We start from the raw sequence: 45,192 nt of genomic DNA on the forward strand, positions 1-45,192 counted from the left end.
TTTTATTGGACAAAAAATGATCGGGGGTGAAACCGTTATTGCAGATCTTGCAAGCCCAAATGAGCAACGCGCTAGTTTAACTCATTAATTGAGGGAATAAGTATGCGAAGAAATTCAAACAACCTGAGGGATAGGCTTACCAGCCACCTTCCCTCAAATCTCAAGAGAATCTCTAACAAACCACTCAATTTTGCCTCTATGCTTCCTAACATGACAACAGTCTTAGCCCTATGCACAGGGCTGAGCTCTGTTCGTTTTGCTCTTATGGGACAATGGGAGTTTGCGATCATTGCTATCTTTGCGTCGGCAATTATGGACACGATGGATGGACGTTTAGCACGCTATCTTGGGAGTACCAGCCGTTTTGGGGCAGAGCTTGATTCTCTTTCCGACTTCATTTGTTTTGGCGTATCACCAACGCTGATTGTCTATCTGAGATCTTTACATGAATGGAATGGTTTAGGTTGGATTATTACACTTTATTTCAGCGTCTGTATGGCTCTGCGCCTTGCCAGATTCAACACGGTAAGCATTGAAGGTGACTCAGATAATTGGCCAGAAACCTACTTCATGGGAATCCCCGCCCCACCCGGTGCAATTATAGTTTTAATGCCATTAATGATTGATATTGTTTTAAAGAACATGTCAATTACTAGTCCAGTCACTTCTCCCTATGTGATGACAATTATGTTGTTGCTGGTAGGTACCCTCTGCATAAGTAAAGTCCCTACATTTTCTCATAAGACGATTAAAATTGCCCCTAAATATGTACCTTATGTATTGATTTGTGTTGCACTCTTAGGAGGAGCACTATTTGTGGAGCCATGGGTGACGTTATCTGTAATTTCAATTGCCTATCTATTTACAATTCCTTTTAGCATTACAAAATTCCGCAAGGAACATCGCGGATCTGCAACATAGCTTTTTTCAAACAAGAAGGCCCTCGACTGAGGGCTTTTTCTTTAGAGTGATTTTAGGCACTCATTTCTAATTTTCCCAAATCTATTTTGACCTTTTTGACTGATAATCCTCGACCTAAATAAAGTTGGCTTATGAAGCAATCCTTACGCCATCTGGGGAACCTGGACCCGCTAGTCCCCTTCCATAAAGGAGGTCTTAACCCTCCCTGCTTTTATGACTCCGGCAGTAACCTGACGCGCAGAAGAGTGATTTGATTTCGGTGTCTTCTTAAGACTTCAAATTTATAGTTGTTAACCATAAAGGTCTGTCCTATTTCTGGAATCATTCTGACCTCGTAAAGAAGAAGCCCTGCAATGGTCGATGCATCTTCATCAGGCAGTGTCCAATCAAGCTGGCGATTAATATCGCGGATCGTCACAGTCCCATCAATAATATAAGAACCATCCTCCTGAGGGCGAATCCCCCGCACAGCAATATCATGCTCGTCAGTAATATCGCCAACGATTTCCTCAAGAATATCTTCAAGAGTGACGATCCCCATAAATGCACCATATTCATCTACAACGATAGCAAAATGCTCACGTCGATTACGAAATGCATGCAACTGATCGAGTAAATCGGCGTTTTCTGGAATAAACCAAGGCTTATTGACAACACTAGTGATATCAAGATCATCCAAATGACCTTTGTGAGCTTGGACCGCGCGCAAAAGCGCCTTTGCATGAATAATTCCAATAATATTGTCAGGATCATCTTTCCATAGTGGCAGCCGAGTAAAGGGACTGGCAAGGACTTGTTCAACAATACGGCTAGAGCTATCATCAGCATCAATCATTGTGACGTTTTTGCGGTGAACCATAATCTCTTCCACATGGACGGAACCCAAGTCCAAAATGCTCTTCAACATGGCCCTTTCATTCCCCGCTCCTTGTGAAGTACTAAAGTGCATATCAATTGCGCCACGCAATTCTTCTAACGCCGCAAATTCCTCGTTTCCTTTTGATTTAAAACCAAAAAAACCTAGATGCCAACGGGCAAAATTATTAATTCCCAATGTAATTGGTTTGAAGATTTTGAAGATGAACCAAATCGGCCAAATAAAGAAAAGGAGTACCCGCTCCGGTTGATTAACCGCGATAATTTTAGGCAAAGTTTCAGCATAGACAACTAACAACGCACTGGTAATAAGTGGCGCATAAATCACTCCTTCGCGCCCAAAAAAATTCGTCAAAATATCGGTCACAGCAGACGTTGTAAATGTGATAATTAATGTATTACATAGCAAAATAGCACTTAAGGAGAGACCTAGATTTTCGGTAAGCTCGCGCGTCAACCCAGCCCGCTTATTCCCACTTTTAAACATTTGATATAGCTTTGCTCTTGAGGCTGCTGTTATAGATGTTTCAGATGCAGATAAGGTAGCTGCCCCAATCATGAGGAGCAAAATAAGGATAATCATAAAAGTTAACATAAAAATCTCAATAGGTTAATCGTAAAAAGCACTCTGTCGCTCACCATCTTCTTCGGACGCTGCAGGCATAAGAGTTGATATTTTTATTTGAGCTGGTGAGAGGGGGGATAATTCTTCAGTCTCTTCCTTTCTCTTTTTTTTCAATTTATTACTTGTTACATGACAGGGCAATTGCTCCCCTTTTAATCTTTTATAAGACTCTACAATAGCTGAACTTTCAAGCGGCAAAGCTGAACTATCAAAATCATCTGTAGGATTTTCTAGCTTTTCAAACAGCGACTCAATAGCCGACACAAGCTCATAACAATGTTTTGCCTGTGCCTGATCATTAATTGGATTCTCGCTTCCCTTTTCAAGGCGGGTCAACAATAGTTCGATATCTTTTAGCAAAAGATTATCCATGCTAGCAAACTTTTTGGCTGTTTCAAATTTCTGCAAGTGATTTTTATAGATGTGGATAAGCTCTTTAATGTCTACGCCTAAGTGAAAAAGATTCACTTGTTCAGTAAATAACTTTTCATGGATTTTAGCAAGGCGCCCTTTACGAGACTCTACCAAGCTCTTTAAGCGAGCCTCATAGGCCGTCTTTTCAGCATTTTCTGCGTTAGCCGACCCCATGATAATACTCGCAAGACTTGCCAGCAGAAGAGAACTCATCATCATTTTATTAATTATCCACATCTCTTAGCTTACCTCTACTTACATGGAGTATATCAACTATTTACTTAAAATAGAATGCTTTTCAAGTGAAGGAGATTAATCTCAAGTTTTTTTACCTTGCCTTCCGGCCCTGGAACAACGAAGATAATGCGATTTACCTCGTTTTTTTTATCCTGCAATAATGCTTCCAAAAATAGTGACCATCTCTCTTTATTCACATAGTGATGAAATTGTGTTGGCAAGCTAAACTTGATAAGTAGTTTTTCGATTACTTCTAAAGGAATCGTTTTTTCTCCCAACCGTTGCGCTAGCTGTAATTCTATGAGCATTCCCAAAGCCACCGCTTCGCCATGTAATAACTCGGGCGCAGTTTTTTCTAAGGCATGACCGATTGTGTGCCCAAAATTAAGACCAATACGCGTCCCTCCTTTAGCTTCATACCAATCATTCCCTATAACCTCAAGCTTTGCCCGAATTGCCCCTTCCACCAAAGTTAGAATTTTTGGTACTTCAGGAGCCCCCAGTAACTGCAAAAGAGTTCCCTTTGAAAATGGCGCAATTTTAATAATTTCCGCCATGCCTGCCTTTACTTGCCGAGCATCAAGTGTCTCTAAAAAAATATCAGTGATATAAACTTGCTGAGCCGGCCAAAAGGCACCTAATTGGTTTTTACCGTAGGCTGTATTGATAGCAACCTTGCCACCAATACTGCTATCAACCTGCGACAAAAGGGTCGTTGGCAAGAAAAACCAGGGAATACCGCGCTTGTAAATATTGGCAGCAAAGCCAGCAACATCCCCCAGACAGCCCCCCCTATCACCATGAGGGAATCATAGCGTTGACATTGGTTTTTTTGTAAAAACTCTACAATTTGCTCAACATTTGCCAACGTTTTAGCATTTTCTCCTCCCCTTAAAGAGAGTATTGGCATCTCTAAATCATTAAAGAGAGTAGGATAAAGTTGTTGAATCACTTTATCCACAACCCAAAAAGAACGATTAAAAGCTTGCCCCATAAGATTAGGCTTTATAACATTTGTAAGAGCATCCATTATATTGTTTTTCAAGAAGAAAATTTGACAATCATGCTTTTTCTCAATTGAAAATTGGATTTTGTTGGGTCGCATATTTACATTTTACGTTCTAAGTATATTTAGAATAAGTATGAGGCATCGATTGTAGATTTTCAAACTAGTAATCGAAGAGTATACCTCTTTACAATTAAAATAGTTTAATTTTTGGCTAAGAAAAACCGTGGGTAAAGTTTGGAGAAGACTAGTTGATAGCCTCCAAAGAGAAAAATATGACAATTTTGAAAGAGACCTATTAAGGAGAACCTCTTATGGTAATGCTTCTACGTAATTCAGAACGGGGCTTTCGAGACCATGGTTGGCTAAAAAGCTACCATAGTTTTTCCTTTGGTGACTACTATAATCCAACCTTCACTGGCTTTAGAAATCTGCGCGTTATTAATGAAGACTATATAAGCTCAAAAAGTGGATTCCCCACTCACGAGCATGCAAATATGGAAATTCTCACTTATATGTTGACGGGAAGTCTCATGCATGAAGATACTCTTGGGCACAAAAAAGTTATCTATGGCGGTGATGTCCAATATATGCGCGCGGGGCACGGCATGAGTCATAGCGAATATAACAACTCAGCAACAGAAACAACCCATTTTTTGCAAATATGGCTCCTGCCCCTTAAACGAGATGTATTGCCAACGTACGATCAAATTAATCTGGAACGAGCAATAATAGACAACAAGCTCAAACTTATTGCTGCAGGCTTAGGAGATGACTGGAATCGCAAGGCGGAGGGTGTCATTGAGTTAAATTCAGACGCCAAGATTTACGCCAGTATCCTCCATCCAAATTACGAGCTTACCCATACACCAATGCCCCATAAAAGTATTTGGATTCAGGTAATTACAGGCAAGATTATTGTCAATGGTTTACACCTTGAACGTGGAGACGCAATTGCGTTTGACTCAGGAGAACAAGTCTCAATACATGCAGTGCATGACTCGCACTTTTTATTATTTAATTTGGGTTCCCCCGGGATGGTTTAAGGGGTATGTCTTACCCCCTCCCGACCGATTTAAATAGTCTTTAGAACATACTCAGTGGGATATTGATCCCGAATAAAATTAGCTAGCGCTAAAATTACCCGATCTACTGTTGCATTTGTTGGTTCATCGAGTGTTTCTACAACAACATCTGCTTTGGAATAGACGGGATCACGTTCCTTAATAAGCTGTTCCAAAGTTTCACGATGATTGGCAGCATCTTCAAGAAACGGACGATCTGTCCGTCTGGAAACACGTGCCACCAATGTATCTAAATCAGCCTTCAGCCAGACAGAAATTGCTTTGGATTTAATAGCTTCACGGCTCTTATCATTCATAAATGAACCACCACCTGTGGCAAGCACATGCACCGATTGATCTAGCAAACGACTAATTACGCGATATTCACCGCTCCTGAAAGCCTCTTCGCCATAAACATTAAAGATATCTTTAATGGGACATCCTGCTGCTAATTCAACCTCGTGATCCGAATCAAAAAAATCAACATCAAGGCGCTTTGCCAAACGTCGTCCAATACTGGTCTTACCCGCTCCCATCAGTCCAACAAGAACGATCGTCTTTGGAGGACGAAAGCTAAGTTGTGACGGGTTAATTGCCGTGAAATTCGATGCTGCCTGTTTCATGTCTAGCCATTCATTCCGTATATTAAACTTAAAAACTGTTTGTAACTTCCCCACAGGTGACAAGTTATCGCTTAAATGAATATTGTCCTATTTCTGACTATTTTCAAGTACTTTTGCCTTACTATTCCAAGTTAGAGCAAAACATATACATGCTAGCATAGCAGAAATAATAAAGAAAATAAATCCACCATCCCAGCCGTAATTATCAGCAATCCAGCCAATACAAACACCGCTGATGGCGCTGCCACCCACATAACCAAAGGTCCCGGTTAGACCAACAGCCATACCAACGGCACGCTTTGATGCAAAGTCAGCCGCAGCGACTCCGACCAAAACTTGCGGACCATAAACCAAGAATCCAACGGATGTCATTGCCAATGTATTCAATAAATCATATCCCGCTGGCACAAACCAGAAATAGCATAAGGCAACGACCATGCACATCATATACAAAAAGCTTACAGGCCCACGTCTGCCAGCGAAGAGTTTATCCGACAACCAACCTGCTGCAACACCACCAAGCATCCCAGCAATCTCAAAAGCGGCAACTTGCCACCCCGAAGAAGTCAGTGACGCCCCTTTAAGTTCGCTTAAGAATGTGGGCGCCCAATTGAAGACACCCATGCGTACCACATAAAGGAACATATTGCCTAAACAAACCAACCAAAGCTCTTTATTATAGGCAAGTGTCGCAAAGAGCTCCTTCATATTCATATCACCATCGGAAATGCTTGCACTCTTTGCACTCACAAGACCGCTATGATCTTCAATAGAAGGTAAGCCTAATGATTCAGGTGTATCCCGCAACCGATTAAAGAGAAGGACAACCATAACCAATGAAATAAGGGCGGGCACAAAAAAAGCACTACGCCATCCATAGTTTTGGATCAAATAGCCAGCAAGAACAGCAATAATCGCACCACCAAGCTGATGAGAAAGATTAGTAATCCCCCATTTTGTCCCAAGCTCAGTCGGACTAAACCAGTGCGTTAGAAGACGTGAGACGGGGGGCCAACCCATCGATTGAAACCATGCATTAAATGCCCATACCACTGTAAAAAAAGCAATACCGCTGCCCCAACCCATCACTAAACTCGTCAACGCGCCTCCCAAAAGGCCTAGACTCATGAAATACCTAGCGTTAGAACGGTCACTCAAATAACCATTTAGAAGTTTGCCTATACCATAAATAATGGACCAAATTGTGATCACACCTCCAAGCTGAGTCTTTGTATAACCAAGGTCAGCAGAGATGGCAGGGATCGCCATGGAAAAATTTTGGCGAACTAAATAAAATGCAGCGTAACCAAAAGCCATTGAATACAAGATTCGCAACTGCCAATAAGAGTATTTTTTTTTAATATCGTTGGAATTATACTCTGGAGTTTGGGCTTCCCTATCAGGTATAACCTCTATATCTTCTATAGTTGAGCTAATTTGATTCATGCTCTATCCTAAGTTAAAAACCATACAAAATTCTTTATTTACTAGCAAACATATAATGTTAAGCTAACAAATCATCAATGTGATTTTTCATTTGACTCGGAAATAGTTTAATTCGCAAGTAAAAAATTTAAATTTCTCTGCATAACGATATATGTTACCATAGTACCACAAAGAAAAATGTTGATTTTTCCATATGGTTAGATCATTATGCGGATAATATATATTAACAATTTCGAAAAAGGTTGCTCAAAAAATGCAAACAATATCGATTAAACCCAGTGAAGTAAAAAAGAATTGGGTCCTTATCGATGCGCAAGATCTCATTCTTGGGAGACTTGCATCGATTATCGCTAACAGACTCCGCGGCAAGCATAAAGGGTCATACACACCTCATGTTGATTGTGGTGACTATATTATTGTTATCAATGCTGAAAAAGTTCATTTGACAGGTAACAAGCTTGAAGACAAAAAATTCTACTGGCACACAGGTTATGCTGGCGGGATTAAAGAGCGAAAAATTGGTCAAATTTTGAGCGGCAAGCACCCTGAGCGCGTTGTCAAAAAAGCTGTTGAGCGTATGGTTCCACGTGGACCATTGGGACGCCAAATCATGAGCAACTTGAAAGTATATGTCGGTCCAAATCACCCACATCAAGCCCAAAACCCACAAGTTTTGAATGTGGCGGAATTGAATCGTAAGAATGTAAGGAGCATCTAGTCGTGTCACGCGAAAAAATTCACTTAGAAGATCTTAAGTCTGCCGTCAAAGAAGCTGCAGCTCCTGCGGCTGAACGGTCCAGCACACCAGCTGAACCACAAATCGACGCTCAAGGTCGTGCGTATGCAACAGGTAAAAGAAAAAATGCTGTTGCTCGCGTTTGGATTAAACCAGGCAACGGTAAGTTGATCGTCAACGGTCGCCCCGGTAGCCAATACTTTGCGCGCCCAGTATTACAAATGCTGATTGACCAACCATTCAAAACAACAAATCGTCTCGGTCAATACGATATTTGGTGCACAGTTATTGGTGGCGGTCTTTCTGGTCAAGCAGGTGCCGTCCGTCATGGGATTAGCAAAGCGTTGGTTAACTTTGAACCAACATTACGTTCCCCATTAAAACAGGGTGGTTTCCTCACTCGCGATAGCCGTGTTGTTGAACGTAAAAAATACGGTCAAGCAAAAGCACGCCGTCGTTTCCAATTCTCCAAGCGTTAATCGCTTTGGTTTTCGGAACACTTCCAAAAAGGAGAGCAATAAATTTGCTCTCTTTTTTTATGTCTCTCCTAAGAGAAATAAAACTAAGAGAAATAAAACGAAAAAATTCCCTGTCTCTCTGTTTTTATTGTGGGTTTATTAATTAAAGTTGAAACGCTGAAAAAAAGAAGAAATAATAATGAAAAAATTCCCCCTCTTTCTGTTTTTACCCCTAGTATTTTTTATTAATCATAGCTGGGGCGCTGAAAAATGGAATGTTTTAGAGCCTGGCAATAATATACATGTCATTGCTCCCGGCTATGGTAATCACGATGGCTCTGTTGAACACGCGCGTAAAGCCATTTTAAAAATGGGATATGAACCTCTTATTCCGGATGACCTCATCAATCCTCATCCCCTTGGTTATAGCAACACAGAAGAATACCGTGCTGCCCATTTAAAAGAAGCATTGTGTGATGAAACCAAAATTGTGTGGGCTCTTCGGGGTGGCCGAGGCTCCTCGCTTCTCCTCCCCTCTTTGCAAGATATTCCCCTATCTACTCCCGCAAAGTTAATAGTTGGTTTTAGCGATATTACGGCACTTCATCTTTGGGCCGCAGCCCGAAACTGGCCCTCCCTTCATGGAATTGTCTTGGGATATAACAAAGAAGCAAATCATGCTGTTAATGCGGAAGCCTCCCTCAACGAAATACTCCCCATTCTCACAGGTGAGATTCAAGAGCTGACTTACAAATTTCTCCCCCTCAATAAAGCGGCTCAACAAGAAGGTAGGTTTGTTAGAGGCCCTATTGTGGGAGGAAATGTTTCTCTTATACAACGGAGCATTGGAACAGAGACGCAGCTTAACACTAGCCGTAAAATATTGTTTCTTGAAGAAACGGGCGAGCAAGCCACGAAATTGATGGAATCTTTAAATCATATGGAAAGAAGCAGGCTACTCGATTCTCTCCAGGCTGTAATTTGGGGGAACTTTAATTATGCCCCAGAAGAGCATACTAAGTATCAGTGGCTACGCGAAGCTCTTGCAGAAAAATTGGAGGAACGCAATATTCCATTTATCCACTCTGACGAGTTTGGGCATGGAAAAAAGAATCATCCGCTTCCTTTTAATACACCAGCTATTTTAAGTTTTTTAAATACTGAAGAGGCATCATTAACCGTTAAAACTAATAACTAAGGAAAAGCTATATAATCTTTCATCAGCAATTGAAGGAATATCATTTATCTCGATAAGGAGACTCTACTCGCAAATGTTAAAACTTTTCTCAGTACATGGCAGTAGAGAATCTTATCTCTGTGTTGTCATTTTCAAGATGAGAGAGTGAGAGATGACTTGGCAAGTGTTACGAAATATCGATATTTTCTCACTATTGGGATGTCCTAAGAAACATTTAAACCTTCTTTTTTCTACGCTGAAATCTTAATGGTTTTTTAAGTTTCAATAAGAGACGTCGCATATAATTCTTTTTTGTCTTGATGAGATGCACATCAGCTAGGGGGGTTAAAGAATAATGCCAAATAGTAGCCGGTGGGATGTTTTGTAAAACACGACCCAATTTCCTAGCAAAAATTCCAAATGATTTGGCTGGAATTGGAGAAACAAGACCGTAAGTAAATTGGAGCAACCCCCCGCCATCACCCAACACTTGGAAACAGGAATCGATAATTTCTTTTTGGACTTTTTTAGGTAAATTAACCATGGGAATGCCAGAAATGACGGTGCACACATTCCCAATTGCGACTTGAGGAATGAGGGTTTCAAGCTCTGTTGCGTTACCTTGAATCACGTGAACACCTGGAAAATTTGTCTTCAGGTAGCGGGCTAATTCTTTATCTAACTCTAAAACGATCAACTGGGATTCAGGAATACCGGCTTGCAAAATTGCCCTGGTAAAACGCCCAGTCCCAGCGCCAACTTCAATAACATAATCCCCTTCATTATAATCAATATGGCGACAAATAAATCTGGCAAGTGCTTTTGAGCTCGGAGCAATCGCCCCCAACGCTCTGGGGTTTTTGAGGAGGCGCTGCAGAAATAAAAAGTTCTCGTTATCCTGAAACCGTTTATCTTTCAGATTCAGCACGACGGAACTCCCAAACAAAGCCTGGCGGTATGTTCAACCATGAGGAGACGAGGCGCTTACTCTTGATTGATTTATTTTTTCTAAAGGGGGAAAGGGGTGTGTAACAGACATGATAAAATTTGCCACCAGGTTTTAACACAGCTAAGCTTTGTTCTAAAATGCGGTCACGAATCTCAGGATCCAAGTACATCAGGGGAATAACAGAGTAAACCACGTCAACACTACCGCTAAGCTTATCGCCCAACAAATTAGGCAGCTCGCACGCATCACCATGAATCACATTAATTTTAGGCATGCTGGACCTTAAAAAACCGCAAAATGACGCATCCAACTCCACTGCGGTTAAATTTTCAGGCTTAACACCATAATCCATTAATGAGCGTGTCAGGCGACCTGTGCCAGCTCCAATTTCCACCACTTTGAGGCACGCTGGGTCATGAATAAGCTTTGCGGCTGATCTGGCCAACTTTTTCGAGATGGGAGCCAAGGTTCCAAGTTGTTTCGGCTCACTGAGCCAGCGTCTGAAAAATAGAGAATTTTCGCGTTTAACCAAATCGTAGTTAATCATCGTTTTCCGGTCGGTTTTTAGATACTTACCTGTTTATAACGTTATTTCGCTCTCATATTCAAGGAAATTACACCCAAACAGCAAGAGGCGGTAGCGACATCAAAATGGCGTCGACATTGCCATTGGTTTCCAGCCCAAACTTAGTCCCCCGATCATAGACAAGATTGAACTCAGCATAGCGCCCACGTTTAATGAGCTGCTGTTGCTTTTCTTCCGGCCCCCAGGGCTTTTGATAATTGCGACGGACAATCTCGGGATAAATCCCCAAAAAACTTTCTCCAACAGCTTTTGTAAACTCAAAATCTTTTTCAAAGTCCCCTGAATCATGATAATCGTAAAAAATACCACCAACACCACGTGGCTCTTTGCGATGCTTGATATAAAAATATTCATCACACCACAGTTTGAATTTAGGATAATAATTCTCATCAAATTGATCACATGCAGTTCGGAATGCCTTATGAAAATCGTCTTTATCCTCCGAGCATTCAATGGCTGGGGTTAAATCAGCGCCTCCCCCAAACCATGACTTGCTCGTCATGATGTGGCGTGTGTTCATATGGACAGTTGGAACAAAAGGATTAAGAGGATGTGCAACTAATGAAATCCCAGCAGCCCAAAAGCGAGGATCCTCAGTTGCACCTGGAATTTGAGCCGCGAATTTAGGCTCAAATTGTCCCCACACAGTTGAAATATTAACGCCTACTTTTTCAAAAACACGCCCATTCATAATCGACATAATACCGCCACCGCCTTGGCCATTTTCTTGGGATGCATCGGGGCGTTGCCAGGCTTCCCGCCGAAATTGCCCGGGTAAAAGATAGGGATGAGCGCATTCCTCCTCTAACTTTTCAAATTCTGTGCAAATGCGGTCCCGCAATGTCTCAAACCAGGTTTCCAATTGCGCTTTTCGGGTTTCTAATTCCATTATAAATCTCCTGTGGGGAATTGGTTTGTTTGTCTAAGTGCTTCAGTGAGAACCATCGCCGCTGAAACTGCTACATTAAGCGAACGACACCCAGAAAGCATGGGAATCAACACCTGTGCGTCAACTTGGGTGGCCACGGTCTCGGGAACACCTGAACTTTCCTGACCCAATAACAAAATGTCAGTTGGTTGAAACTTGAATGTCACAAAAGATTGCTTAGCTTGCGCATCCAGTAAAACAATGCGAGAGCCAGTGGCTTGTGTTGCCTGCCAAAACTTCACCCACGACACGTGCCGCGTAACGTTGGCTAGCTCAATATAATCCATCCCAGCACGCCGTAATTTTTGATCGTTCCAAACAAAACCGCAAGGCTCTATAACATCAAGAGGAACTCCTAAGCAAGCGCCAAGGCGCATCAAGGTCCCAGTATTTTGCGGTATTTCTGGTTGATAAAGCGCTAATCTCATTCAATTCTCTTGATTGTTTCTTAATAAGGTCGCTGAAAATCTCATTCTTAAGCTTGGATAATATATTGATTCTCAACATATTTAATAATTTTGATGCCGCATGCGTCATAGTGACGCATTCCGCTTCTGACCAATGTAGCATTTAATTTGGTAATAAAGGCACATTTTATTGGGTGGTTACGTGGACTCGACAAAGGACAATCAAAACGACACCGTGGGGCAAGCCACACGGCGCGATTTTCTTTTTTTAACAGCAGGAGCAATGGGAGCAATCGGCGGTTGTGCTGCAATCGTACCGTTTGTCAGTAGTATGAACCCCTCCGCCGATGTACTTTCACAGTCCAGCGTCGACGTGGACATTGACCATATTAAGGCAGGCGATTCGCTCACCGTAATGTGGCGGGGAAAACCGGTGTTTATCCGCCGTCGTACCGAGGAAGAAATCAAATCTGTCCGCGATATTTCGCTAAAAATCTTAAAAGATCCGCAAACCGATGAAGCGCGTACAAAACATCCAGAATGGCTTGTGGTCGTTGGAATTTGTACCCACCTTGGCTGTATCCCTACCATCAGAAAATCGATGGATCCTATGGTTGACGGTTGGTTATGCGCCTGCCATGGCTCGCATTATGATGCTTCTGGTCGAATTATCAGCGGCCCAGCGCCACGGAATCTTGATGTTCCTGTCTATACCTTCATCAAAGAAAACAAAGCAATTCGGATTGGGGAAGCAGCGTGAGTATTATTAAGTGGATCGATAAACGTCTCCCGGTTTTTACCTTTTTAAATCATGAACTTAGAGACTATCCAACGCCCAAAAACTTAAGTTACATGTGGAACTTTGGCTCACTTGCGGGTATCATGTTGATCATTATGATGCTGACCGGCATTTTCCTGGCCATGAACTATGTCCCCAACGTGCATTATGCTTTTGACAGCGTGGAGCGCATTATGCGCGAAGTCAACTATGGCTGGTTGATTCGCTACATGCATATGAATGGGGCTTCAATGTTCTTCATCGTTGTGTATATTCATATTTTCCGCGGTCTTTATTATGGATCCTTCAAGGCACCGCGTGAGCTTTTATGGATGATTGGTGTTGTTATTTTACTGTTGATGATGGCAACTGCGTTTATGGGGTATGTTTTGCCATGGGGGCAAATGAGCTTCTGGGGGGCAACGGTTATCACTAACCTCTTCTCAGCATTTCCACTTGTGGGTGAATCAATTGTGACTTGGCTGTGGGGTGGTTTTTCTGTTGACAATCCAACACTCAACCGTTTTTACGCACTGCACTATCTGCTACCGTTCATTATTGCTGCCGTCAGCATGCTCCACCTTATGGCCTTACATCAATTTGGGTCCAACAACCCTCTTGGCATTGATCGTAAAGGCCCTGAAGACAGCATTCCCTTTCATCCCTATTATACTATTAAGGACATGTTTGGCTTGGGTGTTTTCTTGTTAATCTATATGGGGTTTGTCTTTTATGCCCCAGACTTTTTTGGTGAAGCTGATAACTATATTCCAGCCAACCCGTTGGTAACCCCGCCTCACATTGTGCCCGAATGGTATTTTTTACCATTTTATGCAATCTTGCGCTCTATTCCAGACAAGCTTTCTGGGGTTTTGGCAATGTTCAGCGCGATTGGTGTTTTGTTCGTCCTCCCGTGGTTGGATACGCATCCTGTCCGCAGTAGCCGCTTTAGACCGTTTCACCGTTGGCTATTCTGGGTTTTATTGATCGATTGTTTTGTGCTTGGTTGGGTGGGCGCAAATCCTCCAGAAGGAAACTTTTTGATGATTGGACGATTAGCAACAGCTTACTACTTCTTCCATTTTTTGGTGCTGCTTCCCTTTCTCAGTAAAATGGAACCTGTACCATTATTGCCGATGAGTATTAGTCATCCCATTTTAATAGGAGCAAAAAAATGAAAAAATTGATTGCTCTTTTACTGACAGGCTTTTTGGGAACAGTTGCCACTGAAGCGATAGCAGAGTCGGATACACGCCACCCGAAAAAGGTGAATTGGCCCTTTGCAGGACCTTTGGGTAAATTTCCTATTGATGCCTTGCAGCGTGGTTTTCTTGTCTACAAGCAAGTCTGTGCTGCTTGTCATGGGTTAGATCATTTGCGTTATGGGAATCTGGCCGGTCAAGGGAAAGACATTGAGACCATCCGCACCACTAATCTTGGGCTTACAATGGAAGAAGCCAAAGCAATTGCTGCTGAATATACTGTGAAAGACCTTGATGACGAGGGGCAACCAGCGGATCGCAAAGCCCTGCCATCGGATTACTTTGCCAACCCTTATCCCAACGAAAAAGCCTCTCGTGCGGCCAACAACGGGGCTCATCCGCCAGATCTGTCATTGGTGGTAAAGGCCCGCCCGGGTGGTGCTAGCTATGTCTACTCATTGTTGACAGGATATGAAGAAGCTCCAAAAGATGTCACCGTTGGGCCGGGACGTTATTATAATCCTTACTTCCCAGGGGGTCAACTATCAATGACCGCACCGCTTACAACCGATGGGCAAGTCACCTATCCGGATGGTACTCCTGCCACTGTTGACCAGATGGCCAAAGACGTTGTGACTTTCTTGGCTTGGGCCTCAGATCCCCATGCCGAAGAACGTAAACAAACAGGCGTTAAAGTGATGTTCTATCTTTTGATTATGACAGCCGTATTTTATCTGGCAAAACGTCGAATTTGGAAGAATGTAAAACACTAGATCGTCTCATCCTTAAAAATATTACCTTTGAGACATTAGGAGGTCCAAAATGTCTCAAAACCTCCCTCGCTCTAATAGAGATTAAAAACAATCCAGCTGTTAATTCTAAGGTGATTTTAGTTGGAAAATAGGTGCGCGCTGCTATAATTATATCTGATGCTGTAATAGCAAGAAAAGACTTTATATTCTAAATACTCGAAGCTGTCAATTTCTGGCTTCGCCTCTGCGGTTGCCTTGCTTCCTTTTGGACGAGTTTATTTTGTATACATTCGCCCTCTTCCTTACCTCCGCTCTCTATTATTTAAATCTTAATTCGCACTCCCAGCTCTATAACGCGAGCATAGGGGATTTTATAGTATTCCGTTGCGTGCATCGCATTTTTAGCAAGAAAAATGAATAATTTAGCCCGCCACAGAGACATGCGCGGATGAATAGTAGAAACCGGAATCCCGCGGCTCATGAAAAAGCTAGTTTCACACAAATCAAGGCATAAACCATTTTCATCACACCGTTCAAATATTTGAGTAATATTAGGAACTTCTTTAAAACCAATGGAATAAATCACTTCATAAACATTAAATCCAAGCTCAATAATCTTGATTTTTTCTGCTTTCTTAACGCGTGGTTCGTTTCGCGTAATAACCGAAAGAAAAATGACCTTTTCATGCATCACTTTGTTGTGACGATAATTAATACTAAAGGAATTGGGGATATTTTCAGGAGTTGAGTTCATATAAACCGCCACGCCAGGGATTCGAAGCGGATGAATATCACTTAGAAGTTTTTTAAATCCCCGAATTGTTTTGCCAGCATGAATGATATTGTCAGCCAGAATATTACGCCCTTTAATCCATGTTGTCATAATATAGAAAGCAGCCACAGCAATCAGCAAAGGCATCCAACCTCCTTCAACAATTTTAGTTGAATTGACAGCACAAAATAAGAGATCAACTAATAAAAAGACACCAAATAAGGAAGTCGTTTTAAAAACAGACCATTCCCACGCGCGAAGAGCAATAATAGTGGTCAGGATGGTCGTTATAACCATAATGCCGGTGACTGCAAAACCATAGGCAGAAGCCAGATTATTTGAACTTTTGAAGACTAACACCAGTCCAATAGTGAGCACCATAATGATCTTGTTAACCATTGGCACATACACTTGGCCGATGTGCTCACCCGATGTGTGGATTACCTGCATTCGAGGTAAATACCCCAATTGAATTGCTTGCCAACTAATAGAAAACAGCCCGGAAATTACTGCTTGAGAAGCAATAATTGTGGCAATTGTCGATAAAATCATTAAGGGGAAAACCCAAACAGTCGGCACCAAGAAATAAAACGGATTTTGAATTGCCTCATTATTGGTCAATATCAAGGCTGCCTGCCCCATATAGTTAAGAGCGAGAGAAGGGAAAACCAAGTAGAACCAGGCACGCTGAATCGAGATTCGACCAAAATGGCCCATATCCGCGTAAAGAGCTTCAGCTCCAGTAATCGCCAGCACAACTGCTCCAAGGCTACCCACCCCAACCAAACCATGGGTGGTAAGAAAATTGATTCCATACCAAGGATTAATAGCCTTTAACACAATGGGGTTGTGGATGATTTGGATTAAGCCTAAAATAGCGATCACAAAAAACCAAATAATCATGGCCGGGCCAAAAAACTTCCCCAGATTGGCCGTACCATGGGATTGAATGAGGAAAAGCCCTAAGAGAATGACAACAGTAAGGGGGATTACATAGGGACTAAATGCTGTGGAGTAAATAGAAATCCCTTCCACCGCACTTAAGACAGATATGGCAGGAGTTAGAACAGCATCACCATAAAATAACGCCGCGCCCACAATCCCAAAAATTAAAACAGTTCGGTAATATTTATCAAATCGCCTCTTCAATACTAAGGCGGTGAGCGCAAGAATACCGCCTTCACCATTATTGTCTGCCTGCAGAATAAAAAAAACGTATTTAATGGAAACGATCAGTGTTATCGACCAAAGAATGAGAGAAAGTATTCCCAAAACAGACGCTTCTGTGAGGGGGAAACCGGTATTAGAAAAACATTCTTTGACCGTATACAATGGACTGGTCCCAATATCACCATATACGATACCAATCGCACCGATAATCAAATGCTTTAACTGTTTAGTCTGCTTTTGTTGCGTTTTGTCCATACCAATACACAACTTTCCCTGTCTATGCTATTATGATACTCCTCTAAAATTCGCATTCAACAGTATAATTATTCGTTAAAAATAATGATAATTTTGCAAAAAAGAAATTATACCAATTTTTGCTCCGTCAACCGTTCTAAAATTTTAAGCGGCGATAGCTCTGGTTGTGCCATCCCTGTCACTGGCAGGTGAATTGTTTGTTCAAAAAGATGCTGCCCAGACATGGCGGCGTGAGAAACCTGGTCCGTCATCACAATCCACGTTCCTCCCGCTGGAAAATGGATTGTTTCCTGTTCTGCCGTTTGCTGATAATTGATATCTGCCTTCATCTGGTCATGCATCTGGAGCATGTAGTGATCATAAAGAGTTCGATAAGATTTCGTCAGGCCAACCTTATGCAACAAGCATCTACTTCCCGGAAATGGCTTTTTTATCCGGGGCAAAAACTGGCGTGCTACTTTCTCAAAAGGCTCTCCCAACCGCCATACACGCGGTTTCCCTAGGGGGTTCACATTAGAAAATACCCGCAAAATACGGGTACCCTGGTTAGGAGTTGCAGGAAAAGCATCCACATGAAGCCTTGTGTCATCTTTTTTGAAGGACGTAACACGCCCTTCAATTTCAGCAGGTCTAAAACTTGTCCTAGCAATGTGAATATGAGGTTGATATTGTGGAAGAATGGTTGCTACCAGCTTTTGGCTTGATTCACAAAAACGATGCATCATTGCTTGCAAATATGCTGCCTTCTCTACCTTACAAGATGTCCCTTTTAATTGCTGACGTCGATGATCATAGCTGATGTTTTTTGACTTTGCGTCAAGTGTATTGGGGGTTAGGAATTCTGTCTCTTGTTCATTCAGAATAAACTTTAAATTTGGAAAAAAGAGAACTTTTCCATTCTCAATGGCTTGAATCGCTCGATCCATCTCTGCGTTAAGTAATTTTTCATCAAAACGAATTGTCTCAAAAAACTCCAAAGCTGGCATCGGTTGGTCTCCTCTCATAAATTTAACAAATTCAGACTAATTAAAAACTGAGCAATACCAAATAAGATAATTGAAATCAGAGTAGTCACACAGAATTTCAATCCAATTCGAGGTTTAGCTGGCGCACTTTCCGCATGCCCTACCCTCGGTTGCTTTTCTATTTTAACACCAAAGGGCAAGACCATGAAAAGGACGGTCCACCAAATGATTGAAAAAGCAACAATACTAGAAACAAGTGTCATAATTTCCTCCGATGACAGGGGGCACTAAACTAAACCCCCTTTGTTCCCAGGGACAGAAACTTGTGGGAGCGATGTTCCTGGATTGAATCCCCATTCATTTGTATTAATTTACTCAAAGCATCTTCAATGGCGCGGCCAACAGCTTTAATGGCCTCCTGTGGATGGCGGTGAGCCCCGCCCATTGGCTCGGGGACAATACGATCAATAACCCCAAGCTTATAAAGATCTTGAGCTGTTAATTTTTGCGCCTCAGCTGCCTCTGCGGCTTTACCCGCACTACGCCATAAAATAGAGGCGCATCCTTCAGGAGAAATCACCGAATAGACCGAATGTTCAAGCATCAGAACCGTATTCGCCACTCCAATGGCAATCGCCCCTCCCGATCCACCTTCCCCAATCACCACACTGATGAGGGGAACACGAACACGCAAACACGCCTCAATGCTTCTGGCAATCGCCTCTGCCTGGCCACGTTCTTCGGCATCAATCCCAGGGTAGGCACCCGCAGTATCAATAAAGGTGACGATTGGCAGTTTAAAGCGATCTGCCAACTCCATGAGGCGTTTTGCTTTACGGTATCCTTCAGGCTTTGCCATACCAAAGTTATGATGAACACGAGATTCCAAATCATTCCCTTTTTGCTGTCCAATGACCAAAACAGTCTGGCCCCCTAATCGCCCGAATCCACCAATGATTGCCTGATCTTCGGCAAAGGTTCTATCACCGGCCAAGGGTAAAAAATCTTCAACCAACTCATTAAGATAGTCAAAGAACTGCGGCCTGTTTGGATGCCGCGCCACTTGTACTTTCTGCCAAGCCGTTAGATTGCCATAGGTTTGACGCAAGAGTTTATCAACTTTGACTTGAAGTTTTGACACTTCATCCACAATGTTGAAATCCCCCGCTGTGGAGAGATGTCTTAGCTCTTCGATTTTTCCTTCAAGGTCAGCAATTGGTTTTTCGAAATCCAAAAAGACCGTCATACTCTGTTTTCCTTATTTGCTTTGAGTATCTATAGAACGTCACTTCGACATAAGAATCCTCTCAATGTCATTCTCATGCTGACAAGAGGGTCCATGTTTTTTTAACAGTATGGGTCCATGCTCCAACAGGTCCTAAAGCTTGCCTGTGCCAAGTTGGTTTCTTCGCTTCTGTTAAGGACAAAAAAGTTAAAAAAACTTACATTCTTACGCTTTCTTACATTCAAGTGATATTATATATTGTCTCTATCTTTATGTATTATTCCTATCTTGTACCCTAAATTTTTCGTTTTGCCAATGGATGATGCTGGGTAACAAGATTAACAACATGATTAGCCACCACATGAGTATAGATTTGAGTTGTTGAAATATCCGCATGTCCCAGCAATTTTTGAATCGATAAAAGGTCTGCCCCTCCTTGCAATAAATGGGTTGCAAAGGCATGACGCACCACATGGGGTGATACTTTTTCAGGATCAATGTTGCTAGCAATTGCAAGTTCTTTCAGTAATTGAAAAAATCGATGGCGAGTCAAATATCCCTCTTTACTTCTGGAGGGAAACAACCACTTATGATTTGCGGGATGCACTGTTTCTAAAAAGCGAGGGCGAATTTTTAAATAATTTTGTAAGGCCTCTACAGCATGCTGTCCCAAAGGAACCAGCCGCTCACGCCCCCCTTTTCCTTTAATAAAAAGCATTTGTTGATCAACAAGCCTCGATAAGTCTTTGGGAATGACTGCAAAGGGAAGCGAGACAAGCTCACTCACACGTAAACCACTGGCATAAAGAATCTCCAGCAGACAGGATAGGCGGATTCCTTGCGGTGTTGTCGCCGTTGTGGCTGCCTGATTAATCAAAAAGTCAACCTCTTCCATTGTCAGCGTTTTTGGCAATGGCCGTTCTGGCTTAGGACTATCTAAAAGCTGTGTTGGATCCCCCTCAATCAACTGTTCTGACAAAAGAAATTTATAAAATTGTTTAATCGCTGACAAGCGCCTTCCTTGCGTTGTGGCTGCCAAACCTCTGCTCGCTAAGGATTGAAGATAGGATTCAACGTCGGCTTTTTCACTCAAGCGTAAGAATTTAGGCGCAATGAATGCAGCAAAATCAGCTAAATCACGTTGATAGGAAAGGATGGTGTTTTGGGCGCTTGCCTTTTCAGCTGCAAGCATTTCAAGGAACAATTCGATATCTGTTAAAGTCATTTTATTCGTTTCATCGAATGGTGTTAAAAGGTATCATAATTGAGCTTGTTAAGAGAATCAATGCCAATAGAATTAATCACCTTGCTTAAAACTAACCACCTTTTGTGTGGGAACTTGAAGAGCCGGAATACCATACACCCCCAGTGCCATAAATGTAATTATGATGAGCAATGGTAAACTTACCCAAAAAACCTTCACAAAAAACATTTTGTTTTTCCTTTCCACGAGACCGCTAAGTAACTTAGTTTTTTCTATTTTCTACGCGCAGCTCAAAGTCTTTATTTTCTCAAGATCTATTTCACGATTTTTAAGCGGAAGCCGTCTTCAAATCATCTGAGGGTGACTGAGAAAGAGAGAATTTAAGCCTCCTTGACCTTAAGCTTATTCAAATGAAATCTAAGTTCACCTAATTGATCTAAGGTTTTTTGTTCTTCCCGTCCTTGGGCCACTTTCAGTTGCGATCTTGCTTGGGCTAAGGTTTGGTTGATCTTCTTAGAGTCCTGAAATTTTTCAACCAAAACACCATGCAATTCTTCTATTTGCTGGTCCAATTGGTCAATATTGGTGACCATTTGATGACTTGACTGCGTTGACCAGTTCTCATAGGCATTAAAAGTCATTCCGTAATCAGGGTTGTCCGTTAGCAAAATACGTTGTTCTTGATGGTGACTTTGTAAAGCCGCTAATTCTCCAGAAATCTGATCAATTTCTGTTTGAAGTTGACCGAATTGCAGGCGTAATTGATCCAGCTCAAACTGTAAAACCCGATCAATGGTGGAGAGATTCTTGATGAACTTCTTCATGAACGTCAAATACCTTTTGTAATTGTTGGAACGACTCGTCGAGAGACACTTGTTGGATGTGATGTTGACTTAAGAACCGTTGCAGCTGAGGATAATAAAAAATTGCCTCATCCACCTCAGCATTACTTCCCTGGCGATAGGCACCGAGGCGAATCATGTCTGCCATATCTTCGTACGTAGATAAAAAGCGCCGTGCCTGACGTACCAAGGTTTGTTCACCTTCGGAATGACATGCTGGCACCATTCGCGAAATACTCCGTAAAATATTAATTGCTGGATAATGACCCCGCTCAGCAATGGAACGCTCCAAAACAATATGGCCATCTAGAATCCCACGCGCCGCATCAGCAATCGGTTCATTGTGATCATCCCCATCTACTAGCACAGTAAAGAAAGCGGTGATTGTTCCTTGACTCACCCCCGGCCCTGCTCGCTCCATTACCTTGGCAAGCTCCACAAAAACGCTAGGCGTATAACCTTTGGTGGTGGGAGGTTCCATAGCTGACAACCCAATTTCACGTTGCGCCATCGCTAGACGCGTCACACTATCCATCAAACAAAGAACTGATTTCCCTTGATCCCTAAAATATTCAGCCACACTCATCGTAAGATACGCCGCGCGCCTTCGCATCAAGGGAGCTTCATCAGACGTAGCCACAACAAGCACACTTTTCTTCAATCCTTCTTCACCAAGGGTATCTTCAATAAATTCTCGGACTTCACGACCCCGCTCACCAATCAACCCAATCACACAAACATCGCAATCTGTATAACGTGCCAGCATGGACAAAAGCTTTGATTTACCCACGCCAGAACCTGCAAAAATCCCCAGACGCTGCCCCTTACAAGTGGTCAAAAACGTATTGATCGCCTTGACACCTACATCGATCCGCTGGGTGATTTTCTGACGTGAATGCGCCGACGGGGGAGATTGGCGAATTGAGACTGCTGTTTTACCCGGCATAAGCAACCCAGCCTCATCAACTGGTTGCCCTAGCCCATTAATCACGCGGCCTAACCAACTTTCATGGGGATAGACTTCCCCCTGATTGTCAAAAAAATCGACTCTTGCGCCCGGACGAACCCCATCCATTGACCCATAGGGCATAATCAGTGCCTGGTTATCCTCAAATCCGACAACCTCCGCCATTAATTTTCGATGGTTGCCGAGCGCAATTTGACATTGAGTCCCCACACTCACCACGTTGCTGTTGGCACTCGCCTTGATCATCAAACCATGCACTGAACGCACCACACCAAAAATAGTGAGGATGGGAATTTTTTCTATTAAATTACAGACGGCTTCAATGGACATATGTAAAACTTGTCTAAAATACACTATAAATATTATACTACATAAATAAGTTAAGAAATGGTTAAATTTTATTTAAAAAAAATAAAAAATTCCGATAGTTATCTGTAAATTTATTTGTTACGATAAATTTAAAGAACTATGTTTTGACGGGGATTTACGATGCGAATACTCCTCATAGAAGATGACTCAGCAACCTCAAGAACGTTGCAGTCCATGCTGAAAACCGAAGGGTTTGTTTGTGATACAACTGACCTTGGTGAAGATGGATTAGAAATTGGCAAGCTTTACGAGTACGATATTATTATTTTGGATTTAATGCTTCCTGACATGAATGGTTATGAGGTGCTCAAACGCCTTCGCGCCGCCAATGTTAAGACGCCGATTTTGATCTTATCTGGTCTAAAAGATACAGATGACAAAGTCAAAGGCCTCGGGTTTGGAGCAGATGATTATATTACCAAGCCCTTTAATAAAGTTGAACTTTTGGCCCGTGTCCATGCGATTATCCGCCGCTCCTGCGGCCATTCTGATTCAATTATTAGAACAGGTCGTCTGGCACTCAATCTCCAACAACGCACTGTCTCTATTGATGAGGAGATCATTCATCTCACCGGCAAGGAATATGCGATTTTGGAGCTTTTGTCTCTGAGAAAGGGGATAACCCTGACGAAAGAGATGTTCTTAAATCATCTATATGGTGGCATGGACGAACCTGAGCTTAAAATTATCGATGTGTTTATTTGTAAATTGCGCCGAAAATTATCTGAGGCATTGGGTGGCATTGATTGTATTGAAACAGTTTGGGGACGTGGCTATGTTTTGAGGGATCCCCAATCCTCCCAAAAAGGAGATGCTCGCAAAGAAATTCCTATCACCAGCCAGGAAATGAGTGCTCCAAAAGTGGAATCCCACTCAAAGGATAAACTAAGCGCAACCTCATATCGTTAAGATTCTGGAAGTAAAGTGTGAATATCCTCCTCAATGACGGGTTTGATGGCGTCGCTGGGAGGGGAGTTACTATAAGATGATATCTTTTAAAGGCCGGCCTTGAGTCGGTTTTTTTATTATAAAATTGAGATGAAAAAATTGAATTTGATTGAATAATCTTCTGGAACATGCTTTATTTTGTGACTACATTAGTGAAAACTTATAATGTAATGTGATCTATACTGGTTATTATTGCCCCTCAAATTTCGTGAGTGTGAACACGCTTAGACGAGAATGACAAGTTTGACGTATATAAAAAGCAGCAGTATATATTGAGTTCATATTACATACAAAACAACGACTTAAGCAATAAATGACTCAAAAAGTGCCACAAGTTATTACATTTGGCTGTCGCCTCAACACCTATGAATCGCAAGTGATCAAGGATCTTGCCACAGAAGCAGGCCTGGAAGAAGCCTTCATTATCAACACTTGCGCGGTGACATCTGAGGCTGAACGTCAGGCTCGCCAGTCCATTCGCAAAATCCGCCGCGAAAATCCTACCGCCAAAATCATTGTGACTGGTTGTGCTTCCCAAATTAACCCTGGCAAATATGGGGAAATGCAAGAGGTTGACCGCGTCATTGGTAATGATGAAAAAATGAAGCTACAAAGCTATCTTGACCATGAAAATCAGGAAAAAGTTTTGGTCAATGACATTATGTCCATTAAAGAAACAGCAAGTCATTTGATTTCTGGCTTTGAGGGCAAAGCACGGGCTTTTGTTCAGGTACAAAATGGCTGTGATCATCGGTGTACTTTTTGCACCATTCCCTATGGCCGGGGTAATTCACGCAGCGTTCCTATTGGCGAGATTGTCACTCAAGTGCGCACACTTCTCGAAAATGGCTATCCAGAAATTGTTTTCACCGGCGTAGATATTACCGCTTATGGCGCCGACCTTCCAGGCCAGCCAACCCTGGGACAAATGGTTCGCCGTATCCTTGCTCTTCTGCCTGACTTGAAACGCTTGCGCCTCTCCTCCCTTGACCCCGTTGAAATGGATGAAGATTTGTGGCTCCAGATTGGCAACGAACCGCGTCTTTTGCCGCACCTACACATGAGCTTGCAAGCTGGAGACAATATGATCTTAAAGCGAATGAAACGTCGCCACCTCAGAGAAGATGCTATTGCTTTTTGCCAAAAAGCACGCGAACTTCGACACGATGTTGTATTTGGTGTTGACTTAATCGCTGGATTTCCAACAGAAACTGAGGAAATGTTTGAAAACACGCTGGCAATTGTGGAAGATTGTGATCTCACCTTCTTGCACGTTTTCCCCTACTCGCCCCGTCCTGGAACACCGGCAAGCAAAATGCCGCAGGTTAAAGGTCCAGTGATAAAAGAGCGAGCAACACGCTTGCGTCAATCAGGTGAACAAGCATTGCAACGACTCTTAAAAAAACAACTTGGCACCACTGTGACGCTTTTGGTTGAATCGGTGGAAAATGGTCTTATTCAAGGCAAAACCGATCATTTTATTCCGATTTCTATTCCTTCCCCAAATGCTATTGAGATTGGAAGTGTGATCACAGCACACGTGAGTGATATCACTCAAGATCAATTGATTGGAGAAATTTTGTAATGTCCCAAAGCAGTGCATCAACCGAAAAAAAGGCTGGTGGTCGCGCCTGAAGCAAGGGTTACGTAAATCATCGGACAAACTCAATGATGGCCTGAAGCATCTTTTTATTAAGAAAAAACTCGATTACGCAACGATTGAAGAGTTAGAAGAACTTCTCATTCTCAGCGATATTGGTGTGGAAACAGCTGCAAAGTTTGCTGGCAACCTGGCGAAAGAAAAACTCGATAAAGATGTTACAATTGAAGAAGTCAAACAATTTTTAAGCGCCCAAATTGAGGAAGAGCTCCGCCCTTATGCTGTACCGCTTGAAATCTCTCAAACCCATCGTCCCCATGTGGTTTTAGTGATTGGTGTGAATGGGAGCGGGAAAACCACAACCATTGGCAAGCTTGGGAAACTTTGGCAAGATCAAGGACTCAAAGTGCAATTTGTCGCGGGCGATACCTTTCGTGCTGCAGCTGTTGAACAGTTACAGGTGTGGGCCAATCGCCTTAGCATTCCTATCTCAACCACGCACGCCGGTGGTGACGCCGCAGCCCTTGCCTTTGACGCGCTTGAATCAGCTAAGCAAAACAATTGCGATGTTCTCATTATCGATACAGCTGGACGTCTCCATAACAAAGCTGGCTTAATGGATGAATTGAAAAAAATTGTCCGAGTCTTGAAAAAAGTAGATGCCGATGCGCCCCATGATGTGCTGTTAGTGCTGGATGCCACAACCGGCCAAAACGCCCATCTACAGACAAAAACCTTTAAAGAAATGATTGGGGTAACCGGCCTTGTCCTGACTAAGCTTGATGGAACAGCTAAAGGGGGGGTTGTTGTTTCCCTCACCCAAAAGCATGATCTTCCTATTCACGCTATCGGGGTCGGCGAGACGGCCGAGGATTTACGACCCTTTACAGCCAAAGATTTTGCGAATACACTGGTAGGATTAGAAGCTGAAGAAGGATAATAATGAAGAATGCTTTTTAAAGAACTCCTCGGGGCTAGAACCTTTTTCCCTGGCTGTACGGATCTAAAAGAATTCACAGATGCAACAACAGCTGTTGGCTACCTAACTGAGCTTTACAATAAAAGCACGGGGATTGTCCGCAAAAACTTTGAAACATTACTCTATGGCGAGAACGAAATCGAAACCCCTGAGAATGCAAACTATCCGTTTATTGGCATCAAGGTTGACCGTAAAGATTTGAACATGGACTCTCGCCATGCCTATGGCGTTGTGAGTGAGCCTGGGGTTTATTCAAGTACAGTCACCCGACCAGATATCTTTGGCAAGTACTACGAGGAACAAATTAGTCTCCTTCTCGAACGCCATAAAGTGCCTATTCACGTTGGCACTAGCCCTTCTCCGATTCCCCTTCCCTTTGCCCTTGACAGTCAATCAACCTACAAGGATCCTAACGCTTTTGAGATAAGTCAGCTTTGGCAAATGGATTCAGGCTTTGTACTTCCCAATCTTTCGCGCATCGATGATGATGTCGCTAATTGCGTTGCCGCGCCTCACTTGGGGTCAACTAGACCAATGTCGATCTTTTCAGGTGAGAGAACAGACTTTTCCTTGCATCGTCTCCACCACTACACTGGGACGTCTGCAGAACATTTCCAAGGTTTTGTACTCCTCACCAACTATCAGCGCTATATTGATGAATTTATTACTCTCGGATTGGCAGAAATCAGCAAGTCGGATGAGTATGAAAGCCTGATCATTCCTGGCAACAAAAAATGCACATCGCTTGTAGACGTACCAACAGGAGCAGGATTACCACAAATGCCTGCCTATCACTTAAAGCGCAAAGATGGCATGGGAATTACTTTTGTAAACATTGGGGTTGGTCCAAGTAATGCAAAAACGATTACTGATCATTTGGCCGTATTGCGCCCTCATTGTTGGCTAATGTTGGGTCACTGCGCTGGATTGAGATCAACCCAAATTCTTGGTGATTATGTACTGGCCCATGGTTATGTGCGGGAGGATCATGTGTTGGATCAAGACTTGCCACCGTGGATTCCAGTTCCTCCTATTGCGGAAGTCCAAGTTGCTCTTCAGCAGGCAGTTGCCAACATCTCTCACCAAAATAGCCTGGAACTTAAAACCGGTATGCGCACAGGAACGGTTGTCACAACTGATAACCGCAACTGGGAACTTCGCTCACGTGAACTTTACGAGCGTTTCAAACAAAGCCGGGCGATTGCGGTGGATATGGAATCCGCAACTGTTGCTGCCAATGGTTTCCGATTCCGCGTGCCTTATGGCACCTTGCTGTGTGTTTCTGATAAACCGATTCACGGGGAGCTCAAATTACGGGGGATGGCCAACAAATTCTACCGAGAGCGGGTCAGTCAGCATTTGCTTATTGGTCTGGAGGCCCTACGTCTTATTCGCGAGCAGGGAGTCGATCAACTACATTCGCGCAAACTGCGTGGTTTTGATGAACCACCGTTTAGGTAGGAAGGCATTCTTCCCCTATTATACCCCTCCCACCGGAAAGTTATACAAAAAATGGTCAGAAATTCCTCCTTGCCACTTTCTTTCCCTTTAGCCTATGCTCCGGGAGAGGGCTTAAGCGAGAGGTTTATTATACCATGCCACATCAACATCACCATATTCATGATATCAACAACAGATTTTTGCTCGGTATTTTTCTAAATTTTCTTTTTACAGTTGTTGAGTTTTTTTATGGGATTCAGGCAAATTCAGTCGCCTTAGCTGCGGATGCCGTCCATAATGCTGGGGATATCATTGGATTGCTCATTGCCTGGGCTGGTTTTCAACTCTGTCAAAAAAAGACATCAGCCAAGTTTACTTATGGCTTAAAAAACGCCACTATCATCGCTGCTTTCCTTAATGCAATTATCTTACTGGTTGCTGTTGGCGGTCTTTCGTGGGAAGCCATCAGTCGTTTTGGAGAATCACAAACTGTTGTCCCAATAACCGTAATTGCGGTCTCAGTGTGTGGAATTCTGGTAAATGGCATAAGTGCCTTCTTTCTCACTAAGCATCGTCACCATGATATCAATATTCAAGGCGCTTTCCTCCATATGGTCCTTGATGCATCCATTTCTTTTGGCGTGGTGGTAGGGGGAGTTTTAATGTTGTGGCAGCCCTCGTGGACATGGATTGACCCAGTAATCACGCTTCTTCTTTCAGCCGTAATTTTAATCCATTCCTGGGGGCTCTTCAAAGAATCATTGAATTTAATGCTGATGGCCGTGCCGACATCTATCGACTTTGGTAAAATCATGCAAGATTTAAAGAAATTTCCTGGCGTTACCAGCTACCATGACCTTCATATTTGGCCCATTAGTACCACTGAAACAGCCCTTTCGGTCCATCTCGTGGTAGAACCCACCTTCTTTACCGATAGAACGAGTCGCTCTTATGTCGAAAAAATTAGAACATATCACAAAATTTCCCACGTCACCATTCAATTAGAAACCGATGACAGCAAGAAATTATGTGAGGTTGATTGTACTTAGCTTATTTTGCTGTTGCAGCTAACTTATCTATAAGCTGGGGGTCGTTTGGGTATAAACCCTTCAAATACTAAAAAAACATCAGCAATCCACTACCAAGCAGAATACGATAAATAGCAAAGGGCGCGAGCGAGTATTTTGCAAGATAGGCCATCATAAAGCGGATGGCGAGCAATCCAAAGGCAAAAGAAAACAATATCGCATATCCCACATCCATAGTTAGAAGAGGCGTTCCTTCTTTAAGTGCATCCAGGCAAGTCAAAACACCTGCCCCCATAATTGCTGGAATTGATAGCAAAAAAGCAAACCGCGCCGCTAAAACACGGTCAAGCCCCAAAAATCGCCCAGCAGTGATACACACCCCTGAACGACTGGTTCCTGGAATGAGCGCCAATGCTTGGGTAAATCCAATAAACAATCCCTTACCCACCGTCAAACTATTCACACTATGAAGGCGCTGCACGAGGCGGTCAGCAAGATAAAGCAAGATACCAAAAAAGATACTGGTAAAAGCAATAACTCTCACGTCACGAACTATATCCTGCCCTACCTTTTTAAGAATAAAACCAAAGATCACCGCAGGAATTGTTCCAATAATGATCAGCAAGCTTAAGTGAACATTAGGTGTGTAACATTTTTCGGCAAGGCCTGACAAAATATAGCGCAACGAATCACACATCATTGCCCAAATCTGCGCTCTAAAATAAAGGAGAACCGAACACAGGGTCCCAATGTGAACGGCGACATCAAGCTCCAATCCTTGGTCTTGCCATCCCAGCAGTTTGGGAAGCAAAATTAAATGCCCTGATGAAGAAATAGGCAAAAATTCCGTTAATCCTTGAATAAAACTTAAGATAAAGATATCAAACGTCGACATATTTAAAAAATTCAAACTCTTTAATTGCAGATTGTATCGTTATGTCATACCTTTAAAAGGTATAAAAGGTAAAAAATGATGCGCACACTTTATCACTACACTTTATGCCCTTTTTCCCGGAAAATCCGGTTAATTTTGGCTGAAAAGAAACTTGACTTTGATTTGGAACCGGAAAAGTTCTGGGAAAAACGTGAAGAGTTTCTCCATATGAACCCAGCAGGTCAAGTTCCCGTCTTCATTGACTTGAATGGCACAATCGTAGCGGATAGCTATGCCATTGGGGAATACTTAGAAGAAACCTATCCGGAAAAACAATTCCTTGGCAGTTCTTCCATTCCCCGGGCTGAAGTACGTCGTCTTACCGCCTGGTTTGATGATAAGTTTGCGCGTGAAGTAAGCCTTCCCCTTATGTTTGAAAAAACATTGCGCCGGTATATGCGAGAGGCAGGACCTACAAATTCTACGGTTATCCGTAATGCCAAAGCAACCATTCACTTTCATCTTCAATATATTTCCTGGTTGATAGATCGGCGCAATTGGTTAGCTGGGGATGATTTATCCATTGCTGATTTTGCCGCTGGCGCGCACTTTTCTGTTGTAGATTATTTAGGCGACGTCCCTTGGGATGATTACGAACCTGCAAAAGAATGGTATATGCGCCTCAAATCTCGTCCCGGCTTTAGAACACTTCTGTCAGATCGCTTGGCAGGTATTCCGCCCGCCCCTCACTATGGGGAGCTTGATTTTTAATGACAAGTTTATTTTGTTTTGGACTTGGATATGTAGCACAGCATCTAGCAAACAAGCACCCTTTTTGGCGGTGTATGGGGACAAAACAAGCTAAACCACTCAGTGAAAATCGCTTTTCTATCTCTCCTTATGAGACCGTTATCTTTAATGAGTTTCAACAGTTTGACCCGACGATCCTGGATAAATATAATCAATTCTTGATTTCCATTCCTCCTATCAAGGGGGCTGATCTTGTTCTCAAACACTATCAGAATTACTTTAAGAAGCGTGGATCATCGATTCGCTGGGTCGGCTATCTTTCTGCCACCAATGTGTATGGGGATCATGACGGCGCCTGGGTTGACGAAACCGCCACAACCAACCCAACAACAATCAACGGACGCGCAAGACTTGAGGCGGAGAAACAATGGCTGAGTCTTTATGAAATGCATCACTGCCCCGTCCATATTTTTAGGCTTAGCAGTATTTATGGCCCCGATCGATCCCCCCTAGAGAAGATCCTCTATGGCAAGGTAACCTTTCTTGTTGATAAAACGGGGCATTTTTTCTCACGGATTCACCTCTATGATATCTGCCGCGTTTTGCAGGCAACTCTTGAGCAACCACGCCCAGGTCAAATCTTTAATCTTGCAGATGATCTACCTGCTGAATATACAACGGTGATGGAATATGCTTATGCGTTATTGGGCGAGCTACCCCCTCCTAAACTGCCACTCGAAAGTGCAAAAATTTCTCCCGCCTTTCTCGAGTATTTTAAAGAAAGCAAACGGATAAAAAACAGCAAAATTAAGCAAGAATTAGGAATTTCTCTGCTATACCCAACCTATAGAGAAGGATTCCAGAATTGTCTCGACTTCATCAATGACAAAGAACAAAAAAATATCTAAAGTTAATTTAGCTCTCCAAGGCGGTGGCGCTCATGGTGCCTATACTTGGGGTGTGCTTGATCGTTTACTTGAACAAGAAGATCTCGTCATTGAAGGGATAAGTGGAACAAGCGCCGGCGCAATGAATGCCGCTATTCTTGCCAATGGCTATACAAAGAATGGTCCTGAGGGAGCAAAAGAGGCTTTAAAGTCGTTTTGGTGGGAAATTAGTCTTCTTGGAAATTTTAGTCCTTTTAAATCCTCTGCTATGCGAAATGGTAACCCTGATTGGAACCTGGATTGGTCTTTGAGTTATAATGCCTTTGCACTCATGTCGCATATGCTTTCTCCCTATCAAATGAACCCTTTAAACATGAACCCACTGAAGTGGGTGTTAGAAAAAACGCTCGACATTGAGGCGTTGCGCTCCTGTGAAGCGATTAAGCTATTCATTGCGGCCACAGCCGTTCGAACAGGACACCCGCGAATCTTTCGCCAACATGAAGTCACCATCGACGTCCTCCTGGCCTCTGCCTGCATTCCAACGATTTTTCAATCAGTTATTATTGAGGGAGAGCCTTATTGGGATGGGGGTTATATGGGCAATCCCGTCATCTGGCCATTGATTTATTACACAGATAGCTCGGATATCATCCTTGTTCAGATCAACCCTCTTTATCGTGAAGAAACACCGTACCATTCCTATGAAATAGTTAATCGTCTTAACGAGATCACTTTTAACTCAAGCCTAATAGCTGAAATGCGGGCGGTCCACTTTGTCTCAAAACTCATTGCAGATGGTAAATTAAATCGTGATGAGTACAAACACCTCAATATTCACATCATTACTGAGGGTGACCAACTCCATAAGCTCAATGCTTCCAGCAAGATGAATACGAAATGGGAGTTTTTCCAATATCTCCGCAGCATTGGCTATGCTCGGGCGGACGAATGGTTAAAACATCACAAATCCGCCATCGGTGAACGCTCAAGCATTGATATTAGGGAAGTATTCTTAAGTAAAAAACCAAAATTTTGTTAAGGCAATCATTCTATTTCTTATGCTAAAGTGCCCGTACTTTCATCTGAATCTTGGGTAGTGAGTGCAAGTGCATGAAGCCCTGCTTTCATTTCATCATGTAAGATGGCATAGACCCAACGATGACGTTCTACCTTAGAGACTCCTTTAAATCTCTTTGACACTATTTTCACCCGAAAATGAGTCCCTCCCTGCGCGGCGTCAGGATTGTGGTCTGCATGCTTAAAGGATTCATCGATAACAGATAAAATATCCGGTTCAAACTCTGCTTGTAGTTTTTCTGAAATTATTAGTTGCAATGTTGTCGCTTTCAACCGAAACCCCCTTGATAAATTGTGGCTCACTTTTATCTGGACGATCCTTAAAGAGAGCCTCCGATGGGCGTCGCTCCAAAATAAAAATCGCCTCAAATCTGTTGGCTATAATCTCGACTTCTTCAAGTATTTTGAGTATACTTCTTACATGTTTAGAAAATTTACGCAATGGTTTGATAACCCCCCTCCTAAAAACGCACCCGACAATCATCCGTGCGATTATCAGAATTGCGTTGAAAGGGGGATTTACCGCGCCCCAAAATCCCGACACCAATTAGACAAAGGCGTCAATGATTGGCATTGGCTTTGCCTTGGCCATGTTCGTGACTATAATAGCTCTTGGAATTATTACACAAACATGTCGGAAACCGAAATAGTGAATGAACGCCAAAGCGACATTACTTGGGATCGGCCAACCTGGTCGCTCGGTGATCAGCCTCAAAACAAAATTTTTCAGTATAAATTTGAGGATCCGTTTGGGTTTTTTGAGTCACAACCTAAAAATAATTCAGTTAATAATACAATTAATCCTAACCAAGATGCCCTTGACCTTTTGGGGCTAAGGATTCCATTTACCCGTGAACAACTCCAAAAAAACTATCGGCAGTTAGTGAAAAAATATCATCCTGACACGAATCGCGACAATCCTGAAGCAGAGGAAATGATACGCAGGCTGAATCAAGCCTATTCTCGATTACAGAAAATGGGAGAGGAAGGATTTCTTTAGGCCCGCCAAAAAACAGTCCTTTATAAGCTTTAATTCTTTACTTTAGTAATTATTCTACTAAAATTACTATCTCTTGTCACTTTTCCCTTGCTCTTCCATTCAAAAACCCTTAAATCATGAAAGTTATGATGAATACATTTATACATACCTCTAAAAAACACCTCAAGCGCAGCGCGCGCTAATATATTTTGTTGCCTAGATTCTTCCCTTTTATCCATACGTTAATATTAAAATAGTTTGAGATTCATTATGTCTTATGTTGAGTCGTTTTTTATACATCTTCGCACGGTTGATGACTTTTTTTGGAGTTATATTGGTTTTACGCTTGTTGTTAGTTTAGGTTTATATTTCACTCTTAAAACCAAGTTTTACCAATTCCGCACCATTGGCAAACTCAAACAAACAATCAAAGATTTACACCATGAATCCAAAGCTGTGCCTGGAGGCGGTATCCATCCCATTCGACTTTATTTTGCGTCCGTTGGTGGTATGGTTGGGCTTGGTAATGTGGTGGGGATTATCACAGCCTTGATTATCGGAGGTCCTGGCTCATTGTTTTGGTTGTGGATCGCGTCTTTTTCAGGGATGTTGATTAAATATGCGGAAATTTACCTCGGGATCCATTTTCGCATGCAAAACAGTGAGGGCAGCTATGACGGCGGCCCCATGTACTATTTACGCCATGCATTTAAGTCCTCGCTGATTCCTGCCGTTGTGGCAGTTTTACTCTGCATCTATGGGGTAGAGGTCTACCAATTTGTCATTATCACCGATACTCTCAGCCAAACATTTGCCCTTCCTAAATTCGCTGTCATGCTTACACTTGTTGGCCTTACTCTTTACACGGCAATAGGGGGTGTGAATCGCTTGGCTTCTGTCTGTAGTATCTTAATGCCAGGATTTATGATTGGCTATATGGCCATGTGTTTATGGGTGATTGGCTGCCACTTTGAGATGATCCCAGGTGTCTTGGCAACAGTTGTCAAATCTGCTTTCACCGGCCATGCCGCCATTGGTGGTTTTGCCGGTAGCACCTTGATGCTTGCGGCTCAAAATGGTATTGCCCGCGCCGTTTATTCTGGCGATATCGGTATTGGGTATGATTCGACTATTCAATCAGAAACAAAATCACAATCACCGGAAAAACAAGCCCGGCTTGCAATTTTCTCACTGTTAACCGACTCCGTTATTTGTAGTTTGAGCATTTTGGTTGTTCTGGTGACAGATCTGTGGCACAAAACGCCAGCTCTCCTCCCCTCGGAATATGTTGCGGCTGCCTTAGGAATGCACTTTCCCTATATAAATATTTTTATGGCGGTATTTTTCTTTCTTGCCGGATTTACAACGATTTTAGCATTCTTCACCGTTGGCATGAAATGTGCAAAATTCCTGTCAAATACTTGGGGAGAAAGGTTATATCTTGTTTATGGTGCTTGTTCATTTATTTTCTTTTCTTTCTTTGACCAATCAAAAGTTATCTTGATCATGAGTGTCTCGGGTGGCTTACTGATGCTAATTAATATGGTTGGCATTGTCAAATTACGAGATAAAATTTATTTTAAATAACAGTAAAAGAGGAGAATTCTGACGAAACCAAAAATTTGGGTTTCTAGCTAGCAAAAGGCGACGACTTCCAAAGAAGCCTATTGACGTTTGGAGTTGTTCTTGATACATATTAGCTAATTGAATTAAGGGGCCTATTTCGCCCGCAGGAGATAAAAAATGGCAAAGTCCGCAACAATCGCAGTAAAAATGCTCAGCACAGCTGATACAGGTTATTTCTACGTTGCTAAAAAGAACCCACGTAAAAAGCCAGAAAAATTCGAATTCAGAAAGTACGATCCAGTTGTTCGTAAGCATGTTGCCTTCAAAGAAACAAAAATTAAATAGGTTTCGCTTCGACGCTCCAAACCGTTAAAAAAACCCTCCCACCTTTTTAGGTGGGTTTTTTATTATTTTTCCTGTTGAATATCAAAAAAAACACACCATATGTGATCCATAAGTAACTTTTCAATAAGGATTTTATTAAGATGACAAAATTCTCTTCTATCTTTTGCCTACTATTAACTACATCTGCCTTTGCAATGGAGCCTGATAGTCTGCGCAGCCAGATAACCCCATCTTTTACACAACACCTATCTTCTACACAATTGCAAAAGGTCGATATTCTCAACACTCCCTTGACTGCAGAAATGTCAGCAGAAGAAATTAAGGAAATTGGTAGCACCGCATATCCATATTATGAACTTTTCTTAAAGCTTGAAAATCTGCAAAAGAATGAGGATAAAGTCTCTCCAAATAAATCTCTTGAACTTCTTGAATCTCAACTCGATCGCGATAAACAAGAAATTCATAACCAAGAAAAACGCATTGAAACATATAAAGAATATATTAATAAAGCAGCGACTTATACTCCTGGACTCAATGAAAAGGATGATCTTATTTTTGGTGTCAAATGGTATCCTGAAGGCATCACAAAAGATGGGAGAGTTTCAAGCTATCGTCCACAGTCTCCCTATCAAGGTTCAAACAGCCAGGATTTACAAACGGCATATGATGCACATTTTAAACGGGATGAATTCCGGGCAAGAAAGGTAAAAGAATTCGAAGAGGATATTAAAACGAGCGAAGCTAAAATTACTTCTTTAGTCGAATCCATGAGTCAGACTGCCAAAAAAATTGAGCAAGAAAAAGAAAAAGAAAAAGAAAAACAGTTGGAGGAAAGTAAGCCTATCCTAGAAACGCAATCAGGGCTTACTTTGCCGACTATTATGACATTAAAAAATGTCTTCAGAAACATAGCGAACTCAAGTATTAGAATTATTATTGAAACAAAACCTAACGCATCTGATGAAGTTTTAAAATCCGTTCAAGAAAATAATCAAACTCAAACTCAAAAAGCATTAAAGGCTTATATTGTGCTTCAAGAGGCTCTAAACTATATCAATATCAGCGCTGAAGATATTCGAAAAATTTATAACGACTCAAAGTGACTAGTAGCCTAGATGCAATAGTAAATTTTATGGAGGCCCACATTCAAGTGGGTTTCTCTTTTTTATTAAATATTTGATCTTATTTTCTCCTTCTTCCTTAGAAAGAAAGTAGGGTTTTCTTAAAAAAATATCACAAAATCATGCTGAAAATCATCATGGAGAATTATAAGCTGGCTTTTCATAGAGGAGAAATTCGATGTTTATAAAAAATCTCTTTCCTGCCTTCATTCTCTTTGGAGGGTTCGCTTTATTAGCTAAGGCAGAAACAGCGTCAAAAATTGAACTTCCCGCGCTTCCATATGAGATGGATTCCCTTGCCCCTTACATTTCTGAAAAAACTTTAGAATTTCATTATCGTAAACATCACCAAACTTATGTAGACAACTTAAACACACTCATTGAGGCAAAAAAACTTCAAGGAAAATCCTTGGAGGAACTTATTTTATTAGGTGCAAACGATCCAAAATTAATCCCAGTGTTTAATAATGCAGCTCAAACTTGGAACCATACGTTTTACTGGAATTCAATGAAAAAAAATGGCGGTGGTCAACCAACAGGTGCACTTCTTGACAAAATCAAAAAGGACTTTGGCAGCTATGAGAAATTTAAAGATGCTTTTGTTGACGCCGGCACTAAGGTTTTTGGCAGTGGTTGGGTTTGGCTCATTTTAGAAGGCGATACCCTTAAAATTGTTACTACGAGCAACGCAGACCTTCCCCTTACTTCTGGTAAAAAAGCGCTTTTAACCTGCGATGTATGGGAACATGCCTATTACTTAGACTACCAAAATCGGCGCAAAAGCTATGTGGAAGTGTTCCTTAATCATCTTGTCAACTGGAGTTTTGCTGCAGCAAATATGAAGAGTTAGTTTAAGTCTGCCACCTCCCCTATCCCTTCATGGTTGACATAAGAGTATACGGCAAGATCCGTTATGAATACTATAGACGTGCCCTTGCCTAGTCGACTTTCAAAATTGATACGGTGGTATTTGAAAAGGTACGCGCCGTTAGCAGAAAAAAGGGAGTTTGGGAAAAATCAAGCTTTGTCTTTTTTGATGTTTCCAGAACTATAATCGCGCCCGACCTTACCCAGCCTTTGACCACAAGTTGTTCTAGCACTTTTGCTTCAAGATCATGAGAATAAGGCGGGTCAATAAACACCAAATCAGCCGGCCTCACTGCCGGGGACAACTCAAGAGCATCTTGAGCGCAGATATAGGCCTTTTCCTGGATTTTTAAGTGATGGACATTATCTAAGATTACCTGACGTGCAATCGGGTTTTTATCAACAAAGGTAACATGAGCCGCCCCACGCGACAAAGCCTCCAGCCCCATCGCCCCGCTGCCGGCAAATAAATCTAAAGCAACCGCCCGATCAAACTCAAATCCTTCTAGGTGAAGCAGGATATTAAAGACAGATTCACGTACCCGGTCGGTTGTTGGCCGAGTAATAGAGTCAGGAGGACGCTGTAATTTTCTTCCCTTAAATTCACCCGAAATAATACGCAATTTAACGCGTCCGTTTTGGTTTGGGGGGTAGACGTCTCGTTGGTGGTTTCTTTAAAGAAAGAGTTTTTTTGGCGGGCTCATCAGCTTTGTTATTAAAAAAGGGAAAATGCTTAGCAAATTCAGTGTAGGAAATTTCCCACAGATCGCCAGGTTGCTTGTCTTGCAATTGGAAAGGCCCATAAGCCACTCGAATTAAGCGATTCACCTGCAGGCCTAAATGACGCATCACTTCCCGAATTTCACGGTTTTTTCCTTCATACAGGGTCATAAATAACCAGGTATTGCGCCCCGATTGCCGGTCAATTTCCGCATCGATCCGGCCATAGTGAATTCCGTCAATGGTAATGCCACCTTTAAGATCCGCCAATTCCCTGGGGTCCACCTCGCCAAATACACGCACCTTATAATACCGCGGCCACTGAGTTGTTGGTAGTTCCGCATGGCGAGAAATTTGACTATCCGTCGTCAATAGTAATAGTCCTTCTGAATTCAAGTCAAGCCTACCCACAGAGACAACACGCGGCATTTTAGAAGGCAACCTTTCAAAAACCGTGGGTCGTCCTTGCGGGTCCTTGTGGGTCGTAATCAATCCAACTGGTTTATAAAATCCCCATAAGCGTGATTTTGGTTTATCAAGTAGATCTCGCCCATCAACGCTCACCATATTGGTCGTATCAACATTAAAGGCCGGGGTTGAAACCACCACGCCATCAACGGTCACCCGTCCCTCAAGAATTAATTTCTCTGCATCACGGCGAGAACATACACCACTGCCTGCGATTCGTTTTGCCAATCTTTCCATGAATTTACCGCGCTGCCTTTAAAAAAGCGTCAATGATTTTTGTATCCGCCTGGCTAACTTTATACTCAGGGTGCCACTGCACACCAACCATAAAATGATTGGGATTGAGGGATTCTATACATTCAATTACCCCATCTTCGGCCCAAGCACTGGCTTTCATAGGAGGCGCTACAATTTTAACTGCCTGATGATGGGCGGTGTTGACAGGGGCAGATTCTACTTGAGTAATGGCGTGGAGTTGCGTTCCGACTTCAATCGCAACGTTATGTGCTGGCTGATGAGGGTTTGGCTGTTGATGGGCGATACACCTTTCTACTTCGTCAGGAATGTGCTGGATCAAACTTCCCCCAAAGGCAACGTTCAATACTTGCATCCCACCGCAAATTCCCAGAATTGGTTTGCCTTGTTCATAGATTTTTTTGGCAATTGCAAACTCAAAATTAGTTCGTGCAGGTTTCATCTTGACAGTTTCGTGAACTTCTTTAGCTCCAAACAAACGGGGATCGATGTCAAAATCACCCCCTGTTAGCAACAAACCATCAATCCTTGCAGCATAATCATCGACTAACTCAAGGTAATGTCCCAGCGGCAAAGGCACCCCACCTGCATTCACAATCACATCACAATAATTTTGGCGCAGCGCATACCACGGCATGGGAGAATAACCGCCGTTGTATTCTGCGTCTAAACTGATACCAATCACAGGTTTTTTTGTCATCGTCGTTTCGAAATTTTAAAAAGTTGATATAGAATAGAATATAGTAATTTTACTTGGAAAGTTGACATTTTCTCAGCTTATTTTGGCTATAAAACCTACCCAGCGCTACCCCCATCAAAAACCTCCATAGCAGGCCGAGGATACACGTGAGGATAGCCGTTGGGTTCAAGCTGTTCGGGCAAATTACGTCTGCCGCAAGCGCTGAGCATCATAGTGGCAAATGAAATAACTAAAATTGTCTTAATATTCATAGTTTGGGAAATATTTATAGGGAAAGAGCTTATGTATACCGGTTTCTGTTTTCGTATCTTAGAACTCATTTTTACCATAAACCTCCTCAAAAAGAACCTATAATAATAAAAGTCGACGTGAAACTGCCGGACATCATCCCATATCTTCCAGTTGTTTAGGATTTAAGGAAATAAGAGAATAAGGTGGAAAAGTATGGTGGGTGATGACGGGCTCGAACCGCCGACCCTCTCGGTGTAAGCGAGATGCTCTACCAACTGAGCTAATCACCCTTATCTCTTACTCTTCGCACCTTAATTTTTTTCTAGTTAAAAAGCAATAACTTTTTTCTAAAAAAATAAATTAACCAGAAACAGCTTCTTTAAGCTGCTTACCAGCACTAAACTTTGCCAAGCGCTTCGCTGGAATCTTCAATGGTTCACCTGTGCGTGGGTTTCGGCCTTCAGTCGCTTGACGGTTGGTAACAGCAAAGGTACCAAAACCGATCAGGCGAACGGCTTCACCATCACGAAGAGAATCAGTAATTGAGGAAAATGTTGCCTCGATTGCGCGTTCAGCATCTGCTTTTGTAAGACCAGAAGCTGCCGCGACTTGTGTAACTAGATCGTTTTTGTTCACGTGAGTTAACCCTATATTAACGTTTAACAATGACTACAACAAAATCTTATGACTTGATTTTATTTTAGGTCAATGACCTTTGTTAACTTTTTAACAGAAAAATTCAATATTTTTGTGGAGTTTTGCACATGAAAAAATTTATTTTCTTCATTTTTGCGATATTTTTACAAGGAAAAGCCTATACAAAGATCGTTTTCTATCGTAAAAATAGAAAAATTTTAATTATTATTTTTTAGAAAAAATGTTTTTAACACTTCCTTTTCCCATGATTGATCCAATTGCGATCTCAGTTGGCTCCTTCAAAGTATATTGGTATGGACTTGCCTATGTCGTCGGCACACTCCTCGCCTGGAGCTATGGAAACTCTCTCCTCAAGAAACATCCAACCGGTTTGAAGCAAGAGAATTTTGATGATGGCATTGTTTGGATTTTACTCAGCGCCGTTATAGGGGGAAGAATAGGTTATATCTTTTTCTACGACCCTAGCATGATCATCCACCATCCTCTTGAAGCTCTCAAAACGTGGCATGGGGGAATGTCGTTCCATGGTGGACTCATAGGCGTGATTATCGGCAGCCTCATTTTATGTCACCGCAAAAAAATTCATTATTTCAAGTTAATGGATCTCGTTGGAACTGGGATGCCCATTGTTTTATTCCTAGGTCGCCTTGCCAACTTCATTAATGCAGAAATGTATGGCCGCGTCACGGATGCCCCCTGGGGCATTGTTTACCCAAATGGTGGTCCTAATCCCCGCCACCCCTCTCAGCTTTACGAAGCCTTCTTTGAAGGCGTTATTTTACTCCTTTTCCTCAACTGGTGTTGGAAGCGTCCAACGCTCCGCGAAACACCAGGACGCATGAGTGGTTTATTCCTTATCGGTTATGGGTTTTTCAGAATCGCCATTGAATGCTTTAAAGAGCCAGAATCATGGGTCGGCCCCCTCACTATTGGGCAGCTACTTTCTTTGCCACTCCTGGGTATTGGCTGGTATTTGGTACGCCGCCCAGTAAAGATATCCAGTCCTGATGCTTAAGACGGTTTTACAGCAAGAGATTGCCGCCCGAGGCCCAATGCGCCTCGATCGTTTCATTGATTTTGTTCTATACCATGCGGCTGAGGGTTATTATCGCCGCACTGTTCCTGTGGGAAAAACAGGGGATTTTATCACCGCCCCTGAAATTTCCTCGATTTTTGGGGAGCTGATCGGTTTGTTTTTTCTTGATTACTGGCAGCGTGCAAATTGCCCTACTCCAGTTCGCCTTATTGAACTTGGGCCTGGCAAGGGGACGATGATGGAAGATATGTTGACCAGCTTTAAACGTCGCCCCGTCATTTTTGAACAATTGAGTGTTCATTTGGTAGAGGTTAGTGAATCTCTCAGGGCGTTACAGCAGAAAAAATTAGCCCCCTACTCTTTTGTGCATTGGCATTGCTCGCTTGAAGAAGTTCCTGACGGATTTCACCTTCTTATTGGCAATGAGTTTTTTGATGCCTTTTCTATTCGCCAATTCAACTATAGAGGCAGTGGTAATAAAAACACCTGGACTGAACGGTTTGTGACCGATGATGGAGATAATTTTGGCTTTGTCGAAATGCCCCTCTCACATCCCCCTGTAGATTTTACTCCCGATGCACCTTGCCTTATTGAAACATCTGAGACAAGCCTCGCGTATGCGGATCTTATCGCTGATAAACTTGCAAAAAAGGGAGGACTTGGTTTATTTATTGACTATGGCGCGGCAAAAGAACCATGGACAGGGGACTCCCTCCAAGCTGTCAAAAATCATCAGTTTGTTGAGGTTTTAGCAGAACCAGGGACAGCAGATATCACCCATCATGTCGATTTTTTAAGCCTACAGAAATGCTTTAAAAACAAAGGACTAAAAACTTTTGATATTCTCTCACAAAGAGAATTTTTAACTAACTTGGGGATTGAACTTCGACTAGAGCAACAAAAAAAACTGCTCTCCCCTCAAGAATTAAAAAGGCAACAACTCGCTATTTTTCGGTTGATAGGTCCACAATTTATGGGAGAATTATTTAAGGTTTTAGCAGTTGGGCAAAATAATGATATAACACCAGCAGGTTTTTAAATGATTCCACTCATTCAATGCGACTCTCTCAAGTCACTTCCAGGGATTCAACATGGCTTTACTACCCGCCAGGGGGGCGTGAGTACGGGGTTTTTTGACTCTCTCAATGTGTCCAAAGGAAAAGGTGATCTTGATGTGAATGTCATGGAAAATCGCCGCCGTATTGCAGTGACCCTTGGCTTAAACGCAGACAATCTCATGACGCTTAACCAAACGCATACCAATAAAGTTGAAATTGTCGATGAAACTTGGCAGGCAACCACCCTGAGGGAAGCAGATGCTCTTGTTACCAAAACCCCCAATAAACTACTTGGAATTATGACAGCTGATTGCGTCCCTGTATTGCTGGCTGATTCGAAAAATCAAGTGATTGCTGCCGTGCATGCTGGTTGGCGCGGCGCTGTAACAGGTATTCTGCAGAACACTGTGGAAGCGATGATTTCCTGTGGCGCTGAGCTTTCTCATATCCACGCCGCCATTGGTCCTTGTATTTGGCAGCAATCTTATGAGGTTGATCAACAATTTTACGAAAACTTACCGCAAGCCGTTGATCTTTTCGTGAAAAGTCCCAAAGAAAGCCACTGGTTGTTTGATTTGCCAGGATTTGTTCAGCGTACTTTGGAGCAGCAAAAGATTGCCGGTGCCACCCCCTCTAAGTATGACACCTATAGCAATCCTGACATGTTTTTTAGCTTCCGCCGTAAAACTCATCTGGGAGAAGCTAACTTCGGTTGTAGCCTCTCAGCGATTGTTTTGACATAGGTGTTTAGGCCCCTCAAGTAAAGGTTAATTATTTTGGTGAGGAAGTTTCACTTCAAATCTGCTTGCCATAATCCAGCCTTTTCAGTAATTTGTGGAGGAGATTCTCAAAGCTTTATAGTAAATTTATCCAAAAATTAGAGCAAACAAATGTGAGGCCCCATGGATCGATTCAGCCCAAACCGCGAACAGTTAAAGGAAATCTTAAAAGTCGCCCGAGGGGATCTTGAACCAGACTTGGTCATTAAAAATGTTCAGCTATTAGACTTGATTAATGGGGACATGCTCACAACCGACGTGGCGATAAAAGGCCGCTGGATTGCCGGTATTGGTGAGTATAAAGGGCCCACTCTTGTTGAGGCGACGGGCCTAACCATCATCCCTGGGTTTATTGATGCGCACACTCATATTGAATCCTCTCTCATGCATCCTTTTGAATTTGAAGCAGCAACGCTGCCGCAAGGAACGCTCACCACTATTTGTGATCCCCATGAAATCGGCAACGTATTGGGTGAAGCAGGAATCGCTTGGTTCTTGCGTTGCGCTAAACACATGCAACAAAAAATGTTGGTCCAAATCTCCTCGTGCATTCCGTCCCTTCCTGGGTTTGAAACCAATGGAGGATCCTTAAGTTTAGAGGCAATGAACCGATTAAAAGAATCGCCTTACGCCTTTGGCCTCGGTGAGATGATGAACCTCCCAGCCGTGGTGGCTGGCGACGATGAAGTGTTGGACAAGCTTGATCTCTTTCGCGGACGCCCCTTAGATGGACATGCGCCAACAATTCAAGGAAAAATGCTTAACGCTTATCGCGCGGCCGGTATTCAAAACTGCCATGAGAATGTCACTGCTGAGGAAGCGAAAGAGAAACTGAGGATTGGCATGGCGGTGATGCTGCGCGAAGGATCGGTTGCTAAGAATCTCGCCACTCTTGCTCCCATCGTCAACAGCTTTAACTCACATCAATGTCTTTTGTGTAGTGACGACCGTAATCCTTATGAGATTTATACGGAAGGACACATTAACTTTATGGTCAAGCAGTTGATTCAAAAACACAAAGTTCCCCCTCATATTGCCTACCGCTTAAGTAGTTATTCCGCCGCTCAGCACTATGGCTTAAAACGTCTTGGCCTCATTGCACCAGGTTACCAGGCTGACTTTTTGTTAATGAGCAATCTTGAAAATGTAGACATTCATCAAATCTTTGTGGATGGCAAACCATTAGATTTACAGACGCTCAACACCAACATAGAAAAACATTTCAAAGCTTCCCAACCACCGATTCATAACAGTATCAATAGCCATAATTTGGCTCCTGAAAACCTCCAGATTCACCTAGAAGAGGCAGGTGTTTACAATGTAATTGGTGTCATCGCCGATGAAATTATCACCACCCACGAAAAAATCATCTATTCTAAGGGTGATTTTCTCACGCGAAAAATTAATAAAATCGCAGTTTTGGAGCGTTATCAAGCAAGCAAACAACCAAGCCTTGGCCTTGTGGAAGGATTTCAGTTAGTCCAAGGTGCTTTTGCTTCCACCGTGGCCCATGACAGCCACAACATTATTGCAGTTGGTACGGAGGATACGGACATGTGTCTGGCGATGAATCATCTGAAATCCATTGGGGGTGGATTTGTCGTGGCCAATAATGGCAAGATTACCGCCGAACTCGCCTTGCCTCTCGCAGGTCTGATGAGTCTTGAGTCAAGCCACAGCATTGCTGACAAGTTAACTTTGCTAAAAAAAGCGATTAGGAATCTCGGGTGTGAACTGCATGAGCCCTTACTACAGCTGGCCTTTTTAGCCTTGCCGGTGATTCCTTCTTTGAAAATCACCGACAAGGGACGTAATAACTTCGTATAGCATACATTATACGAAGTTATACGAATCCACGCCGCCATTGGTC

Annotated in this window: 49 protein-coding genes and 1 tRNA gene (1 of these 50 only partly in view); 26 read left to right on the forward strand and 24 right to left on the reverse strand. The window is 42.6% G+C overall.

Annotated features, from left to right (window positions below; genetic code table 11):
* Both IG80_RS0108525 and IG80_RS0108530 read left to right on the forward strand, forming a co-directional pair.
* A protein-coding gene (locus IG80_RS0108525; protein ID WP_032113658.1) for a phosphatidylserine decarboxylase crosses the window boundary here: on the forward strand, positions 1 to 88 show its end. The gene continues 596 nt to the left of window position 1, outside the view; only the last 88 of its 684 coding nucleotides appear in the window; the start codon falls outside the window, past its left edge; its stop codon occupies positions 86 to 88.
* A 14-nt stretch (positions 89 to 102) separates the two neighbouring features.
* Complete coding sequence (locus IG80_RS0108530) at positions 103 to 921, forward strand: CDP-alcohol phosphatidyltransferase family protein (protein ID WP_084756316.1); 819 nt, start codon at positions 103 to 105, stop codon at positions 919 to 921.
* Positions 922 to 1,132: 211 nt separating this feature from the next.
* Here IG80_RS0108530 and IG80_RS0108535 read toward each other — a convergent pair whose 3' ends face one another.
* The 4 genes from IG80_RS0108535 to IG80_RS16270 are packed head-to-tail and all read right to left on the reverse strand — an operon-like array spanning position 1,133 to position 4,178.
* Positions 1,133 to 2,392 (reverse strand): HlyC/CorC family transporter, encoded by a 1,260-nt coding sequence (locus IG80_RS0108535; protein WP_032113659.1) that lies wholly within the window; start codon positions 2,390 to 2,392, stop codon positions 1,133 to 1,135.
* A gap of 15 nt (positions 2,393 to 2,407) precedes the next feature.
* Positions 2,408 to 3,073 (reverse strand): hypothetical protein, encoded by a 666-nt coding sequence (locus IG80_RS0108540; RefSeq protein ID WP_032113660.1) that lies wholly within the window; start codon positions 3,071 to 3,073, stop codon positions 2,408 to 2,410.
* Positions 3,074 to 3,117: 44 nt separating this feature from the next.
* A complete protein-coding gene (locus tag IG80_RS0108545) occupies positions 3,118 to 3,825 on the reverse strand; it encodes a 3-dehydroquinate synthase (protein WP_320408883.1) in 708 nt (235 codons plus the stop codon).
* Complete coding sequence (locus tag IG80_RS16270; RefSeq protein WP_032113662.1) at positions 3,711 to 4,178, reverse strand: hypothetical protein; 468 nt, start codon at positions 4,176 to 4,178, stop codon at positions 3,711 to 3,713. The genes IG80_RS0108545 and IG80_RS16270 overlap by 115 nt, the downstream gene beginning before the upstream one ends.
* A 215-nt stretch (positions 4,179 to 4,393) precedes the next feature.
* On the opposite strand from IG80_RS16270, the gene IG80_RS0108555 reads away from it, so the two are divergent.
* On the forward strand, positions 4,394 to 5,125 hold the full coding sequence (locus IG80_RS0108555) for a pirin family protein (protein WP_032113663.1): 732 nt from the start codon (positions 4,394 to 4,396) through the stop codon (positions 5,123 to 5,125).
* A gap of 29 nt (positions 5,126 to 5,154) precedes the next feature.
* On the opposite strand, the gene IG80_RS0108560 is transcribed toward IG80_RS0108555, so the two are convergent.
* A complete protein-coding gene (locus IG80_RS0108560) occupies positions 5,155 to 5,766 on the reverse strand; it encodes a shikimate kinase (RefSeq protein ID WP_032113870.1) in 612 nt (203 codons plus the stop codon).
* An 87-nt stretch (positions 5,767 to 5,853) separates the two neighbouring features.
* On the reverse strand, positions 5,854 to 7,212 hold the full coding sequence (locus IG80_RS0108565; RefSeq protein ID WP_084756321.1) for an MFS transporter: 1,359 nt from the start codon (positions 7,210 to 7,212) through the stop codon (positions 5,854 to 5,856).
* Positions 7,213 to 7,465: 253 nt separating this feature from the next.
* On the opposite strand from IG80_RS0108565, the gene rplM reads away from it, so the two are divergent.
* The 3 genes from rplM to IG80_RS0108580 all read left to right on the forward strand — a co-directional run bounded on the left by rplM (position 7,466) and on the right by IG80_RS0108580 (position 9,604).
* On the forward strand, positions 7,466 to 7,930 hold the full coding sequence (rplM, locus tag IG80_RS0108570; protein WP_032113664.1) for a 50S ribosomal protein L13: 465 nt from the start codon (positions 7,466 to 7,468) through the stop codon (positions 7,928 to 7,930).
* Between the two features lie 2 nt (positions 7,931 to 7,932).
* The gene (gene rpsI / locus IG80_RS12585) at positions 7,933 to 8,427 is read left to right on the forward strand and encodes a 30S ribosomal protein S9 (RefSeq protein ID WP_034418816.1); all 495 of its coding nucleotides are present in this window, start codon (positions 7,933 to 7,935) and stop codon (positions 8,425 to 8,427) included.
* A 178-nt stretch (positions 8,428 to 8,605) separates the two neighbouring features.
* On the forward strand, positions 8,606 to 9,604 hold the full coding sequence (locus IG80_RS0108580; protein ID WP_032113665.1) for a S66 peptidase family protein: 999 nt from the start codon (positions 8,606 to 8,608) through the stop codon (positions 9,602 to 9,604).
* A 214-nt stretch (positions 9,605 to 9,818) separates the two neighbouring features.
* Here IG80_RS0108580 and IG80_RS0108585 read toward each other — a convergent pair whose 3' ends face one another.
* The 4 genes from IG80_RS0108585 to IG80_RS0108600 form a co-directional block, all read right to left on the reverse strand.
* Positions 9,819 to 10,511 (reverse strand): class I SAM-dependent methyltransferase, encoded by a 693-nt coding sequence (locus IG80_RS0108585; RefSeq protein ID WP_052046280.1) that lies wholly within the window; start codon positions 10,509 to 10,511, stop codon positions 9,819 to 9,821.
* Entirely contained in the window at positions 10,492 to 11,079 is a 588-nt protein-coding gene (locus tag IG80_RS13395; protein WP_052046281.1) for a class I SAM-dependent methyltransferase, read from the reverse strand. The genes IG80_RS0108585 and IG80_RS13395 overlap by 20 nt, the downstream gene beginning before the upstream one ends.
* Positions 11,080 to 11,146: 67 nt before the next feature.
* The gene (gene hemF / locus IG80_RS0108595; protein WP_032113666.1) at positions 11,147 to 12,007 is read right to left on the reverse strand and encodes an oxygen-dependent coproporphyrinogen oxidase; all 861 of its coding nucleotides are present in this window, start codon (positions 12,005 to 12,007) and stop codon (positions 11,147 to 11,149) included.
* Positions 12,007 to 12,474, reverse strand: coding sequence for a tRNA (cytidine(34)-2'-O)-methyltransferase (locus IG80_RS0108600; protein WP_032113667.1), 468 nt, complete (start codon positions 12,472 to 12,474; stop codon positions 12,007 to 12,009). The genes hemF and IG80_RS0108600 overlap by 1 nt, the downstream gene beginning before the upstream one ends.
* A gap of 214 nt (positions 12,475 to 12,688) precedes the next feature.
* Here IG80_RS0108600 and petA point away from each other — a divergent pair, with 214 nt between their 5' ends.
* Genes petA through IG80_RS0108615 form a run of 3 tightly spaced genes read left to right on the forward strand, consistent with a single transcriptional unit; the run spans position 12,689 to position 15,206 of the window.
* Complete coding sequence (petA, locus tag IG80_RS0108605) at positions 12,689 to 13,213, forward strand: ubiquinol-cytochrome c reductase iron-sulfur subunit (protein ID WP_198027326.1); 525 nt, start codon at positions 12,689 to 12,691, stop codon at positions 13,211 to 13,213.
* Entirely contained in the window at positions 13,210 to 14,409 is a 1,200-nt protein-coding gene (locus IG80_RS0108610) for a cytochrome b (protein ID WP_032113668.1), read from the forward strand. The genes petA and IG80_RS0108610 overlap by 4 nt, the downstream gene beginning before the upstream one ends.
* Complete coding sequence (locus IG80_RS0108615; RefSeq protein ID WP_032113669.1) at positions 14,406 to 15,206, forward strand: cytochrome c1; 801 nt, start codon at positions 14,406 to 14,408, stop codon at positions 15,204 to 15,206. The genes IG80_RS0108610 and IG80_RS0108615 overlap by 4 nt, the downstream gene beginning before the upstream one ends.
* Positions 15,207 to 15,507: 301 nt before the next feature.
* On the opposite strand, the gene IG80_RS0108620 is transcribed toward IG80_RS0108615, so the two are convergent.
* The 7 genes from IG80_RS0108620 to fliI all read right to left on the reverse strand — a co-directional run bounded on the left by IG80_RS0108620 (position 15,508) and on the right by fliI (position 22,915).
* A complete protein-coding gene (locus IG80_RS0108620; RefSeq protein ID WP_032113670.1) occupies positions 15,508 to 17,382 on the reverse strand; it encodes a potassium transporter Kup in 1,875 nt (624 codons plus the stop codon).
* 107 nt (positions 17,383 to 17,489) lie between these two features.
* Positions 17,490 to 18,368, reverse strand: a complete 879-nt coding sequence (locus tag IG80_RS0108625; RefSeq protein ID WP_032113671.1) for a Kdo hydroxylase KdoO — start codon at positions 18,366 to 18,368, stop codon at positions 17,490 to 17,492.
* Between the two features lie 14 nt (positions 18,369 to 18,382).
* Positions 18,383 to 18,610, reverse strand: coding sequence for a DUF1467 family protein (locus IG80_RS0108630; protein ID WP_032113672.1), 228 nt, complete (start codon positions 18,608 to 18,610; stop codon positions 18,383 to 18,385).
* Positions 18,611 to 18,639: 29 nt separating this feature from the next.
* Positions 18,640 to 19,593 (reverse strand): acetyl-CoA carboxylase carboxyltransferase subunit alpha, encoded by a 954-nt coding sequence (locus IG80_RS0108635; protein ID WP_032113673.1) that lies wholly within the window; start codon positions 19,591 to 19,593, stop codon positions 18,640 to 18,642.
* Positions 19,594 to 19,867: 274 nt separating this feature from the next.
* A complete protein-coding gene (locus tag IG80_RS0108640; protein ID WP_032113674.1) occupies positions 19,868 to 20,797 on the reverse strand; it encodes a site-specific tyrosine recombinase XerD in 930 nt (309 codons plus the stop codon).
* Positions 20,798 to 21,156: 359 nt separating this feature from the next.
* Complete coding sequence (locus IG80_RS0108645) at positions 21,157 to 21,600, reverse strand: hypothetical protein (RefSeq protein ID WP_032113675.1); 444 nt, start codon at positions 21,598 to 21,600, stop codon at positions 21,157 to 21,159.
* On the reverse strand, positions 21,566 to 22,915 hold the full coding sequence (gene fliI, locus IG80_RS0108650; RefSeq protein WP_032113676.1) for a flagellar protein export ATPase FliI: 1,350 nt from the start codon (positions 22,913 to 22,915) through the stop codon (positions 21,566 to 21,568). Before fliI ends, IG80_RS0108645 begins: the two co-directional genes overlap by 35 nt.
* A gap of 159 nt (positions 22,916 to 23,074) precedes the next feature.
* On the opposite strand from fliI, the gene ctrA reads away from it, so the two are divergent.
* The 5 genes from ctrA (at position 23,075) to IG80_RS0108675 (ending at position 28,970) form a co-directional block, all read left to right on the forward strand.
* Positions 23,075 to 23,863: a response regulator transcription factor CtrA gene (ctrA, locus tag IG80_RS0108655; RefSeq protein WP_032113677.1), complete on the forward strand. Its 789-nt coding sequence runs from the start codon at positions 23,075 to 23,077 to the stop codon at positions 23,861 to 23,863.
* 352 nt (positions 23,864 to 24,215) lie between these two features.
* The gene (mtaB, locus tag IG80_RS0108660; protein WP_032113678.1) at positions 24,216 to 25,487 is read left to right on the forward strand and encodes a tRNA (N(6)-L-threonylcarbamoyladenosine(37)-C(2))-methylthiotransferase MtaB; all 1,272 of its coding nucleotides are present in this window, start codon (positions 24,216 to 24,218) and stop codon (positions 25,485 to 25,487) included.
* Complete coding sequence (gene ftsY / locus IG80_RS0108665) at positions 25,471 to 26,442, forward strand: signal recognition particle-docking protein FtsY (protein WP_232224382.1); 972 nt, start codon at positions 25,471 to 25,473, stop codon at positions 26,440 to 26,442. Before mtaB ends, ftsY begins: the two co-directional genes overlap by 17 nt.
* Before the next feature lie 9 nt (positions 26,443 to 26,451).
* Positions 26,452 to 27,942, forward strand: coding sequence for an AMP nucleosidase (locus IG80_RS0108670; RefSeq protein WP_052046282.1), 1,491 nt, complete (start codon positions 26,452 to 26,454; stop codon positions 27,940 to 27,942).
* A 134-nt stretch (positions 27,943 to 28,076) separates the two neighbouring features.
* Positions 28,077 to 28,970, forward strand: coding sequence for a cation diffusion facilitator family transporter (locus IG80_RS0108675; protein ID WP_032113679.1), 894 nt, complete (start codon positions 28,077 to 28,079; stop codon positions 28,968 to 28,970).
* 67 nt (positions 28,971 to 29,037) lie between these two features.
* On the opposite strand, the gene IG80_RS0108680 is transcribed toward IG80_RS0108675, so the two are convergent.
* Positions 29,038 to 29,844: an undecaprenyl-diphosphate phosphatase gene (locus IG80_RS0108680; RefSeq protein WP_032113680.1), complete on the reverse strand. Its 807-nt coding sequence runs from the start codon at positions 29,842 to 29,844 to the stop codon at positions 29,038 to 29,040.
* 75 nt (positions 29,845 to 29,919) lie between these two features.
* Here IG80_RS0108680 and IG80_RS0108685 point away from each other — a divergent pair, with 75 nt between their 5' ends.
* Genes IG80_RS0108685 through IG80_RS0108695 form a run of 3 tightly spaced genes read left to right on the forward strand, consistent with a single transcriptional unit; the run spans position 29,920 to position 32,502 of the window.
* Positions 29,920 to 30,594: a glutathione S-transferase family protein gene (locus IG80_RS0108685; RefSeq protein ID WP_232224383.1), complete on the forward strand. Its 675-nt coding sequence runs from the start codon at positions 29,920 to 29,922 to the stop codon at positions 30,592 to 30,594.
* Positions 30,594 to 31,481: an SDR family oxidoreductase gene (locus IG80_RS0108690; protein ID WP_032113681.1), complete on the forward strand. Its 888-nt coding sequence runs from the start codon at positions 30,594 to 30,596 to the stop codon at positions 31,479 to 31,481. The genes IG80_RS0108685 and IG80_RS0108690 overlap by 1 nt, the downstream gene beginning before the upstream one ends.
* Entirely contained in the window at positions 31,456 to 32,502 is a 1,047-nt protein-coding gene (locus tag IG80_RS0108695; protein ID WP_032113682.1) for a patatin-like phospholipase family protein, read from the forward strand. Before IG80_RS0108690 ends, IG80_RS0108695 begins: the two co-directional genes overlap by 26 nt.
* Positions 32,503 to 32,519: 17 nt before the next feature.
* Here IG80_RS0108695 and IG80_RS0108700 read toward each other — a convergent pair whose 3' ends face one another.
* Positions 32,520 to 32,813 carry a BolA family protein gene (locus tag IG80_RS0108700; RefSeq protein WP_032113683.1) on the reverse strand — a complete coding sequence of 98 codons (294 nt, stop codon included), beginning with the start codon at positions 32,811 to 32,813 and terminating at the stop codon, positions 32,520 to 32,522.
* A gap of 148 nt (positions 32,814 to 32,961) precedes the next feature.
* On the opposite strand from IG80_RS0108700, the gene IG80_RS0108705 reads away from it, so the two are divergent.
* The 5 genes from IG80_RS0108705 to IG80_RS0108730 all read left to right on the forward strand — a co-directional run bounded on the left by IG80_RS0108705 (position 32,962) and on the right by IG80_RS0108730 (position 37,401).
* A complete protein-coding gene (locus tag IG80_RS0108705) occupies positions 32,962 to 33,540 on the forward strand; it encodes a J domain-containing protein (protein ID WP_156962141.1) in 579 nt (192 codons plus the stop codon).
* Between the two features lie 249 nt (positions 33,541 to 33,789).
* Positions 33,790 to 35,106, forward strand: a complete 1,317-nt coding sequence (locus IG80_RS0108715; protein WP_032113685.1) for an amino acid carrier protein — start codon at positions 33,790 to 33,792, stop codon at positions 35,104 to 35,106.
* A gap of 156 nt (positions 35,107 to 35,262) precedes the next feature.
* A complete protein-coding gene (gene rpmG / locus IG80_RS0108720) occupies positions 35,263 to 35,430 on the forward strand; it encodes a 50S ribosomal protein L33 (protein WP_032113686.1) in 168 nt (55 codons plus the stop codon).
* Positions 35,431 to 35,570: 140 nt separating this feature from the next.
* Positions 35,571 to 36,533 carry a hypothetical protein gene (locus tag IG80_RS0108725; RefSeq protein WP_032113687.1) on the forward strand — a complete coding sequence of 321 codons (963 nt, stop codon included), beginning with the start codon at positions 35,571 to 35,573 and terminating at the stop codon, positions 36,531 to 36,533.
* 196 nt (positions 36,534 to 36,729) lie between these two features.
* On the forward strand, positions 36,730 to 37,401 hold the full coding sequence (locus tag IG80_RS0108730; RefSeq protein ID WP_084756324.1) for a superoxide dismutase: 672 nt from the start codon (positions 36,730 to 36,732) through the stop codon (positions 37,399 to 37,401).
* 88 nt (positions 37,402 to 37,489) lie between these two features.
* On the opposite strand, the gene rsmD is transcribed toward IG80_RS0108730, so the two are convergent.
* The 5 genes from rsmD to IG80_RS0108760 all read right to left on the reverse strand — a co-directional run bounded on the left by rsmD (position 37,490) and on the right by IG80_RS0108760 (position 40,428).
* On the reverse strand, positions 37,490 to 38,041 hold the full coding sequence (gene rsmD / locus IG80_RS0108735) for a 16S rRNA (guanine(966)-N(2))-methyltransferase RsmD (protein WP_032113688.1): 552 nt from the start codon (positions 38,039 to 38,041) through the stop codon (positions 37,490 to 37,492).
* A 1-nt stretch (position 38,042) separates the two neighbouring features.
* On the reverse strand, positions 38,043 to 38,843 hold the full coding sequence (locus tag IG80_RS0108740) for a pseudouridine synthase (protein WP_075553216.1): 801 nt from the start codon (positions 38,841 to 38,843) through the stop codon (positions 38,043 to 38,045).
* 4 nt (positions 38,844 to 38,847) lie between these two features.
* Positions 38,848 to 39,561 (reverse strand): gamma-glutamyl-gamma-aminobutyrate hydrolase family protein, encoded by a 714-nt coding sequence (locus IG80_RS0108745; protein ID WP_032113689.1) that lies wholly within the window; start codon positions 39,559 to 39,561, stop codon positions 38,848 to 38,850.
* Between the two features lie 445 nt (positions 39,562 to 40,006).
* Positions 40,007 to 40,082, reverse strand: a tRNA-Val gene (locus tag IG80_RS0108755).
* 70 nt (positions 40,083 to 40,152) lie between these two features.
* A complete protein-coding gene (locus tag IG80_RS0108760) occupies positions 40,153 to 40,428 on the reverse strand; it encodes an HU family DNA-binding protein (protein ID WP_032113691.1) in 276 nt (91 codons plus the stop codon).
* Between the two features lie 241 nt (positions 40,429 to 40,669).
* Here IG80_RS0108760 and lgt point away from each other — a divergent pair, with 241 nt between their 5' ends.
* The 4 genes from lgt to adeD all read left to right on the forward strand — a co-directional run bounded on the left by lgt (position 40,670) and on the right by adeD (position 45,149).
* Positions 40,670 to 41,464, forward strand: coding sequence for a prolipoprotein diacylglyceryl transferase (lgt, locus tag IG80_RS0108765; RefSeq protein ID WP_032113692.1), 795 nt, complete (start codon positions 40,670 to 40,672; stop codon positions 41,462 to 41,464).
* Positions 41,457 to 42,524 (forward strand): class I SAM-dependent methyltransferase, encoded by a 1,068-nt coding sequence (locus tag IG80_RS0108770; protein WP_032113693.1) that lies wholly within the window; start codon positions 41,457 to 41,459, stop codon positions 42,522 to 42,524. Before lgt ends, IG80_RS0108770 begins: the two co-directional genes overlap by 8 nt.
* Complete coding sequence (pgeF, locus tag IG80_RS0108775) at positions 42,525 to 43,286, forward strand: peptidoglycan editing factor PgeF (protein ID WP_032113694.1); 762 nt, start codon at positions 42,525 to 42,527, stop codon at positions 43,284 to 43,286.
* A 159-nt stretch (positions 43,287 to 43,445) separates the two neighbouring features.
* Positions 43,446 to 45,149: an adenine deaminase gene (adeD, locus tag IG80_RS0108780; protein WP_032113695.1), complete on the forward strand. Its 1,704-nt coding sequence runs from the start codon at positions 43,446 to 43,448 to the stop codon at positions 45,147 to 45,149.
* The last annotated feature ends 43 nt before the right edge of the window (positions 45,150 to 45,192 follow it).

The sequence above is a fragment of the Candidatus Paracaedibacter symbiosus genome (assembly GCF_000757605.1).
GTDB lineage: Bacteria > Pseudomonadota > Alphaproteobacteria > Paracaedibacterales > Paracaedibacteraceae > Paracaedibacter_A > Paracaedibacter_A symbiosus.

Excerpts from the sequence above, each read along its gene's own strand:
- IG80_RS0108530 (WP_084756316.1), top strand. The coding sequence starts at position 103 with ATGCGAAGAAATTCAAACAACCTGAGGGATAGGCTTACCAGCCACCTT.
- IG80_RS0108535 (WP_032113659.1), bottom strand. The coding sequence starts at position 2,392 with ATGTTAACTTTTATGATTATCCTTATTTTGCTCCTCATGATTGGGGCA.
- IG80_RS0108540 (WP_032113660.1), bottom strand. The coding sequence starts at position 3,073 with ATGTGGATAATTAATAAAATGATGATGAGTTCTCTTCTGCTGGCAAGT.
- IG80_RS16270 (WP_032113662.1), bottom strand. The coding sequence starts at position 4,178 with ATGCGACCCAACAAAATCCAATTTTCAATTGAGAAAAAGCATGATTGT.
- IG80_RS0108555 (WP_032113663.1), top strand. The coding sequence starts at position 4,394 with ATGGTAATGCTTCTACGTAATTCAGAACGGGGCTTTCGAGACCATGGT.
- IG80_RS0108560 (WP_032113870.1), bottom strand. The coding sequence starts at position 5,766 with ATGAAACAGGCAGCATCGAATTTCACGGCAATTAACCCGTCACAACTT.
- IG80_RS0108565 (WP_084756321.1), bottom strand. The coding sequence starts at position 7,212 with ATGAATCAAATTAGCTCAACTATAGAAGATATAGAGGTTATACCTGAT.
- rplM (WP_032113664.1), top strand. The coding sequence starts at position 7,466 with ATGCAAACAATATCGATTAAACCCAGTGAAGTAAAAAAGAATTGGGTC.
- IG80_RS0108580 (WP_032113665.1), top strand. The coding sequence starts at position 8,606 with ATGAAAAAATTCCCCCTCTTTCTGTTTTTACCCCTAGTATTTTTTATT.
- IG80_RS13395 (WP_052046281.1), bottom strand. The coding sequence starts at position 11,079 with ATGATTAACTACGATTTGGTTAAACGCGAAAATTCTCTATTTTTCAGA.
- hemF (WP_032113666.1), bottom strand. The coding sequence starts at position 12,007 with ATGGAATTAGAAACCCGAAAAGCGCAATTGGAAACCTGGTTTGAGACA.
- IG80_RS0108600 (WP_032113667.1), bottom strand. The coding sequence starts at position 12,474 with ATGAGATTAGCGCTTTATCAACCAGAAATACCGCAAAATACTGGGACC.
- IG80_RS0108615 (WP_032113669.1), top strand. The coding sequence starts at position 14,406 with ATGAAAAAATTGATTGCTCTTTTACTGACAGGCTTTTTGGGAACAGTT.
- IG80_RS0108620 (WP_032113670.1), bottom strand. The coding sequence starts at position 17,382 with ATGGACAAAACGCAACAAAAGCAGACTAAACAGTTAAAGCATTTGATT.
- IG80_RS0108625 (WP_032113671.1), bottom strand. The coding sequence starts at position 18,368 with ATGCCAGCTTTGGAGTTTTTTGAGACAATTCGTTTTGATGAAAAATTA.
- IG80_RS0108630 (WP_032113672.1), bottom strand. The coding sequence starts at position 18,610 with ATGACACTTGTTTCTAGTATTGTTGCTTTTTCAATCATTTGGTGGACC.
- IG80_RS0108635 (WP_032113673.1), bottom strand. The coding sequence starts at position 19,593 with ATGACGGTCTTTTTGGATTTCGAAAAACCAATTGCTGACCTTGAAGGA.
- IG80_RS0108640 (WP_032113674.1), bottom strand. The coding sequence starts at position 20,797 with ATGACTTTAACAGATATCGAATTGTTCCTTGAAATGCTTGCAGCTGAA.
- IG80_RS0108645 (WP_032113675.1), bottom strand. The coding sequence starts at position 21,600 with ATGAAGAAGTTCATCAAGAATCTCTCCACCATTGATCGGGTTTTACAG.
- fliI (WP_032113676.1), bottom strand. The coding sequence starts at position 22,915 with ATGTCCATTGAAGCCGTCTGTAATTTAATAGAAAAAATTCCCATCCTC.
- ctrA (WP_032113677.1), top strand. The coding sequence starts at position 23,075 with ATGCGAATACTCCTCATAGAAGATGACTCAGCAACCTCAAGAACGTTG.
- mtaB (WP_032113678.1), top strand. The coding sequence starts at position 24,216 with ATGACTCAAAAAGTGCCACAAGTTATTACATTTGGCTGTCGCCTCAAC.
- IG80_RS0108670 (WP_052046282.1), top strand. The coding sequence starts at position 26,452 with ATGCTTTTTAAAGAACTCCTCGGGGCTAGAACCTTTTTCCCTGGCTGT.
- IG80_RS0108675 (WP_032113679.1), top strand. The coding sequence starts at position 28,077 with ATGCCACATCAACATCACCATATTCATGATATCAACAACAGATTTTTG.
- IG80_RS0108680 (WP_032113680.1), bottom strand. The coding sequence starts at position 29,844 with ATGTCGACGTTTGATATCTTTATCTTAAGTTTTATTCAAGGATTAACG.
- IG80_RS0108685 (WP_232224383.1), top strand. The coding sequence starts at position 29,920 with ATGATGCGCACACTTTATCACTACACTTTATGCCCTTTTTCCCGGAAA.
- IG80_RS0108690 (WP_032113681.1), top strand. The coding sequence starts at position 30,594 with ATGACAAGTTTATTTTGTTTTGGACTTGGATATGTAGCACAGCATCTA.
- IG80_RS0108695 (WP_032113682.1), top strand. The coding sequence starts at position 31,456 with ATGACAAAGAACAAAAAAATATCTAAAGTTAATTTAGCTCTCCAAGGC.
- IG80_RS0108705 (WP_156962141.1), top strand. The coding sequence starts at position 32,962 with ATGTTTAGAAAATTTACGCAATGGTTTGATAACCCCCCTCCTAAAAAC.
- IG80_RS0108715 (WP_032113685.1), top strand. The coding sequence starts at position 33,790 with ATGTCTTATGTTGAGTCGTTTTTTATACATCTTCGCACGGTTGATGAC.
- rpmG (WP_032113686.1), top strand. The coding sequence starts at position 35,263 with ATGGCAAAGTCCGCAACAATCGCAGTAAAAATGCTCAGCACAGCTGAT.
- IG80_RS0108725 (WP_032113687.1), top strand. The coding sequence starts at position 35,571 with ATGACAAAATTCTCTTCTATCTTTTGCCTACTATTAACTACATCTGCC.
- IG80_RS0108730 (WP_084756324.1), top strand. The coding sequence starts at position 36,730 with ATGTTTATAAAAAATCTCTTTCCTGCCTTCATTCTCTTTGGAGGGTTC.
- IG80_RS0108740 (WP_075553216.1), bottom strand. The coding sequence starts at position 38,843 with ATGGAAAGATTGGCAAAACGAATCGCAGGCAGTGGTGTATGTTCTCGC.
- IG80_RS0108745 (WP_032113689.1), bottom strand. The coding sequence starts at position 39,561 with ATGACAAAAAAACCTGTGATTGGTATCAGTTTAGACGCAGAATACAAC.
- lgt (WP_032113692.1), top strand. The coding sequence starts at position 40,670 with ATGTTTTTAACACTTCCTTTTCCCATGATTGATCCAATTGCGATCTCA.
- IG80_RS0108770 (WP_032113693.1), top strand. The coding sequence starts at position 41,457 with ATGCTTAAGACGGTTTTACAGCAAGAGATTGCCGCCCGAGGCCCAATG.
- pgeF (WP_032113694.1), top strand. The coding sequence starts at position 42,525 with ATGATTCCACTCATTCAATGCGACTCTCTCAAGTCACTTCCAGGGATT.
- adeD (WP_032113695.1), top strand. The coding sequence starts at position 43,446 with ATGGATCGATTCAGCCCAAACCGCGAACAGTTAAAGGAAATCTTAAAA.